At 71.5% G+C, this 55,021-nt stretch carries 57 protein-coding genes and 1 pseudogene (2 of these 58 only partly in view); 30 read left to right on the top strand and 28 right to left on the bottom strand.

Annotation, left to right across the window (positions count from 1 at the left end; genetic code table 11):
• The 3 genes from ACIPV1_RS12980 to ACIPV1_RS12970 form a co-directional block, all read right to left on the bottom strand.
• Positions 1 to 569, bottom strand: the 5' portion of a protein-coding gene (locus tag ACIPV1_RS12980) for an SOS response-associated peptidase (protein ID WP_194648504.1). 181 nt of this gene lie to the left of the window's left edge; 569 of the gene's 750 nt are visible here — the first part of the coding sequence; its start codon is at positions 567 to 569; the stop codon falls past the left edge of the window.
• Between the two features lie 117 nt (positions 570 to 686).
• Positions 687 to 1,313, bottom strand: a complete 627-nt coding sequence (locus ACIPV1_RS12975; RefSeq protein WP_402726557.1) for a hypothetical protein — start codon at positions 1,311 to 1,313, stop codon at positions 687 to 689.
• 3 nt (positions 1,314 to 1,316) lie between these two features.
• Positions 1,317 to 2,009, bottom strand: coding sequence for a hypothetical protein (locus ACIPV1_RS12970; protein ID WP_123937500.1), 693 nt, complete (start codon positions 2,007 to 2,009; stop codon positions 1,317 to 1,319).
• Between the two features lie 225 nt (positions 2,010 to 2,234).
• Between ACIPV1_RS12970 and ACIPV1_RS12965 the strand changes: the two genes are divergently transcribed.
• From ACIPV1_RS12965 to ACIPV1_RS12955, 3 genes are read left to right on the top strand one after another with little or no spacing between them, the layout of a single operon-like run.
• Positions 2,235 to 2,660, top strand: coding sequence for an organic hydroperoxide resistance protein (locus tag ACIPV1_RS12965; protein ID WP_123293624.1), 426 nt, complete (start codon positions 2,235 to 2,237; stop codon positions 2,658 to 2,660).
• Positions 2,661 to 2,669: 9 nt separating this feature from the next.
• A complete protein-coding gene (locus ACIPV1_RS12960; RefSeq protein WP_402726556.1) occupies positions 2,670 to 3,056 on the top strand; it encodes a YchJ family protein in 387 nt (128 codons plus the stop codon).
• A 34-nt stretch (positions 3,057 to 3,090) separates the two neighbouring features.
• Positions 3,091 to 4,044, top strand: a complete 954-nt coding sequence (locus tag ACIPV1_RS12955) for an SDR family NAD(P)-dependent oxidoreductase (RefSeq protein WP_402726555.1) — start codon at positions 3,091 to 3,093, stop codon at positions 4,042 to 4,044.
• Between the two features lie 26 nt (positions 4,045 to 4,070).
• Here ACIPV1_RS12955 and ACIPV1_RS12950 read toward each other — a convergent pair whose 3' ends face one another.
• Positions 4,071 to 4,937 (bottom strand): shikimate dehydrogenase family protein, encoded by an 867-nt coding sequence (locus tag ACIPV1_RS12950; protein ID WP_402726554.1) that lies wholly within the window; start codon positions 4,935 to 4,937, stop codon positions 4,071 to 4,073.
• Between the two features lie 58 nt (positions 4,938 to 4,995).
• Here ACIPV1_RS12950 and ACIPV1_RS12945 point away from each other — a divergent pair, with 58 nt between their 5' ends.
• A complete protein-coding gene (locus ACIPV1_RS12945; RefSeq protein ID WP_123293627.1) occupies positions 4,996 to 6,003 on the top strand; it encodes an iron-siderophore ABC transporter substrate-binding protein in 1,008 nt (335 codons plus the stop codon).
• Positions 6,004 to 6,148: 145 nt separating this feature from the next.
• Here the strand turns inward: ACIPV1_RS12945 and ACIPV1_RS12940 are convergent, their stop codons facing one another.
• Positions 6,149 to 6,553, bottom strand: a complete 405-nt coding sequence (locus ACIPV1_RS12940) for a DUF1304 domain-containing protein (RefSeq protein WP_123293628.1) — start codon at positions 6,551 to 6,553, stop codon at positions 6,149 to 6,151.
• A 60-nt stretch (positions 6,554 to 6,613) separates the two neighbouring features.
• Here ACIPV1_RS12940 and ACIPV1_RS12935 point away from each other — a divergent pair, with 60 nt between their 5' ends.
• Genes ACIPV1_RS12935 through ACIPV1_RS12925 form a run of 3 tightly spaced genes read left to right on the top strand, consistent with a single transcriptional unit; the run spans position 6,614 to position 8,489 of the window.
• Positions 6,614 to 6,949, top strand: coding sequence for a chorismate mutase (locus ACIPV1_RS12935; protein ID WP_123293629.1), 336 nt, complete (start codon positions 6,614 to 6,616; stop codon positions 6,947 to 6,949).
• The gene (locus ACIPV1_RS12930) at positions 6,946 to 8,067 is read left to right on the top strand and encodes a lactonase family protein (protein WP_402726553.1); all 1,122 of its coding nucleotides are present in this window, start codon (positions 6,946 to 6,948) and stop codon (positions 8,065 to 8,067) included. The genes ACIPV1_RS12935 and ACIPV1_RS12930 overlap by 4 nt, the downstream gene beginning before the upstream one ends.
• Complete coding sequence (locus ACIPV1_RS12925) at positions 8,049 to 8,489, top strand: GNAT family N-acetyltransferase (protein ID WP_323742903.1); 441 nt, start codon at positions 8,049 to 8,051, stop codon at positions 8,487 to 8,489. The genes ACIPV1_RS12930 and ACIPV1_RS12925 overlap by 19 nt, the downstream gene beginning before the upstream one ends.
• 13 nt (positions 8,490 to 8,502) lie before the next feature.
• Here ACIPV1_RS12925 and ACIPV1_RS12920 read toward each other — a convergent pair whose 3' ends face one another.
• The 4 genes from ACIPV1_RS12920 to purS are packed head-to-tail and all read right to left on the bottom strand — an operon-like array spanning position 8,503 to position 12,809.
• Positions 8,503 to 9,423, bottom strand: coding sequence for a 2-hydroxyacid dehydrogenase (locus ACIPV1_RS12920; protein ID WP_402726552.1), 921 nt, complete (start codon positions 9,421 to 9,423; stop codon positions 8,503 to 8,505).
• Between the two features lie 16 nt (positions 9,424 to 9,439).
• A complete protein-coding gene (gene purL, locus ACIPV1_RS12915; RefSeq protein WP_243650153.1) occupies positions 9,440 to 11,821 on the bottom strand; it encodes a phosphoribosylformylglycinamidine synthase subunit PurL in 2,382 nt (793 codons plus the stop codon).
• A gap of 35 nt (positions 11,822 to 11,856) precedes the next feature.
• A complete protein-coding gene (gene purQ, locus ACIPV1_RS12910) occupies positions 11,857 to 12,552 on the bottom strand; it encodes a phosphoribosylformylglycinamidine synthase subunit PurQ (protein WP_111085606.1) in 696 nt (231 codons plus the stop codon).
• A gap of 5 nt (positions 12,553 to 12,557) precedes the next feature.
• Entirely contained in the window at positions 12,558 to 12,809 is a 252-nt protein-coding gene (purS, locus tag ACIPV1_RS12905; RefSeq protein WP_017886272.1) for a phosphoribosylformylglycinamidine synthase subunit PurS, read from the bottom strand.
• Between the two features lie 188 nt (positions 12,810 to 12,997).
• Here purS and ACIPV1_RS12900 point away from each other — a divergent pair, with 188 nt between their 5' ends.
• Together ACIPV1_RS12900 and ACIPV1_RS12895 are read left to right on the top strand one after the other, a co-directional pair.
• The gene (locus ACIPV1_RS12900) at positions 12,998 to 13,612 is read left to right on the top strand and encodes a PadR family transcriptional regulator (protein ID WP_402726551.1); all 615 of its coding nucleotides are present in this window, start codon (positions 12,998 to 13,000) and stop codon (positions 13,610 to 13,612) included.
• The gene (locus ACIPV1_RS12895) at positions 13,609 to 15,147 is read left to right on the top strand and encodes a DHA2 family efflux MFS transporter permease subunit (protein WP_123937507.1); all 1,539 of its coding nucleotides are present in this window, start codon (positions 13,609 to 13,611) and stop codon (positions 15,145 to 15,147) included. Before ACIPV1_RS12900 ends, ACIPV1_RS12895 begins: the two co-directional genes overlap by 4 nt.
• A 108-nt stretch (positions 15,148 to 15,255) precedes the next feature.
• Here the strand turns inward: ACIPV1_RS12895 and ACIPV1_RS12890 are convergent, their stop codons facing one another.
• Both ACIPV1_RS12890 and ACIPV1_RS12885 read right to left on the bottom strand, forming a co-directional pair.
• Positions 15,256 to 16,074 (bottom strand): cytochrome c oxidase assembly protein, encoded by an 819-nt coding sequence (locus ACIPV1_RS12890; protein ID WP_402726680.1) that lies wholly within the window; start codon positions 16,072 to 16,074, stop codon positions 15,256 to 15,258.
• A gap of 148 nt (positions 16,075 to 16,222) precedes the next feature.
• Positions 16,223 to 17,536: an acyltransferase gene (locus ACIPV1_RS12885; protein ID WP_402726550.1), complete on the bottom strand. Its 1,314-nt coding sequence runs from the start codon at positions 17,534 to 17,536 to the stop codon at positions 16,223 to 16,225.
• 169 nt (positions 17,537 to 17,705) lie between these two features.
• Here ACIPV1_RS12885 and ACIPV1_RS12880 point away from each other — a divergent pair.
• Positions 17,706 to 18,131, top strand: a pseudogene (locus ACIPV1_RS12880) (Fur family transcriptional regulator); the annotation flags it as partial.
• 178 nt (positions 18,132 to 18,309) lie between these two features.
• A complete protein-coding gene (locus ACIPV1_RS12875; RefSeq protein ID WP_402726549.1) occupies positions 18,310 to 19,839 on the top strand; it encodes a catalase in 1,530 nt (509 codons plus the stop codon).
• A gap of 160 nt (positions 19,840 to 19,999) precedes the next feature.
• On the opposite strand, the gene ACIPV1_RS12870 is transcribed toward ACIPV1_RS12875, so the two are convergent.
• Positions 20,000 to 20,566 carry a GNAT family N-acetyltransferase gene (locus ACIPV1_RS12870; RefSeq protein WP_402726548.1) on the bottom strand — a complete coding sequence of 189 codons (567 nt, stop codon included), beginning with the start codon at positions 20,564 to 20,566 and terminating at the stop codon, positions 20,000 to 20,002.
• A 103-nt stretch (positions 20,567 to 20,669) separates the two neighbouring features.
• Here ACIPV1_RS12870 and ACIPV1_RS12865 point away from each other — a divergent pair, with 103 nt between their 5' ends.
• The 7 genes from ACIPV1_RS12865 to ACIPV1_RS12835 all read left to right on the top strand — a co-directional run bounded on the left by ACIPV1_RS12865 (position 20,670) and on the right by ACIPV1_RS12835 (position 25,953).
• Positions 20,670 to 20,954, top strand: a complete 285-nt coding sequence (locus ACIPV1_RS12865; RefSeq protein WP_131846918.1) for a hypothetical protein — start codon at positions 20,670 to 20,672, stop codon at positions 20,952 to 20,954.
• 40 nt (positions 20,955 to 20,994) lie between these two features.
• Positions 20,995 to 21,564: a hypothetical protein gene (locus ACIPV1_RS12860; protein ID WP_402726547.1), complete on the top strand. Its 570-nt coding sequence runs from the start codon at positions 20,995 to 20,997 to the stop codon at positions 21,562 to 21,564.
• Positions 21,561 to 22,193, top strand: a complete 633-nt coding sequence (locus tag ACIPV1_RS12855; protein WP_402726546.1) for a hypothetical protein — start codon at positions 21,561 to 21,563, stop codon at positions 22,191 to 22,193. The genes ACIPV1_RS12860 and ACIPV1_RS12855 overlap by 4 nt, the downstream gene beginning before the upstream one ends.
• Entirely contained in the window at positions 22,193 to 23,236 is a 1,044-nt protein-coding gene (locus ACIPV1_RS12850; RefSeq protein WP_402726545.1) for a peptidoglycan-binding protein, read from the top strand. The genes ACIPV1_RS12855 and ACIPV1_RS12850 overlap by 1 nt, the downstream gene beginning before the upstream one ends.
• Complete coding sequence (locus ACIPV1_RS12845) at positions 23,227 to 23,829, top strand: ABC transporter ATP-binding protein (protein ID WP_402726544.1); 603 nt, start codon at positions 23,227 to 23,229, stop codon at positions 23,827 to 23,829. Before ACIPV1_RS12850 ends, ACIPV1_RS12845 begins: the two co-directional genes overlap by 10 nt.
• Positions 23,826 to 24,917, top strand: coding sequence for a hypothetical protein (locus ACIPV1_RS12840; protein WP_402726543.1), 1,092 nt, complete (start codon positions 23,826 to 23,828; stop codon positions 24,915 to 24,917). Before ACIPV1_RS12845 ends, ACIPV1_RS12840 begins: the two co-directional genes overlap by 4 nt.
• A gap of 151 nt (positions 24,918 to 25,068) precedes the next feature.
• Positions 25,069 to 25,953, top strand: a complete 885-nt coding sequence (locus tag ACIPV1_RS12835) for a VOC family protein (RefSeq protein ID WP_402726542.1) — start codon at positions 25,069 to 25,071, stop codon at positions 25,951 to 25,953.
• 111 nt (positions 25,954 to 26,064) lie between these two features.
• Here the strand turns inward: ACIPV1_RS12835 and ACIPV1_RS12830 are convergent, their stop codons facing one another.
• Positions 26,065 to 26,850, bottom strand: a complete 786-nt coding sequence (locus ACIPV1_RS12830; RefSeq protein ID WP_131921266.1) for an SDR family oxidoreductase — start codon at positions 26,848 to 26,850, stop codon at positions 26,065 to 26,067.
• Between the two features lie 127 nt (positions 26,851 to 26,977).
• Between ACIPV1_RS12830 and ACIPV1_RS12825 the strand changes: the two genes are divergently transcribed.
• From ACIPV1_RS12825 to ACIPV1_RS12815, 3 genes are all read left to right on the top strand, one after another.
• Entirely contained in the window at positions 26,978 to 27,544 is a 567-nt protein-coding gene (locus ACIPV1_RS12825) for a hypothetical protein (RefSeq protein ID WP_123937518.1), read from the top strand.
• Positions 27,541 to 28,161: a signal peptidase I gene (gene lepB, locus ACIPV1_RS12820; RefSeq protein ID WP_402726541.1), complete on the top strand. Its 621-nt coding sequence runs from the start codon at positions 27,541 to 27,543 to the stop codon at positions 28,159 to 28,161. Before ACIPV1_RS12825 ends, lepB begins: the two co-directional genes overlap by 4 nt.
• 147 nt (positions 28,162 to 28,308) lie before the next feature.
• A complete protein-coding gene (locus tag ACIPV1_RS12815) occupies positions 28,309 to 29,178 on the top strand; it encodes a helix-turn-helix transcriptional regulator (RefSeq protein ID WP_402726540.1) in 870 nt (289 codons plus the stop codon).
• A 12-nt stretch (positions 29,179 to 29,190) separates the two neighbouring features.
• Here the strand turns inward: ACIPV1_RS12815 and ACIPV1_RS12810 are convergent, their stop codons facing one another.
• Positions 29,191 to 29,511, bottom strand: coding sequence for a hypothetical protein (locus ACIPV1_RS12810; RefSeq protein ID WP_402726539.1), 321 nt, complete (start codon positions 29,509 to 29,511; stop codon positions 29,191 to 29,193).
• A gap of 141 nt (positions 29,512 to 29,652) precedes the next feature.
• Here ACIPV1_RS12810 and ACIPV1_RS12805 point away from each other — a divergent pair, with 141 nt between their 5' ends.
• Positions 29,653 to 30,858, top strand: a complete 1,206-nt coding sequence (locus ACIPV1_RS12805; protein WP_131921262.1) for a PP2C family protein-serine/threonine phosphatase — start codon at positions 29,653 to 29,655, stop codon at positions 30,856 to 30,858.
• Between the two features lie 233 nt (positions 30,859 to 31,091).
• Here ACIPV1_RS12805 and ACIPV1_RS12800 read toward each other — a convergent pair whose 3' ends face one another.
• Together ACIPV1_RS12800 and purD are read right to left on the bottom strand one after the other, a co-directional pair.
• Positions 31,092 to 31,961 (bottom strand): phosphoribosylaminoimidazolesuccinocarboxamide synthase, encoded by an 870-nt coding sequence (locus ACIPV1_RS12800; protein WP_402726538.1) that lies wholly within the window; start codon positions 31,959 to 31,961, stop codon positions 31,092 to 31,094.
• The gene (gene purD / locus ACIPV1_RS12795; protein ID WP_402726537.1) at positions 31,958 to 33,226 is read right to left on the bottom strand and encodes a phosphoribosylamine--glycine ligase; all 1,269 of its coding nucleotides are present in this window, start codon (positions 33,224 to 33,226) and stop codon (positions 31,958 to 31,960) included. The genes ACIPV1_RS12800 and purD overlap by 4 nt, the downstream gene beginning before the upstream one ends.
• Before the next feature lie 57 nt (positions 33,227 to 33,283).
• On the opposite strand from purD, the gene ACIPV1_RS12790 reads away from it, so the two are divergent.
• Positions 33,284 to 33,646, top strand: coding sequence for a sterol carrier family protein (locus tag ACIPV1_RS12790; protein ID WP_402726536.1), 363 nt, complete (start codon positions 33,284 to 33,286; stop codon positions 33,644 to 33,646).
• A gap of 270 nt (positions 33,647 to 33,916) precedes the next feature.
• Here ACIPV1_RS12790 and ACIPV1_RS12785 read toward each other — a convergent pair whose 3' ends face one another.
• Entirely contained in the window at positions 33,917 to 36,448 is a 2,532-nt protein-coding gene (locus ACIPV1_RS12785; protein WP_402726535.1) for a LuxR C-terminal-related transcriptional regulator, read from the bottom strand.
• 162 nt (positions 36,449 to 36,610) lie between these two features.
• Here ACIPV1_RS12785 and ACIPV1_RS12780 point away from each other — a divergent pair, with 162 nt between their 5' ends.
• On the top strand, positions 36,611 to 37,006 hold the full coding sequence (locus ACIPV1_RS12780) for a hypothetical protein (protein WP_111085569.1): 396 nt from the start codon (positions 36,611 to 36,613) through the stop codon (positions 37,004 to 37,006).
• Positions 37,007 to 37,089: 83 nt separating this feature from the next.
• Here the strand turns inward: ACIPV1_RS12780 and purF are convergent, their stop codons facing one another.
• On the bottom strand, positions 37,090 to 38,547 hold the full coding sequence (gene purF / locus ACIPV1_RS12775) for an amidophosphoribosyltransferase (protein WP_111085568.1): 1,458 nt from the start codon (positions 38,545 to 38,547) through the stop codon (positions 37,090 to 37,092).
• A gap of 73 nt (positions 38,548 to 38,620) precedes the next feature.
• Between purF and purM the strand changes: the two genes are divergently transcribed.
• Complete coding sequence (gene purM / locus ACIPV1_RS12770; RefSeq protein ID WP_159573606.1) at positions 38,621 to 39,718, top strand: phosphoribosylformylglycinamidine cyclo-ligase; 1,098 nt, start codon at positions 38,621 to 38,623, stop codon at positions 39,716 to 39,718.
• A gap of 242 nt (positions 39,719 to 39,960) precedes the next feature.
• Here purM and ACIPV1_RS12765 read toward each other — a convergent pair whose 3' ends face one another.
• Positions 39,961 to 40,179 (bottom strand): DUF3073 domain-containing protein, encoded by a 219-nt coding sequence (locus ACIPV1_RS12765; protein ID WP_111085566.1) that lies wholly within the window; start codon positions 40,177 to 40,179, stop codon positions 39,961 to 39,963.
• Between the two features lie 158 nt (positions 40,180 to 40,337).
• Here ACIPV1_RS12765 and ACIPV1_RS12760 point away from each other — a divergent pair, with 158 nt between their 5' ends.
• The gene (locus ACIPV1_RS12760; protein ID WP_402726534.1) at positions 40,338 to 41,453 is read left to right on the top strand and encodes an NAD(P)-binding domain-containing protein; all 1,116 of its coding nucleotides are present in this window, start codon (positions 40,338 to 40,340) and stop codon (positions 41,451 to 41,453) included.
• 101 nt (positions 41,454 to 41,554) lie between these two features.
• Here ACIPV1_RS12760 and ACIPV1_RS12755 read toward each other — a convergent pair whose 3' ends face one another.
• From ACIPV1_RS12755 to ACIPV1_RS12740, 4 genes are all read right to left on the bottom strand, one after another.
• The gene (locus ACIPV1_RS12755) at positions 41,555 to 41,995 is read right to left on the bottom strand and encodes a DoxX family protein (protein WP_123671966.1); all 441 of its coding nucleotides are present in this window, start codon (positions 41,993 to 41,995) and stop codon (positions 41,555 to 41,557) included.
• A gap of 109 nt (positions 41,996 to 42,104) precedes the next feature.
• Positions 42,105 to 42,350, bottom strand: coding sequence for a DUF3072 domain-containing protein (locus tag ACIPV1_RS12750; protein WP_123937528.1), 246 nt, complete (start codon positions 42,348 to 42,350; stop codon positions 42,105 to 42,107).
• Positions 42,351 to 42,404: 54 nt separating this feature from the next.
• Entirely contained in the window at positions 42,405 to 43,160 is a 756-nt protein-coding gene (locus ACIPV1_RS12745; protein ID WP_111085562.1) for a hypothetical protein, read from the bottom strand.
• An 11-nt stretch (positions 43,161 to 43,171) separates the two neighbouring features.
• Complete coding sequence (locus tag ACIPV1_RS12740) at positions 43,172 to 45,391, bottom strand: APC family permease (RefSeq protein WP_123937529.1); 2,220 nt, start codon at positions 45,389 to 45,391, stop codon at positions 43,172 to 43,174.
• Between the two features lie 130 nt (positions 45,392 to 45,521).
• Between ACIPV1_RS12740 and ACIPV1_RS12735 the strand changes: the two genes are divergently transcribed.
• Positions 45,522 to 46,310 (top strand): MerR family transcriptional regulator, encoded by a 789-nt coding sequence (locus tag ACIPV1_RS12735; RefSeq protein WP_123937530.1) that lies wholly within the window; start codon positions 45,522 to 45,524, stop codon positions 46,308 to 46,310.
• 158 nt (positions 46,311 to 46,468) lie between these two features.
• On the opposite strand, the gene ACIPV1_RS12730 is transcribed toward ACIPV1_RS12735, so the two are convergent.
• The 3 genes from ACIPV1_RS12730 to ACIPV1_RS12720 form a co-directional block, all read right to left on the bottom strand.
• Positions 46,469 to 47,050 carry a PadR family transcriptional regulator gene (locus tag ACIPV1_RS12730; RefSeq protein WP_123937531.1) on the bottom strand — a complete coding sequence of 194 codons (582 nt, stop codon included), beginning with the start codon at positions 47,048 to 47,050 and terminating at the stop codon, positions 46,469 to 46,471.
• Complete coding sequence (locus ACIPV1_RS12725) at positions 47,047 to 47,967, bottom strand: DUF4097 domain-containing protein (RefSeq protein ID WP_260154556.1); 921 nt, start codon at positions 47,965 to 47,967, stop codon at positions 47,047 to 47,049. Before ACIPV1_RS12725 ends, ACIPV1_RS12730 begins: the two co-directional genes overlap by 4 nt.
• A 134-nt stretch (positions 47,968 to 48,101) precedes the next feature.
• A complete protein-coding gene (locus tag ACIPV1_RS12720; protein ID WP_402726533.1) occupies positions 48,102 to 48,755 on the bottom strand; it encodes a YitT family protein in 654 nt (217 codons plus the stop codon).
• A gap of 61 nt (positions 48,756 to 48,816) precedes the next feature.
• Here ACIPV1_RS12720 and ACIPV1_RS12715 point away from each other — a divergent pair, with 61 nt between their 5' ends.
• From ACIPV1_RS12715 to ACIPV1_RS12705, 3 genes are all read left to right on the top strand, one after another.
• Positions 48,817 to 50,268, top strand: coding sequence for a PLP-dependent aminotransferase family protein (locus ACIPV1_RS12715; protein WP_123937533.1), 1,452 nt, complete (start codon positions 48,817 to 48,819; stop codon positions 50,266 to 50,268).
• A 94-nt stretch (positions 50,269 to 50,362) separates the two neighbouring features.
• Positions 50,363 to 51,049 (top strand): DUF6518 family protein, encoded by a 687-nt coding sequence (locus tag ACIPV1_RS12710; RefSeq protein WP_123937534.1) that lies wholly within the window; start codon positions 50,363 to 50,365, stop codon positions 51,047 to 51,049.
• Positions 51,050 to 51,101: 52 nt separating this feature from the next.
• A complete protein-coding gene (locus tag ACIPV1_RS12705; RefSeq protein WP_123937535.1) occupies positions 51,102 to 54,356 on the top strand; it encodes an efflux RND transporter permease subunit in 3,255 nt (1,084 codons plus the stop codon).
• Here the strand turns inward: ACIPV1_RS12705 and ACIPV1_RS12700 are convergent.
• Both ACIPV1_RS12700 and ACIPV1_RS12695 read right to left on the bottom strand, forming a co-directional pair.
• Positions 54,353 to 54,649 (bottom strand): hypothetical protein, encoded by a 297-nt coding sequence (locus ACIPV1_RS12700; RefSeq protein ID WP_123937536.1) that lies wholly within the window; start codon positions 54,647 to 54,649, stop codon positions 54,353 to 54,355. The genes ACIPV1_RS12705 and ACIPV1_RS12700 overlap by 4 nt on opposite strands.
• A 285-nt stretch (positions 54,650 to 54,934) precedes the next feature.
• Positions 54,935 to 55,021, bottom strand: partial view of an alpha/beta hydrolase gene (locus tag ACIPV1_RS12695; protein ID WP_123937537.1) — the 3' portion only. The gene runs 924 nt beyond the window's last position; 87 of the gene's 1,011 nt are visible here — the last part of the coding sequence; its start codon lies beyond the right edge, outside the window; its stop codon occupies positions 54,935 to 54,937.

Genomic DNA, 55,021 nt, shown 5'->3' with positions numbered 1-55,021 from the left:
CCGTCGGGCGTCAGGAACGCCGGCATCCGGTCGTGCACCTCACCCGGGGCCACGTGGGCGTCGCGGGTGATGATCGCCAGCGACAGCCGCCACTTGTCCGGGTCACCCTCGGGCTTGGTCGGGTCCGGCCAGGCACTCACGACCCCGGCCATCGCCAGGGCACCGCCGGGCTCGTGCACGAAGTGCGGCTCCTTGCCGTCCTCGCGCACCACCCACTCGTAGTAGCCCTGCGCCGGCACGATGCACCGGTTCGTCGCGAAGGCCCGCTTGAACATGCCGCTCGTCGCGACCGTCTCGATGCGGGCGTTGATCGGCTTCGGACGCTGCTTCTGGAAGTCCTTCGCCCAACTCGGCACGAAGCCCCAGCTGATCTGCGGCAGCTCGCGTTCACCGTGCCGTTGGCGCACCGCGGACACGGGGTCGGTCGGGGCGACGTTCCAGCTCGGCACCAGGCCGGTCCCCACGACGCCGGTGTCCTGGTCGACGTGCTCGGTCCGGCCGGCGAGCTCACCGAGGAGCTCGGGCAACAGATCGGCCGTGGTGTCGGAGACGACGAACCTTCCACACATGCGCCCAGTGTGCCCCGTGCCCCCGACAGTCGCGCGGGCGGTGTCGTTCCCCTGCCCCGTATCCCGCTTCGTGAGCAGAAATGGTCGGGTCCCGTCACTGGACCCGACCATTTCTGCTCACGAAGTCGGGCCGGCGGGGACCTCGAGCGGCTCGGCGGCCTCGGCGGCGACCCGGGCGCGTTCGGAGCGGCCGAGGCGGACGACGTACTCGGGCAGCACGAGGACGTAGAGCCCGACGGACACCACGGGCCACCAGGGCGCGACGTCGAGCAACGGGCCGGCACCGACGGCGGCGACCCCTGCCCCCAGCAGCGGGGTGACGCGGGCGAGCGTCCCGATCAGGCCGCGGCGGAGCAGGACCGTGTCGGTGCGGACCGCCTCGCGGTCCTCGGGTGCAACGGGGCATGGTCGCCGCTGCAGGTACGGCTGCACCGAGGTCCGCACCGAGTTCTGCCACGAGGCCCGCACCTGCCGCCCGTTGATCGTCGCCGAAGGGTCCGGCGGGCGCCGCGTCGAGAAGCACGCGAACGTGAGCAGGCCCACGCCGGCCGCCAGCAGCACGATGGCCGCCACGCTGCGGAGCGGAGGCTGTGCCGTCCAGCCGAGCCGGGCCTCCAGGGCGAGCATGCCGACCAACGCGACCACGGCCGCTGCGCCGGACCACGCTGCTGCGCGGCGGACACGACGTGGGTCCAACACGTCGTCGACGTGCCGGAAGAAGATCCGCCAACCGAGTGCGAACACGGCTCAGTCGCCCGGCAGCGAGAGCTTGCTGCCCTTCGGGGTGCCGGGCCGGCCGCGGGCGGGCGGTGCCGGCGGGACGGGCGGGAGGGCCTCGGCCTCGACGCGCAACTGCTCCTGGCGGCCGAGGGTGCGGATCCCCATAACGCCCGTGCCGCTCGAGAAGACGAGCCACATGGACCACACACCGAGGAACACGATCATCCGGTCGGCGTCGACGGGGAACGTGAGGACGAAGACCACCGTGCCGAGGACGAGACCCACCCAGCTGGCGAACTGCAGGAACGAACGGGTGGCGAAGCGGACGATCTGGTCGCGGCTCTCCAGCAGACCGTGGAGCACGGCATCGCGGTGCTGCGGGTCCACCGCCGGAGGGTTCCTGCCGTAGTAACGGGCGATGGCCTCTTGCGTGCGCCAGCCGATGCCCGGGATCGGTGGGACGGCCCATCCCTTCGGACCGACCGGCGTCAGCGATGCGCCGAAGCACCCGAAGCCGGCGGCCACCACGACCGCGACGACGACACCGGCGGGACCGGGAACGGGGTCGTCCAGGCGGTCCAGGAGCACGCCGACGAACAGCAGCACGACGAACGCGGTCGCCGCGACGATCGCGCCGACGACCACCATGCGTCGGCGGATGCGCTCACCGATGACCTCGGGCAGTCGCTCCCGGTACACCTGCCACCCGATCTTGAACACGTGTCATGTCTACCGGGTTCGGGGTGTCGTGGGCCGGGTCGGCGGTGCATCGAGTGAGCAGAAGACGACGGGTGCGGTGATGTGACCCGTCGTGTTCTGCTCACTCGGCGGTGTGGGCACGCGCGCCGCGGACACGCCCGGCGGCGCGGGCACGCGCTGGCGCCCGGCCCCGGCACCCCGGGCACGCGCAGCACACGTCCAGGTGGGCGCGATGACCTCGGCTCCATGAGTCTCGACATCGTCTACACCGCAGCCGCCCACGCCACCGGAGGCGGCCGCGACGGGCACGTCCGCAGCGAGGACGACCGGCTCGACCTGGACACCCGACCGCCGAAGGAGATGGGCGGCAGCGGCGAGGGCACCAACCCCGAGCAGCTGTTCGCCGCCGGGTACGCCGCGTGCTTCCTCGGTGCGCTGCACGCCGCGGGCAAGGAACTCGACCTCGACACCACCGGCGCCGAGGTCTCCGCCGAGGTCGGCATCGGCGGCGCCGGCAACGGCACCTTCGGCCTGGCGGTCGAGCTCGACGTCTACGCACCGGCCGCCCCGCAGGAGCAGCGCCAGCGCCTGGCCGAGCGTGCGCACGAGATCTGCCCGTACTCGAACGCCACCCGCGGCAACATCACCGTCGCGCTGTCGATCGTCGACTAGCGTTCCGGCGTGGTCACCGACGAGACGCGCTGCCCCTGCCTGAGCGGCAACCCCTACGGCGAGTGCTGCGGCCCCCTGCACCGCGGCGCGGCCGCGCCGACCGCGGAGCGCCTGATGCGCTCACGCTTCAGCGCGTTCGCCCTGGGACTGCCGGAGTACCTGCTGCTCACCTGGCACCCGCGCACCCGTCCGGCAGCCCTCGAGTTGGACGCGTCCCAGCGCTGGACCCGGTTGGACATCCTGACGACGACCTCGGGAGGCCCGTTCGACTCCCAGGGCACGGTCGCGTTCCGCGCGTGGTGGCGTACCGACGACGACCGCGGGACGCTCGAGGAGACGAGCGCGTTCGTCCGCGAGCAGGGACGATGGTTCTACGTGGACGGTGTCGTCACCTGACGGGTCCGCACCACGCCAGCTGACAGGAGTCGACATGCCCGCACGCGACCTCACCCGCTTCGGCGGCCGGACCACGGCCGCCGAGGTCGTCGACGGCCTCGACCTGACAGGACGCACGGCGATCGTCACCGGCGCCGCGTCCGGCATCGGGGTGGAGACCGCCCGAGCACTCGCCGGAGCCGGAGCACGCGTGACGCTCGCCGTGCGGGACGTCGACGCCGGCCGCCGGGTCGCGGACGACATCGCCCGGTCGACGGGGACGGACGCACCGGCCGTCGTCGAACTGCACCTGGACCGCCCGGGCTCCGTCGAGGCGTTCACCGCAGCGTGGTCGGGGCCGCTCGACGTCCTCGTCGCCAACGCCGGCATCATGGACGCGCCCGAGTCGTACACGCCCGCCGGGTGGGAGGCGCAGTTCGCCACGAACCACCTCGGGCACTTCGCCCTCGCGCTCGGGCTGCACGACGCCCTGGCGGCCTCGGGTTCGGCCCGCATCGTCTCGGTGTCGTCGAGCGGCCACGGCGGTTCGCCCGTCGTGTTCGACGACCTGTTCTTCCGCCGGCGCCCCTACGAACCCGGACTCGCCTACGGCCAGTCGAAGACCGCGAACGTGCTGTTCGCCGTCGCTGCCGGCCGGCGGTGGGCCGCCGACGGCATCACCGCGAACGCCCTGATGCCCGGCGGGATCTGGACCGGGCTGCAGAAGCACTGGGACCCGGAGGTCCTCGCCGCCACGAAGATCGCCGCCGCCGACGCCGTGAAGACCCCCGAGCAGGGAGCCGCGACCTCGGTCCTGCTCGCCACCGCACCGGAACTCGACGGGATCACCGGCCGCTACTTCGAGGACTGCCACGAAGCAGCGGTGGTCGAGCGGATCGAGGACGGCCTGCACGGCGTGCTGCCCTGGGCGCTCGACCCTGACCAGGCCGACCGGCTGTGGGACGTGTCCGTCGCCCTGCTCGACGCCGAGGCGCGGACCCGCGGCTGACCGCGGGTCGCCGGTGTCGTCGTCGGCTAGCTGCTGATGACGGCGGGCAGGCCGACAGCCGAGCGCATCGCACGACGGACGGCGGCCTCGTCGGGCAGCAGCTCGTCCTCGTCACCGGTCAGGAAGAAGCGGATCTGGCCGATGGCCTGCTCGGTGAGCATGTCGAGACCGTTCAGCACGCGGCCGCCGGCGCCCTCCCAGCGGCTCGCTGCAGCGGTCGGCCACGGCTCGTAGGCGACGTCGAACAGCACGGCGTCCGACCCCGACGGCACCAGCTCGAGCGGGTCGGCCGCGCCGCCGGGAAGCGTCGACAGGACGAACCCGTGGCGGGTGCCGGGCAGGTCGGTGAGCGGCAGGACCTCGAGCGAGACGCCGAGCCGCACGGCCAGCTCCACGAGCGACCCGGCCTTCGCGGTGTCGCGCAGGAACACCCGCACGAGCGACGCCCCGAGCCGCACGGCCGCGGTCAGGGCGCTCGCCGCAGTCGCCCCGCCGCCGAGGATCGTGGCCTCGCCGGGCAGGTGCCCGAGGGCCTCGACCGGACGGACGAGCCCCTGGACGTCGGTGTTCGCGCCCGCGCGGACGATGCTGTCGCCCTCGTGGCGGAACGCCACCGTGTTGGCGACCCCGAGCTCGTCGACCAACGGGGTCGTGCGGTCGAGGAGCGGCAGCACCTCGCGCTTGAGCGGCATCGTGAGACTCAGCCCGCGCCATCCGGGACCCAGCCCCGCGACGAACGCGTCGAGCCCGCCGGACGCGACCTCGTGCCTCCCGTACGACCACCCCAGCCCGAGCGCGTCGTAGGCCGCTTCGTGGAGCGTGGGGGAGAGCGAATGCGCGATGGGGGAGCCGAGCACCGCGAGGCGCGTGCGGTCTGGATCTGGGACGGCCACGATCACCCAGCCTATCCAGCTGATTTCCTGTACGCCCCGTTAGGTTAGGCTACCCTTCGTGATCCGCTCATCCCTTCGTCTCCGACGTGTCCTCGCCGCTGCGGGTGCCGTCGCCGCAGCCTCCCTCGTCCTCGCCGGCTGTGCCTCGGGCTCCGGCTCGTCCACCGACACGGCTTCGTCCGGCTCGTCCGACGGCGCCTTCCCGGTGTCCATCACGACCGGCCTCGGCACCACGACGATCGACTCGCAGCCCAAGCGCGTCGTCGCACTCGGCTGGGGTGACGCCGAGACCGCGCTCGAGCTCGGCGTGCAGCCGGTCGGCGCGAGCGACTGGCTCGCCTTCGGTGGCGACGGCGTCGGACCGTGGCTCAAGGACGCGTACACGAAGTCGCCGAAGATCATCCAGACGCTCGAGCCGAGCTACGAGGACATCCTCAAGCTCAACCCCGACCTGATCCTCGACGTGAAGTCGTCTGGTGACAAGGACCGGTACGACAAGCTGTCCGCGATCGCGCCGACCGTCGCGATCCCGAAGGGCGGCGAGAACTACCTCGCCTCGACCGAGCAGCAGACCACGATGATCGCGAAGGCGCTCGGCAAGGAGTCCGAGGGCAAGAAGCTGCTCTCCGACCTCGACGATGCCTACGCCACGGCGCGCAAGGCGCACCCGGACTTCGAGGGCAAGACCGCCGTCGTCGGTGCGTACAGCTCCGAGGGCTTCGGGGCGTACGCCTCCACCGACAGCCGCTCGTCGTTCATGAAGAACCTCGGGTTCACGATCCCGTCGGCCATCGACAAGGAAGCCGGCAAGGCGTTCTCCGTCACGCTGTCCGACGAGAACCTCGACCTGCTCGACGCCGACCTGACGCTGGTCCTGCCGATCTACGTCGACGCGTCGAAGGCCGAGGCCGACCCGCTGTTCCAGAAGGTGCCGTCGGTCGAGGCCGGTCACTACATCGTCTTCGACGACAAGGACGTGTCGTCGGCGTTCTCGATGGGCACCACCGCTGCGATCGAGTGGGCGCTCGACAAGCTGCCGGCCCAGTTCGAGGACAAGCTCGGCTGACCTGGCCGGTCTTCACCCGCGAAAGCGACAGGGTGCCGCCGAACTTCGGTGGCACCCTGTCGCTTTTGCGTGGCGGGGCTGACGATCTGGTCGAGACGGCTCAGATGGCTCAGATGGCTCAGACGGCTCAGACGGCTCAGACGGCTCAGACGGGGAAGCTCGAGCCGAGCAACGCGAAGAGCAGGGCGATCAGCGGGAGCGTGCCCTGCTTGAACGCGGAGTTGACGTACTTGCGGCCGGAGCCGACCAGGATCACCGCGGCGCCGAGCATGCTCGCGGTCGAGAACACGACGAGGGTCCAGCCGGTCGCGGTGTTGCCCGCCAGCACCAGCACGACACCGAGGATCGCGCCGATCGCCAGGAACAGGTTGTAGAACCCCTGGTTGAACGCGAGGGAGCGGGTCGCGTCGGCCTCGGTCTCGGTCGCGATGCCGAACACCTTGCGGGCGCGTGGACTCGTCCAGATGATGGATTCGAGGAACCAGATGTACACGTGGACGAGGCCAGCGAGGACCGCACACACGCCCGAGATCACGAGCAAGACCGACATGTGCTCATTCTCGCAGGCGTCGGCGGGGTTCGGCTGCGCGTCCGCCAGTAGGCTCGGGGCATGAGCGACGACGTCACCCCGCCCGAGCCCGAAGCGACGGCCGAAGCGACGGCTGTCGCCGAACTCCGGAGCATCCGGCAGAGCATCGACAACATCGACGCCGCCGTCATCCACATGCTCGCCGAGCGCTTCAAGTACACCCAGCGAGTGGGGCACCTGAAGGCCGAATCGGGCATGCCCGCCGCCGACCCGGACCGCGAACAGATCCAGGTCGCACGGCTCCGGAGCCTCGCCGCCGAGGCGCACCTCGACCCCGCCTTCGCCGAGAAGTTCCTCAACTTCATCGTCGCCGAGGTCATCCACCACCACGAGCGCATCGCCGGACGCGACGAATGAGCGTCGACCTGCCGACCCTGCTCGTCGGTTCCTACACCGCCACCGGCGGCGGGAACGCGACCGGCATCTCCCTGGTCGACGGCGGGGCTGCCCGCGCGGGCGCGGGCGCTCGTACGGTCGCGGTCGCTCGTACCGTCGCGGTGCTCGACGATCCCTCGTTCCTCGCCGTGTCGGGCGACCGTGTCTACGCCGTGTCCGAGACGAACGACGGCGGCGTCTCCGCCTTCCGGATGCAGAACGGCGCGCTCGAACACCTGTGGGACGCCTCCGCCGGCGGTGACGCCCCGTGCCACCTGCGGGTCGACCCGTCCGGGGCGCTCATCGTCACCAACTACGTCTCCGGCACCGTCACCGCCGTGTCCCTGGCGGCGGCCGAGTCGTTCTCCGCCTCGGTCCTCGCGAGCGACGGCGTCGTCCTGCCCGCAGACGGCGTGCACGGCCGAACCGACCGGCTCGCCGTCCCCGCCTCGGCCATCGCCGTCGCGACCCTGCCCGCCGCCACCGGCCCGGTGCAGGACCGGCAGGATGCGCCGCACGCGCACCAGTCCGTCGCGACGCCGGACGGCACGGTGCTCGTCGCCGACCTCGGTGGCGACGCGCTGCACGAGTTCCGCGTGACCGTGTCGGCCGACGGCGTCCCCACGCTCGAGGCGCTGCGCGTGCACCACGTGGCGCCCGGCGTCGGCCCGCGGCACCTGGCCTGGTACGCAGGCGACCTGTTCGTCGCCGGTGAGCTCGACGGCGCGGTCCACCGACTCCGCCGCGACGAGTCCGGCTCGCTCGTGACGATCGCCTCGACCCCGACGTTCGAGGGTGCGGTGGGGGAGTCGCTCCTCAGCCACATCGAGGTCGACGACGCCGGACTCGTCATCGTCGCCGTCCGTGGCCGCGACCTGATCGTGGTGCTCGACGCTGCCGACGACGGGCTCGCGCTCGTCGGGTCCGCGTCGTGCGGGGGAGCCTGGCCGCGGCACTTCGCCCGGGTGCCGGGGTACGTGCTCGTCGCCAACGAGCGGTCGGACGCCATCGCCGTGCTGCCGATCGGTGCCGACGGTGTGCCGGGCGAGGCCGTCGAGCAGATCGCCGTCGGGACCCCGACGTGCATCGTCCCGCTCTGACCGTGACCGAGGTCGACCCGTACACCCTGGTCGTCGGGGCACCGCCGCTGACGGACTACCTGCGTCTGCGCCAGGACTCCGGACTCTCACCGAAGAACGCCGAGCAGGGCGCCGGGGCGATTGCCGGCAGTTGGTCGGCGTGCCACGTCGTGGACGCCGGCGGCACACCGGTGGCAATGGGCCGGACGATCGGCGACGGCGGGTGGTACTTCCACATCGCCGACATCGCCACCGATCCCGACCACCAGCGCCGTGGGCTCGGACGCCGTGTGGTCGAGTGGCTGCTCGAGGACGTCCGCGACCGAGCACCCGCCGGGGCCTACGTCACGCTCGTCGGGGATCCGCCCGGTCAGCGGCTGTACCGATCGCTCGGGTTCGACGACGTCGCGCCGAGTCTCGGCATGGCACTCCGACTGGACTGACGCCGACAGGTCGCTAGCGCTCGATCAGGTTCTCGAACGGGCGACCCTCGGCCAGCGCGGCGACCTGCCGACGCATCAGCTCGATCGACCGCGGGACGCTCAGGTCGGTGTTGCCCCCGACGTGCGGCGTGAGGACCGTGTTCGGCGTCGTCCACAGCGGGTGGCCGTCGGGCAGGGGCTCGGGGTCGGTGACGTCGAGCGCCGCGAACAGACGCTCGGACTGCAGCTCCGCCACCAGCGCATCGGTGTCGACGACCTTGCCACGGGCGACGTTCACCACCAGGGCGCCGTCGGGCAGCGCGGCCAGCAGCTCGGCGTCGACCAGCCGTTCGGTCTCGTCCGTCAGCGGCGCGATGAGCACGAGGACGTCCGTCGTCGGTGCCAGCTCGGGCAGCTCGCCGAACGCGTGCACGTGGCGACCGTCCTGGTCGCGAGCGGTGCGGGCCACCACGGTGACCTCGGTGCGGAACGCCTCGAACCGGGTGGCGATCGCCGACCCGATCGCGCCGTAGCCGACGACCGTGACCCGGCGGTCGGCCAGGGAACGGGTCTTCCGGGCGTCCCAGACACCGTTGGCGCGATCGGCCTGGAACGCCCCGAGTTCACGCAGCGAGGTCAGCGCCAGGCCGACGGCGAGCTCGGCGGTCTCGTCGTCGTGGATCCCCCGACCGTTCGCCAGCTGGGCGTGACCGGGCACGTGCGGCACCGCGTGCTCGTAGCCGGCGCTCGGCAGCTGCAGGAGCTCGAGCGCCGGCAGGCCGTGCACGAACTGCCAGCGGTGCCGTCCACCGAAGTAGAACGGCAGGAACGTGATGGCGACGTCGTCCGGGCGACCGTACGGCGCCTCGACGTCCCACACGTCCAGCTCGATGCCGTCCGGCACGGGGCCGAACCGGTCGACGAGCTCCGCGAAGGGCAGGGTGACGATGGGCACGCGGTGTCCGCCGGGCCTAGGAGTCCGTGCGCGGCGAGAACGCACCGTCGGAGTCGAGCGGCCCACGGCCGACGTACCCCTCGGTGACGTCCTCGACGATCACGTCGCCGAAGCGGGCCGGCAGCGTCGCGTTGTGCGTGCCGCGGAGCTCGTCGAGCGTCGCCGTGAACGCACCTTGGACCTCGAGCGCGTTCGACGTGGCGTCGGTCACGCCGATGCGCAGGACCGGGAAGCCCCGACCGTCGCACAGGCCCTGGAAGCGGACGTCGTCCTCGCGCCGGACGGTCACGATGACGCGACCGGTCGACTCGGAGAACAGCGCGGTCGCCGTGTCGACGCCGTCGCGGGACTCGAGCTCGTCGAGGACCACGCGGGCGCCGAGGCCGAAGCGGAGCACCGACTCGGCGAGCGACTGGCCGAGGCCACCGTCCGCCAGGTCGTGCGCACTCGTCAGCAGCTGCTCGCCACTCGCTGCGAAGAGCAGCTCGGCGAGCTCCTTCTCGCGACCGAGGTCCACCGCCGGCGGACGACCGCCGAGGTGTCCGTGCACCGTGCCGGCCCAGGCCGAACCGTCGAGCTCGAGGCTCGTGGTGCCGAGCAGGTAGATGTTGTGGCCGTCGTCCTGCCAGCCCGACGGGACGCGCTTGGCGACGTCGTCGATGACGCCGAGCACACCGACGACCGGGGTCGGGTGGATCGGGGTCGAGCCGGTCTGGTTGTAGAACGACACGTTGCCGCCGGTGACCGGGATGCCGAGCTCCATGCAGCCGTCGGCCAGTCCCTCGACCGCCTCGGAGAACTGCCACATGACCTCGGGGTTCTCGGGGGAGCCGAAGTTCAGGCAGTCGGTGACCGCGGCGGGGACGGCACCGGTGACGGCGACGTTCCGGTACGCCTCGGCCAGGGCCAGACGCGCGCCCTGCTTCGGGTCGAGCTGGCAGTAGCGGCCGTTGGCGTCGGTGGCGATGGCGACACCGAGCCCCGTTTCCTCGTCGACGCGGATCATGCCACCGTCGTCGGGGAAGGACAGGGCCGTGTTGCCGAGCACGTAGGTGTCGTACTGGTTCGTGACCCAGTTCTTCGACGCCAGGTTCGGCGAACCGAGCAGGCTGAGGAACTGCGCCTTGAGCGCGGGGCCGTCGGCCGGACGGTCGAGCGAGGCGGCGGAGTCGGCCTGCAGCGCGTCGATCCAGGTCGGGTAGGCGACCGGGCGGTCGTAGACCGGGCCGTCGACGGCGACGGTGCGCGGGTCGACGTTGACGATCTCTTGGCCCTGCCAGTCGATGACGAGACGGCCGGTGCCGGTGACCTCGCCCAGGACGCTGGTCTCGACCTCCCACTTGCCGACCACGGCGAGGAACTCGTCGAGCTTGTCGGGGCGGACGACCGCCATCATGCGCTCCTGGCTCTCCGACATCAGGATCTCTTCGGCCGTGAGCGTGGGGTCGCGCAGCAGGACGTCGTCGAGCGAGATGTGCATGCCGCCGTCGCCGTTGCTCGCGAGCTCGGACGTGGCGCAGGAGATACCCGCGGCGCCGAGGTCCTGGATGCCCTCGACCAGTTCCTTCTGGAACAGCTCGAGGCAGCACTCGATCAGGACCTTCTCGGCGAAGGGGTCGCCGACCTGGACGGCGGGACGCTTGGTCGGGCCGCCCTCGGTGAAGGTGTCGGACGCCAGGATCGACGCGCCACCGATGCCGTCGCCACCGGTGCGGGCACCGAACAGCACGACCTTGTTGCCGGCTCCGGACGCGTTCGCCAGGTGCAGGTCCTCGTGCCGCAGGACGCCGACCGCGAGGGCGTTGACGAGCGGGTTGCCCTGGTACACCGGGTCGAAGTAGGTCTCGCCGCCGATGTTCGGCAGGCCGAGGCAGTTGCCGTAGAACGAGATGCCACCGACGACGCCGTGCACGACGCGTGCGGTGTCCTCGTGGTCGATCGCGCCGAAGCGGAGCTGGTCCATCACGGCGACCGGGCGGGCACCCATCGAGATGATGTCGCGGACGATGCCGCCGACGCCGGTCGCGGCGCCCTGGTACGGCTCGACGTAGGACGGGTGGTTGTGCGACTCGACCTTGAAGGTCACCGCCCAGCCGTTGCCGACGTCGACGACACCGGCGTTCTCGCCCATGCCGACCATCAGGTTCTTCGTCATCTCCGGCGTGACCTTCTTGCCGAACTGACGGAGGTAGTTCTTCGAGGACTTGTAGGAGCAGTGCTCGGACCACATGACGGAGTACATCGCCAGCTCACCCGAGGTGGGGCGGCGGCCGAGGATCTCCTTGATGCGGGCGTACTCGTCCGGCTTCAGGCCGAGCGCGTCGTACGGCTGGTCCTTGTCGGGAGTCGCAGCGGCATCCTGCACGGTGTCGGGCTTCGGGCGCACGTAAGTCGTCACGGTGTTGTCGTTCCCTGTCACTGGAGTCGCGGCCGTCACTTGACGAGCGTCGACTCGATCACGGAGGTGAAGAAGGTGAGGCCGTCCGTGCCGGAGGCCATGGCAGCGGCGGTGTCCGGGCCGAAGCCGGGCTCGGTCGCGTGCTCGGGGTGCGGCATCAGGCCCACGACGTTGCCGCGCTCGTTCGAGACGCCCGCGATGTCGTCGATCGACCCGTTCGGGTTCACGCCGACGTAGCGGAACACGACCTGGCCGTTGTCCTCGATGCGCTTGATCTCGTCGGCGTCGGCGACGAACCGGCCGTCGGCGTTCTTGAGCGGGATCGTGATCTCCTGCTGCGCGGTGAACCCCGAGGTCCAGGCGGTCGAGGTGGTCTCGACGCGGAGCTTCTGGTCGCGGCGGATGAACTGCTGGTGCGCGTTGCGGGTGTGCGCGCCGGGGACCAGGCGGGCCTCGGCCAGCATCTGGAAGCCGTTGCAGATGCCGAGCACGGGCATGCCCTTGCCGGCGGCGTCGATGACCTCGGCCATGATCGGCGCCTTCGCGGCGATCGCTCCGGCGCGCAGGTAGTCGCCGTACGAGAACCCGCCGGGCAGCACGATGGCGTCGACGCCCTGCAGGTCGTGGTCGCCGTGCCAGAGGGCGACGGGGTCGGCACCGGCGAGACGGACCGCGCGCTGGGCGTCACGGTCGTCGAGGGAGCCGGGGAAGGTGATGACGCCGATGCGCATCCGGGTCACTGACCTTCGACGGTCACGGAGACGACGTCCTCGATGACCGCGTTCGAGAAGACGTCGGCGGCGATGTCGCGGACCTCGGCCAGCTTGGCGTCGTCGACGGGGCCGTCGACGGTCACCTCGAAGCGCTTGCCGATGCGGACGTTGGTCAGGTCGGCCTTGCCCAGACGGGCGAGGGCGTTGCCCACCGCCTTGCCCTGGGGGTCGAGGATCTCAGCCTTGGGCATGACCTCGACGACGATCGTTGGCACGTGTTCTCTCCAGCGCTTCAGGGGTGGGGGACGCGACCAGTCTACGGGGCGCGCGCGACACGCCGGGACGGATCCGGGCCTCCTGTGGAGAACGTGCTGTGCGTTTGCTCACCTGTGTTCGACTCCGTATATTCGAAGTCGAATAGTCCAGTCGGAAGACTGCCGCATCGATCCGTCAGGAGGCCCGCATGGCGTCGCTCACGCCCCTCGCGTTCGCCGCGCTCGACCTGCTGAACGAGGCACCGATGCACCCGTACGAGATGTTCCAGACGATGGTCCACCGGCAGGAGGAGCGGAACGTCAAGGTCCGCCCGGGCACCCTGTACCACCAGATCGGCCGCCTCGCCGAGCTCGGGTTCGCCGAGGTCGTGGGCACCGACCGCGACGGCAACCGGCCGGAACGCACCACCTACACGATCACCGACGCCGGTCGCGCAGCGCTCGCGGACGGCCTCCGCCGCATGGTGGCGGAGCCCGCGGACGAGTACCCGGAGTTTCACCTGGCCCTCTCCGTGCTCGAGAACCTGCCGCACACCGAGGCGGTCGATGCCGTCCGGGCCCGGATCGTCGCACTCGAACAGGAGCGCGACGACTACGACCAGGCACTCCAGCGCGTGCAGGCCAAGCAGCTGACCGAGCGGTACTGGCTCGACGTGTCGTACGTCCGTGCGATGCTCGCCGCGCAGATCGAGTGGCTCAGCACCACCGTCGACCGCATCGCCAGCGGCGACCTCCCCTGGGACGGCCCGGCCGTCCCCACAGACACTGACTTCCCCACGAACAGCAAGGACACCACTCGATGACCACCGTCACGCCTCCGCGGACGACCGAGAAGAAGCCGTGGCCCGCCCTCTGGGCGCTCGTCGTCGGCTTCTTCATGATCCTCGTCGACTCGACCATCGTGTCGGTCGCCACCCCCACCATCGCCCAGAAGCTCGACGCGGACATCAACTCCGTGATCTGGGTGACGAGCGCGTACCTGCTCGCCTACGCCGTGCCGCTGCTCATCACCGGCCGCCTCGGTGACCGCTTCGGCCCGAAGGTCATGTACCAGATCGGCCTCGTCGTCTTCACGCTCGCCAGCCTCTGGTGCGGTCTGGCCGGCTCGATCGAGATGCTCATCGTGGCCCGCGTCGTGCAGGGCCTCGGTGCCGCGATGATGAGCCCGCAGACGATGTCCGTCATCACGCGCATCTTCCCGCCGCAGAACCGCGGTGCCGCGATGGGTCTCTGGGGCGCCGTCGCCGGTGTCGCCTCGCTCGTCGGCCCGATCGTCGGCGGTCTGCTCGTCGACGGCTTCGGCTGGGAGTGGATCTTCTTCGTGAACGTCCCCGTCGGTGTCGTGGCGTTCGTGCTCGCGCAGCGCTTCGTGCCGTCGTTCGACCGCCACGGGCACCGCTTCGACTACCTCGGCATCTTCCTGTCGGCGGCCGGCCTGTTCCTGCTCGTCTTCGGCATCCAGGAAGGCGAGACCTACGACTGGGGCGTCATCGCCGGACCGATCTCGGTGTGGTCGCTCATCATCGTCGGGCTCGTGGTGCTCGCCGGGTTCGTCGTCTGGCAGGGCGTGCAGAAGGGCGAGCCGCTGCTGCCCCTCGGCCTGTTCAAGGACCGCAACTTCACCCTGGCCAACGTCGCCATCACGGCCGTCGGTGTCGCGATCGCCTCGTTCGCGCTGCCGATCATGCTCTGGGCGCAGGACGTCCTGCGGTTCTCGCCGACCCAGGCTGCACTGCTCCTCGTGCCGCAGGCCGTGCTGTCCGCCGGCCTCGCACCGCTCGTCGGCAAGAACCTCAACCGGTGGAACCCGCGCTGGGTCGCCGCGTTCGGTCTCGCGTGCTTCTCGGCCGGGCTGTTCTGGTTCGGAGCCCTGCTGTCGTCGAGTGCCGACTGGGGATGGGTGCTCCTGCCGAGCGCGCTCCTCGGCATCGCCAACGCCTGCATGTGGGGTCCGCTGTCGGTCTCGGCGACGCGCAACCTGCCGCCGAAGCTGGCCGGTGCCGGCTCGGGTGTCTACAACACCACGCGCCAGATCGGTGCCGTGCTCGGTTCGGCCGGCATCGCGGCGCTGATGGAGGCCCGGATCACCGCGAACTTCCCGGCCTCGACCGGTGGGACCTCCGCCGGTGGTGCCGAGCAGCAGGTCGGCGGACTGCCCGGGTTCCTGCTCGAGCCGTTCTCGCGGGCCATGGGTGAGTCGCTGTTCCTTCCGGCGATCGTGCTCATCGCGGCGATCGTGGCGGCGCTGTTCCTGGCGAAGCCGAAGCAGACCGTCGCCTGGCAGCAGACCGGTTCGGTCGCCACGCAGCCCGAGGCCGCCGGAGCCCCGTCGAAGTAGGAACGCACACAGTTCGTGAGCAGAAATGGTCGGGTCGCCTGCGGGCACCCGACCATTTCTGCTCACCATGTGAAACCCGCCGCCCGCCCCGCCGCCCCGCCTGCGCGCTCAACCCCGGCGCTGCAGGTGCTCCCGCGTCAGCTCGTCGATCTGCTCGTCGGTCAGGGCGTCGAGGGCGTGGGCCTCGCGGCGATCGGTCCGCTGCCACCGGATGAACAGCGAGATGAGCACGGGGATGTCCGCCACCTCGGCGATGAACCACAGCAGGTCGCCCGCCAGGTGCTGATCGCGCAGCGGCGACGGGAACCACGGCTGCCCCACGGCCTGCACCACCGACCCGTCGAGCACGTGGTTCGTGATCCGGAGCACGATGCCCGGCACCGCGTCGATCATCAGCTCCACGAAGGCGAGCAGGAACTCCGCGGTGACGAACGTCGACGACCGCAGCACCCCGGGCTCGGACAGCGGAGCGAGCAACCCGAACCCGAGCATCGGGACCGTCACCGTGATCACGACGGCCCAGACGGACGATTCGCGCAGGGTCGCCGCGAACGGTGTCAGCAACAGGCCGAACAGGACGAGGGCGACGAGCGGCGCGACGATCGCGTTGCCGAGCAGGCGCACTGGACGCGACCGCATGGCGGCGTCGGCGGCGTGCGTGAGGCGATCCGGGCCTCCTGTCCGGAGCAACGAGACGGGCGCACCGAGCGCGGCGAAGGTGGGGACCGCGAAGAAGAGCAGGGCGGACCGCAGCACGAACGCCCACCGCAGCTGCTGGTCGTACACGCCGACGATGCCGAACTGCAGGATCCCGAACAGCACCAGTGCGGCGACGAACGCGAGGGTGCGCCACCAGGGCCAGCGTGCGCCGCGACGTGCGGCAGCGACGACCCACCAGCCGTAGGCGACCGCGGCGACGGCGATCATCACCGCGGACAGGGGATCGAACCGCCAGGTGCTCCAGAACTCGGGTGTCGACGGCGTCGGGTGCCTCCAGGGGATCGGCCTGCCGCCATCCTCTGCCCGGCGCGTGTGCCGGTGCAGGCCCGAGTGGCCCCGAACGGTGAGAACCGGTTCAGATCCGGGTGACGCCCCGGGCCGGCGTGGTCCGCGAGAGCAACCACACCCCGATCGGCACGGCCACGGCGCCGACGACCGCGACCGCGAACGACAGGTGCAGCTGCATCACCAGGAACGCCGGACCGATCGTGCAGAGCGCAGCGACAGCGACGACCGGCCACGACGGGCGGTCGGCCGAGGGCAGCAGCCGGGGGAGTGGGCGGTCGAACCAGCGGAGTGCCCGAGCAACCCCGAGCGCGACGGCGAGCACCGCGACCAGCGCGATCAGCCGGGACGCCCACCACCCGCCGGAGCCCGGCGTCGGGAACGGCAGCCCGACCAGCAGGGCGATCCCGTTCAGCGCGATGAAGAGCGGCAGGTGCCACAGGTAGATGGTCATGCCGTCGCGGCCGAGGGCGAACACGGCGCCGAGCGCAGCCCTGGTGCGCATCAGGCGGGTGAGCGGAGCGTGCACGAGCTGGACCAGGCAGGCCTGCGCGATCGCGAGGAACGCCAGCGGGAGCATCGGCGGGTTGAGGTCCTGCAGCATGTCCGGTGCCCACAAACCGACCGAGGTCATCGGGACGAGCAGGGCGTAGGCGACGACCGCCACCGCGAGCAGGAGCGCCTTCGACCGCCGCGCGAACCAGCCGTCGGCCCAGAGGAACCCGAGCTGCTGGGCGAAGAGCCACACCGGTCCGAGGTTGAGCAGTCCGACCTCGGCGACCCCGGTGGCCAGGCGGACCGCATCGACCGCCGCGGCGAGCACGAGCAACACGCCGAGGGTGGCCCACGGTGCCCGCTCGTGCAGGCGCATCATCAGCGGCACGCAGCACTGCGTGATGCCGTACGCGGCGAGGAACCAGAGCGGCGAACCGATGCCGAACGCGACCTCGGCGAGGAGGCCCGGCGGGGTGCCGGCAGCCGTCGCCACCCCGAGCCCGAGTGCGAGGAACACGAACAGCGGGATCGCCGGCCGGAACAGACGCACCAGCCGGGTGGCCAGGTAGTCGCGCGCGGGGCTCGGTGCACCGCGGGCGACGGTGCTGCGCCAGCCGACTGCGCTCGAGAAGCCGCCGACCACGAAGAAGAGGGGCATCACCTGCCCGACCCAGGTGGCGGCGACGTACCACGGGAGTTCCTGCAGGGGGCTCGTCACCCGCACTCCGTGGTCGTCGGACGCGACGCCGACCATCGTGACGTGCACGATGACGACGAGGACGACGCAGGCCGTCCGGATGAGGTCGACGACCAGGTCCCGCTTCGCGATGATCCCCCGGACGTCCGGTGCGCTGTTCGCCTGTTCAGACAGGCCGTGGCTCGTGGACATGTCGGGACGTTAGCGTGCAGACCGATCGTTCCAGCGTCCCTCTAGGTGATCGCCGCCAGATCGTGACACGTCGCATACCGGTCGCGGAATGTGTTCCGACGAGTACGCGCCACGACGGCTCGTGTACAGTGAACGTGTTGTCTTGATTCCTGCAAAAGAAAGGCTCAGCATGGACGCCGACGCCGATCTGCTCCGCACCTCGGGCCTCCGGGTCACGACGCCGCGACTCGCGGTGCTGCGGGCCACCGAATCGATGCCGCACGCCACCGCCGACGACATCGTCACGGCGCTCACGGCGGAACTCCCGACGACCAGCCACCAGGCCGTGTACGGCGTGCTCGCCGCGCTGACCGGCGTCGGCCTCGTCCGACGCATCGAGCCGGCCGGCAGCCCCGCTCGGTACGAGCGACGCACCGGTGACAACCACCACCACATCGTCTGCACCCTGTGCGGCGCGATCGAGGACGTCGACTGCGCCGTCGGGCACTCGCCCTGCCTGACCCCGTCGGACGCGCACGGCTTCGCCGTCACCACCGCCGAGGTCACCTACTGGGGCATCTGCGAGCGGTGCGCCGCGGCCGAGCGCGACGACGCGGGCGATGACGCAGCCGGCGACGCAGGCGCCCCTGGCGCAAGCGCGGGCGCAAGCGCAAGCGCAAGCGCAGACGAGCTCGACGCAGCCGTGCCCGACGCAGCCGCGCCGACGCCCCGCGCGTCCCCTGAACCACCCGAGCACCCCTGACCGAACCAACCGTCCCACCCAAGGAGGAACCGTGTCCGACCAGAACACGACGCCCGGCCAGCCGGCCGGCACCCCCACCACGACCACCAACTCCGGCGCTCCCGTCTCGAGCGACGAGCACTCGATGGGCGTCGGGGCCGACGGCCCCCTCGCGCTGCACGACCACTACCTGGTCGAGAAGCTCGCCCAGTTCAACCGCGAGCGCGTGCCGGAGCGCGTCGTCCACGCGAAGGGCGGCGGTGCGTTCGGTACCTTCACCGTCACGCAGGACGTCAGCAAGTACACCCGCGCCGCGTTCCTGCAGCCGGGCCAGCAGACCGAGATGCTCACGCGCTTCTCGTCCGTCGCCGGTGAGCAGGGTTCGCCTGACACGTGGCGCGACCCCCGTGGGTTCGCGCTGAAGTTCTACACGTCCGAGGGCAACTACGACCTCGTCGGCAACAACACCCCCGTCTTCTTCATCCGCGACGGCATCAAGTTCCCCGACTTCATCCGCTCGCAGAAGCGCCTGCCCGGCTCGCACCTGCGCGACCACGACATGCAGTGGGACTTCTGGACCCTGTCGCCCGAGTCGGCGCACCAGGTCACCTGGCTGATGGGCGACCGCGGCCTGCCCGCCTCGTGGCGCGAGATGGACGGCTTCGGCTCGCACACCTACCAGTGGATCAACGCCGAGGGCGAGCGCTTCTGGGTGAAGTACCACTTCATCACCGAGCAGGGCCACAAGACCCTGACGCAGGAGGACGCCGACCGCATCGCCGGTGAAGACGCGGACTTCCACATCCGTGACCTGCACGCCGCGATCGAGCGTCAGGACTTCCCGCGCTGGACCCTCAAGGTGCAGGTCATGCCCTACGCGGACGCCGCGACCTACCGCTTCAACCCGTTCGACCTGACGAAGGTGTGGCCGCACGCGGACTACCCGCTCATCGAGGTCGGCACGATGGAGCTCAACCGCAACCCGGAGAACTACTTCGCCGAGATCGAGCAGGCGACCTTCGCTCCCTCGAACTTCGTGCCCGGCATCGCGGCGAGCCCGGACAAGATGCTCCTGGCGCGCATCTTCAGCTACGCGGACGCCCACCGCTACCGCGTCGGCACCAACCACGCGCAGCTGCCGGTGAACGCCCCGAAGAACGAGGTGCACTCGTACTCGAAGGACGGCGCGATGCGCTTCGACTTCCAGAAGTCCGAGGTGCCCGTGTACGCGCCGAACTCGCTCGGCGGCGCACACGCCGACCCGACCGCGACCGACGACGTGCCCGGCTGGGAGTCGGACGGCGCGCTGCAGCGTTCCGCCGCGACCCTGCACCCGGAGGACGACGACTTCGGCCAGGCCGGCACGCTCGTCCGTGAGGTCCTCGACGACGCCGCCCGTGAGCGCCTGGTCGGCAACATCGCCGGTCACGTCTCGAAGGTGACGCGCGACGACCTGCGCGAGCGCGTGTTCGCGTACTGGACGAACGTCGACGCCGACCTCGGTGCGCGCGTGCGCGCCGCGGTCGTGCCGAGCGCGCCGGGTTCGAACGAGGACCCGGAGACCGTGGCGGTCGAGGCGTAGTCCGGTGGACGCGGGGGCGTGAGCCCCGGTCCACCACCTGACGGACGGGAGGCACGGTGCCAGCTGGCACCGTGCCTCCCGTCCGTCTGTCGTTGCGTTCTAGACCTCTTGCCCGTTCAGCCAGATCGGGCCGCCTCGGGGGATGTGCCCAGTCCTCTTCCTAGACCTCTTGTCCGTTCAGCCAGATCGGGCCGGCCGGCCAGTCCTCCAGGGCTGCGGCCACCGGCCGCACCATCCAGCCGCCCTGCTCGGTGTTCGTGATGCCGGCGCCCTCGGCGGTGAACGCCGAGAAGGTGCCGACGGCCTCGGGGAACTCGTGCCAGCCGAGCTTCGCGTAGAAGGGGATGCGGTTCTCGCCCGCGCCGAGGAAGCCGTACGGCACCGCGAGCCCGTCGAGCACGGCGTGCGTGCGCTCCATGAGTTCCCGGCCCTTGCCCGATCCCTGCAGCCGTGGCGACACGGCGACGAGGCCGGTGTCGCCGACCAGGACGTCGCGTCCGCCGACCGTGATGAACATGCGGCGGATCCCGACGTGCGCCAGGACGACGCCGTCCTGGTCGCGGGCGAGGACCCGGCGTTCGGGCTGCATGCCGGACCAGCTGCGGCCGCCCACGTACCAGTGGGACCAGTCCGGGAACGCCTGCGCGAGCAGTGCTGCTATCGCTTCGTGGTCCGGGAGCGAGAGGGAGCTCTCCTCGACCACCTCCCACCGGATGTCATCAGTCACGCGTCCATCCTGCACGGATGTGGTGGTGGTCGTTGCGTTCTCGTATTGACCGGTAATACGTTAACGGTGACATCGGGGCGATGTCGCGATGAAGGGGAGATCGATGTCGATCAAGAACGTCGTACTGGGTGCGGTCGTGCTGGGGAGTGTCGTGGGCGGCGGGATCGCGGTCGACACCGTGACGGCGCCGGAGGCGAGTGCTGCGACGTGCTGGCGGAAGGTGACGCAGAGCAAGGGCTTCAACGAGTCGGGGTGTGGCCGCGCTCAGCACTTCAACCGGCTGAAGAGCGGGACGATGAAGTGGGGGAACGTGGTCGGTGGCAACAAGTGGTCCTACGAGGCTGCCTGCTGGACCAACATCGCCCAGTACGGCATGGTCCGGGCCTGACGCGGTGGTTCGGAACCGTGCTCGGGGAGCATTGGTCGTCGTGGTGATCGCCGCCACGGGGCTCGCTGGCTGCGCCTCCGCAGATGCTGCGCCCCGGGTCGTCGATCCGTCAGGCTTCTCAGCGGCCGGGCCGTGGGCGGGTGAGTTCGCGGAATCAGCCGCCGACACCAGCCCGTACCAGCGGCAGATCCTCTCGGACGGAACGATCTCGGCGCGGGAGGTCGCAGATGCCCAGTCCCGCATGAGCGCATGCATGCGGGATCTCGGCTACGACTACACGACAGCAGAGGACGGCACGTCCGAAGCCTCGCCGCTCCCAGGGCGGAGGGCTGAAGACGCAACGGCCATCAACGATTCGAAGTCGAAGTGCGCGAAGGACTTCGACAGCGACGTGACGTACCTCTTCAACGAAGTCCGGCGGAACCCGGAGAAGCAGGACGAGGCAACGATCACCGTCGCGTGCCTCCGTGCCGCGAGACTCGTCGACGACACGTACACCGAACGTGAATGGCGCACCCAGAACGACGACGGGAACTTCTCCTTCTCGCAGTGGGACCCCGCAGCCGTACAGTGTCGGCTGGACCCCCTCGGACTCTGGCGGCAGCAATGACCGGGGTCTTCGCCGTGCCATCCGTCGTGACGGCGGGACTCGCCCTCCTCGTCGGCTCTGCCCTTGCGCTGTCTGGCTGCTCGGCGGGTGACGCGGACACGCCGAGGTCCTCCGAGCGGGCTCCTGCGTCGCTCGAGGCGGCGGGACCGTGGGCGGATGCGTTCCTCGAGGCGCTCGACGCGGACGTGTCCGACTCGGAGGCGAGGGTCTTGGCGGACGGTCGGGTCACGACCCAGGAGCTCGAGGACGCTCACGCGAAGGTCGACACGTGCCTCCGCGATTCCGACCTCACGATCTCCTACTTCGCCGACGGCGGGTTCGAAGTGGGAAGCACGGTGGGCAAGTCGCCGAGCAACGACATCGGGAGGACCAACAAGATCCTCGAAGCGTGCGAGTCGAAGTTCGACCAGAGCATCACGTTCCTGTTCGAGGAGACGCGCAGGAACCCCAGCAAGCTGGACGACGCGAAGATCACCGTTCCGTGTCTGCGGATGGCCGGTCTTGTCGGACCTGACTACACCGAGGAACAGTGGCGGAAGGACCAGGACGCCGACGCCTTCCCGTTCGACTCGATGGGCGAGCAAACGAAGCAGTGCGCCCTTGATCCGCTCGGGCTCTGGCGGCAGTGATGCGCTTCCCGTCTGCCGCGCTCCTGACGCTCGGGGCGATGGTGGTCGCGGCGGCGACGGCCGCCGCCATCGTGGTCGCTGTGCCGGCCGAGGTCCCGGCTGCCCTCCGGACGGCGGCCCCCGCGAGCACCGTCCGGGTGACCGAGCGCACCGATGCCGATGAACGACAGGTGCAGCTCGCACTCGACACCGGTGCCCCACGGGCGGTCGTGACGTCGCGGACCGGCACGGTGACGACGTCGACGTGCTCGACCGGGGCGCCCGTGCGGAGCGGGGACGTCCTCGCGCGGGTCGACGGGCGGCCGGTGATCGCGCTCGCCAGTGACGAGCCGCTGTGGCGCGACCTCGAGCTCGGCGACCGCGGGGCCGACGTCACGGGGCTGCAGCGGGAACTCACGCGCCTCGGTGCCGGACTGAGCATCGACGGCGTCCTCGGCCCGGGCACGCTCCGAGCTGCGCACCAGTTCCTGGTCGACCGAGGTGTCGACCGCGACGACCTGCCCGACGACGTCGTGCCGCGTGACCCGTTCGCATGGGTGCCAGCCGCCGAGAACGCCGTCCTGGCGTGCGTGGCCGTCGTCGGGGCAGCGGTCGGCGCCGACGGTGTCCTCGTCGAACTCCCGGCCGAACTCCGCGGTGCGCGCATCGAGGCGCTCCCGGTCGATCCGGCGCCGGGGGAGCGCGTGCTGCGGATCGGGAACGCCGACGTCCCGATCGACGCCGCCGGGGTGGTCTCGTCGCCGACGTCCCTCGCCGCGATCACCGCCCTGCCGGAGTACGCGGCGACGGTCGCTTCGGCCGACGGCACACCGACGGTGGCCGCGATGTGGACGCTCAGTCGCCCACGAACCGTCCAGGTGGTGCCACCGACGGCCCTCTGGGACCTCGAGGGTGACCGGGCGTGCGTGCAACCGACGACGGGGCGGTCACTCCGGGTCGAGGTGCTCGGATCGGAACTCGGGCAGTCGTTCGTCCGGGTGCCCGGCGGACGAACGCTCGACCGGATCCGTGCCGCGCCCGACCGGTCCAGCTCGTGTCGGTGACGCTCGAGGGCGTCGGGCACGTCTGGCCGGACGGCACCGTGCTGTTCGACCGCGTCGACCGCACCTTCGCCGAGGGGAGCGTGACCGCGGTCGTCGGGCCGAGTGGTTCCGGCAAGTCCACGCTGCTCGCGATCCTCGCCGGGATGCTCCGTCCGACGCGCGGTGCCGCCGTCCGTCCGCCGGGCTGTCGGCCGCTCTGGGTCTTCCAGAACCCGTACGGGGTGGCCCGCCGCCGCGTGCTCGACCACGTCGCGCTGCCGTTCGTCGCCCAGGGCGCGGATCGTCGGACCGCGGACGTCCGGGCGCTCGAGGTCCTCGAGCGCTTCGGGCTCGGCTCGCGGGCGCACGCGCGGTTCGCCGAGCTGTCCGGTGGCGAGGCGCAACGCCTGATGCTCGCGCGCGCCATCGCCAGCGCGCCGGGTCTGATGCTGGTCGACGAGCCGACGGCGCAACTCGACCGGGCGACCGCGATCGAGGTGAACCGTGGGATCGGTGCGCTCGCCGCGTCGGGGACGGTCGTCGTCGTCGCCACGCACGACGACGCGACCCGTGACGCCTGCGACGGAGTGCTCGACCTCGGGCGGTACCGATGAGCCCCCGCCGGATGCAGGTGACCGAGGTCTGGCGGGAGGCGTGGCGCGACATCGCCTCCGGAGCCTCGTGGGCAGCCGTGACCGCTGCCGTCCTCGCGGTGCTGCTCAGCGGTGTCGTGGGCCTGCGCGCCGCAGCGGTCGCCGGTGACGTCCGAGCGGCTGCGGTGTTCGTCGCGAGCGGTGCGGCGACGACCGTCCAGCGAGCCGAGGGGCGGATCGACGGCCGCGTGTGCGATGCCCTCGCGGATGCCGAAGGGGTCATCGCGTCCGGTGCGTTCCGTCGCCTCGACGCCGGGGTCGTCCCCGCCGCGCTGCCGGGCTCGGCGATCCCGACCTACGAGGTGACCGCCGGGGTGCGTGGCCTGCTCGGCGGCTCCGCTGCCGACGGGGCCGCGGGAGTGATCATCTCGCCCACGGTGCACGAGACCCTGGGGCTTGCTGCCGGCGATCGCCTCGTGACGGTGGGCGGCGCGGGCACCGGGGTCGCCGGTGTGTACGACCACCCCGACGACGGCCGGGACCCTGACCTGGAGTACGCGGTCCTCGCGCCGACGGTGGACGACGGGTCACCGTTCGACGCCTGCTGGGCGACGGTGTGGCCGCAGCGCGACGACACGGTCTCGATGCTCCGGCGCACCGTCCTGCCGGCGAGCGGGGCCGAGGGCGAAGACCGACCCACCGCCGGGCAGCTCAACCCGACCCTGGGCGCGGTCTTCACCCCCGCGGCGCGGCAGCCAGTGCTCGTCCCGTTCGGGGCAGCGGCCCTCGTGGGGCTGACGATCGGCGCGGCAGCGGTCGCACGGCGCCGGCTCGCCCTGGCCTCCGACCGGCACGTCGGGGTACCGCGGAGCGCGCAGGTCCTCGGAATCGTCCTGCAGCACCTGGTCTGGGGATCGGTCGGGGCCCTGGTCGCGACGAGCGTCGCGGTGGTGCCGGTGCGTGGCCTCGACGTCGACGACGCACTGCCGATCGTGCGCGAGGCGATCGCGATCGCGTCCATCGGGCTCGTGGGCGCGCTGCTCGGCGGGGCGCTCGCCGCGGCTGCGATCCGCGAGCGCGCGCTGCACCGCTACTTCCGCTCCCGCTGACCGCAGCCGGGTGCTGCGCCACTTCAGTTCGCGCTGAGCGACACATCTCGGGCGCCGGGCCGCGAGAAGTGTCGCCCACCACGAAACTCGCCGCGACCACCGATGAACCCATTTGGTTGACGCGTCAACCAAATGGGCGCACACTGGTGCCATGCACACGCAGGACCTCCTCGCCGCCGACACCGGGATGGGTGCCGTCACCCTCCGCGTCGCGAACCTCGACCGGATGATCGGCTACTACCGCGACGGCGTCCAGCTCTCGCTGCTCTCGAACGAGGGCGGCGTCGCCGTGCTGGGGCGGCCGGGCGCCGGTGGCCTGGCGGTCCCGATCGTGATCCTCGAGCACGCGCCGTCGATGCAGCACGCCGGCCCGCACGACGCCGGCCTGTTCCACACCGCGATCCTGTTCGACACGAGGGCCGACCTGGCCGCCGCGCTGTACTCGGTCGCGACGAAGTTCCCGCAGACCTTCACCGGCAGCGCCGACCACCTGGTGAGCAACGCGTTCTACTTCACCGATCCCGAGGGCAACGGCGTCGAGCTGTACTGGGACCGCGACCGCACGGAGTGGTCGTGGACGCACGGCATGGTCGACATGGACACGAAGTACGTCGACCCGAACGCGTTCCTGCAGGAGCACCTGACGGCCGACGCGGTGGAGTCCGCGCCGAACGCGCCGGGTCGGGTCGGCCACGTGCACCTGTCGGTCGGCGACGTCGCCAGCGCGAAGGACTTCTACGTCGACAAGCTCGGCTTCGCCACGACGGCCGGGTGGGGCGAGGCACTGTTCGTCAGCGCCGGCGGCTACCACCACCACATGGCGATGAACACCTGGAACTCCCGCGGCGCTGGGCGCCGCCAGCTCGCGCTCGGGCTGGGGCTCGTGCGGATCGAGGTGCCCGGGTCGGACGACCTCGGTGCCCTCGTTGCACGCATGCACGACACCGGGGTGCAGACCGCCGACGACGGCCGGACGGTCGCGTTCGAGGACCCGTGGGCGAACCGCATCGAGGTGACCGCGCCCGGTCGCGGCTGACGCTGTCCGCCGCGGGGCGGCCGAGACTCGGGCTGCGCGACACTTCTCGCGCCCGCAGCCACGAGAAGTGTCGCCGACCCCGAGACTCGGCGCCGGCTGCCGCCGCCCGGGTCACGCGCGGTTCGAGATCCCGCCGTCCGACGTCAGCAGCTGCCCGTTCACCCAGCGCCCCTGCTCCGAGCACAGGAACCCGACGAGTGCAGCGGTGTCCGACGGACGTCCGAGTCGGCCGAGCGGCGTGCCCTCGACCGCCCAGCGCTTGACGTCGTCGGACATCCACCCGGTGTCGTTCGGGCCGGGGTTCACGACGTTCGCGCTGACGCCGAGGCTGCCGAGCTCCTTCGCGGCACCGAACACAAGGCGGTCGAGCGCCCCCTTCGACGCCCCGTACGGCAGGTTGTACGCGATGTGGTCGCTCGTCAGTGCGACGATCCGCCGGCGGTCCCGCGGTGCGGCGTCGCCAGCACGTTCGAGTGCGGCCGCGTACGCCTGCACGAGCAGGAACGGCGCGCGGGCGTTGACCGCGAAGTGCCGGTCCCACGACTCGACCGTCGTGGTCCGGACGTCCGAGTCGACCGATTCGCAGTGCGACATCACCAGCGCGGTGACGGGGGCGCCCGCCTCGGTCTCGGCGCGGCCGACCAGGGCGGCCGCCTGGTCCGGGTCCTCCAGGTCGACCGGGAGGCGCGTCACGCGTGCACCCACCGACTCGCACTCCTGCACGACGGATTCGACCCCGTCGGGATCCGCCCCACCGCTCACGCGGTCGTCGTACGGGCCCCACCACGAGATGGCCAGGTCCCAGCCGTCGGTCGCCAGACGGGTGGCGAGCGCCGCGCCGATGCCGGCTCTGCGGCCCACGCCGGTCACCAGGGCGAGTGGTCGTGCGGACGTCATACGGGCCTCCTGTCCGGTGCGCCGTCGCACCGATCGCCACCCAGTCTGCCGGAACCGGCCACGCGCGTGGCCATCGCACTCGGTGTCCTGTCGGCGAGGACCGGCACGCGAGGGCCAAGATGGACGGATGCCACGCACACGACCACCGCTCGGACGCGGACGCGGACCCCGCGGCGGTCGTCCGGACCCCCGCGACCTGCCGATCGAGCACGTCCGCGACCGGATGTCGTCCTACATCTACGGCAACATCACGGTGCTCGCTGCCGCGATCGCCGTCGACCCGGCCGCCATCCACCACGGGTCGGCGATCTGGGCCGTCCTGGCGACCGCGGTCCTGACCTACCTGGCGCACGTGCTCGCGCACCTGGTGGCGCACGGCCTCGGCGGCGACGACTCCCAGACGGACGACGCCCGGCGCGAATCGGTCGTGACGATCATGCGGAACGCGAACCCGATCGCGACGTCCGGGCTCATCCCCGCGGTGCTGTACGCGGTGGCGTGGATCGGGTGGATCCCGACGGGGTGGGCGCAGACGGCCGCCCTGGTCATCCTGGTCGTGCGCATCGGCATGGTCGGCGTCTTCATGCAGCGGTTCAGCGGCAAGCGGCCCACGTTCCTCGGGCTCTGGGGTGGCATCGTGCTGGCCGCCGTGGCGTTCGTGATCGGTCTCGTGAAGGTGGTGTTGACGCATTGAGCGCCACCGAGTCCGAGCCGAAGCCGAAGCGGGCCGGCTGGAAGTTCCTCCGCGACCTCGTCGTCATCGTCGTCGTGGCGCTGCTGGCGTCGTTCCTGGTGAAGACCTACCTGGTCCGGTCCTTCTACATCCCGTCCGCGTCGATGGAGAACACGCTGCTGATCGGCGACCGCGTGCTCGTCAACGAACTCGTCCCCGGCGCCGTGCCGCTGCAGCGCGGTGACGTCGTCGTGTTCCAGGACCCGGGCGGCTGGCTCGGCAACGGGCAGGGCGACGACCTGATCAAGCGCGTGATCGGCCTGCCCGGCGACACCGTCTCGTGCTGCGGCACCGGTGGACACCTGTCGGTGAACGGCCACCCGGTCGACGAACCCTACGTGGTGCCCGAGATCGGGTCGGACCGGGTCTCCGGCACCGACTTCGACATCACCGTGCCGAAGGGGCGCATCTGGGTGATGGGCGACAACCGGTACAACTCGGCGGACTCCCGTGTGCACGGCACGGTGCCGGTCGACGACGTGGTCGGTCGTGCGTTCATCACCACGTGGCCGGTGTCACGGTGGACGGTGCTCTCGCGGTACGCCGACGAGTGGGACCAGGTGCCGGACCCGTCCTGAGCGGCCCTGAGCTGCCCTGAGCGGCCTTGAGCGGTCCGGGGCGGTCGTTGCCCGCCCCGGTCGTCCGGTGCGGTAGCGTTCCGATTCCCGTGTCGGACCGTCCGCAGCGGGGTGAGCGGAGGCACTGTTCCGATGGACGCTGTGCCCATGGACGCTGTGCCCATGGACTACGTGACCGGGGGTGACGCAGAGCTGTCGATCCGGCGCATCGGGACGCACGGACACCGCTCCGGCACGATCGGCCCCCGACCGGACCACGTGGTCTTCTGGCTCGCCGACGGCCGTGCCCGCCTGACCGCGGACGACGGCTCGAGCTGGGACGTCGGCGCCGAACGCCCGATGATGCTCTCCGCCTCGGTCGCGTACGGCTTCGACACCGACGCCACGGCGATGACCCTGCTGCACCTGTCGCCGGCGTTGCTCGGCGGACGCGACGGCGACGGCCATAGCCACGGCGACTGCGACAGCAACGGCGACGGCGACCGCGGCGGCGACGGCCCAGCGGCCGAGTTCCGGCAACCGGACGCCGCCGACCCTCGGATCGAACCCCTCCGAGCACTGCTCCGCGACGTCACCGGTCGCGTCCTCGACCCCACCCTGCCGGCCGACGAGCGAGCCGCCCTGAACCGACGCATCGCGACGGTCGTGCTGTCGACGTTCTCGCCGTCACGGTCCGACGTCGAGCACCGGATGCGTCGTGCGATCCGCTTCGTGCACGACCAGGCCGACCAGCCGCTCTCGGTGGCCGACATCGCGGACTCGTGCGGCCTGAGCGAGCGCGGCGTGCAGGACCTCTTCCGCCGGCGGCTCGCGGTGACGCCGATGCAGTACCTGCGCGAGGTCCGGCTCGACCGGGTCCACCTCGAACTCGGCCGATCGCGCTCGGGCGGGCTGCTGGTGAGCGACGTCGCCCGGCGCTGGCAGTTCACGCACCTCGGTCGCTTCGCCGCCCACTACCGTGCACGCTTCGGCGAGCAGCCGCACGAGACGATCGCGCGGGGCCCCGGCGCGGTCTGAACCGACCCGCGCTCAGCAGCCCGTCGTCGTCAGGGTGACCGTCGCGACGGCGCCGTTCGTCACCGTCGTCGTCTGCGGGCACAGCGAGCCCGCGCGGACCGTCACCTTGCCGAGCGGGACGCCCGCGAAGTCCGCGGTGCCTCCGGGGAACACCCGCTGGTGCTCGGAGAGCTTGCCCGTCGACGCGAAGACCTTGACCTCGTACGGGTGGTCGGCGGCGTTGTCCGACACGGTGACCGAGACCTGGCCGGTCGAGTCGTGGGCGCCGCACCCCGCGAGCGTCACCAGAGCCGCCGCAGCGAGGGCGACAGCGGGCAGGACACGGCGGGACACGCGTCCAGGGTAGTCCGGCACCGGGCCGCGCCGGACCAGGGTCGACCGCCGAGCGCTCGGCGAGCCTGCCCCGCGGACTGGGGTGGTGCGTCCTCCGTAGTGGGGACAGGCCCTGTCCGGTTGGCGCGTTAGCGTGGGTGCATGCACTCGGAGACAGCGACGACCGTCCCAGTCACCGGCGCGCCCGACGCCGTGCGCCGCGCAGCGCTGCTCGCCGCACTCGACGTGGTCGAGGGTGGCGCCGAAGAACGCTTCGACCGGATCACCCGCATCGCGCGTGAAGCCCTCGGTGTCTCCGGCTCCTTCCTGAACCTGGCGGGCGAGACCTCGCTGACCATCAAGTCCCAGCAGAGCGACAGCCACTTCGGACCGGTCATCCCGCTGCAGGACACCTTCTGCGGGCGCACGCTGGGGGAGCGCGGCCCCGTGCTCGTGCCGGATGCGCGCATCGACGCCCGCTACTCCGACATGCCGATGGTCGTCGGCGACCCGAACGTGCGCTTCTACGCCGGGGTCCCGCTGCGGCTCGGCGACGACGACGTCAAGGTCGGCACGCTCTGCCTCATCGACCCGGAACCGCGGACCCTCGACGCCGACGAGGTCGCCCTGCTCCAGGAGCTCGGTGTCTGGGCCGAGCGGGAACTGGCAGCCGGCGCCGACGAGGACCGCCTGCGGTCCGTGCTCGCGGGGCTCGAACCCGGCACGGTCGACGTGCCCGGCTACCGGATCGCGGGGCTGTCGGTGCCGCACGGCGTCGTCTCGGGCGACTTCCACGACTGGCACCGTTCCGGCGACGACGCCGTGCACCTGACCGTGGCGGACGTCATGGGCAAGGGCATGTCGGCTGGGCTGCTCGCCGCGAACATCCGCGGCGCACTGCTCGCCCGCGGCGACCTGGCACCCGACGTCGCCGTCGCCGAGCTCGAGGCACAGGTCGCACCCGACCTCAGCCGCGCCGAGTCGTTCGCGACGATGTTCCACGGCCGCCTCACCCCCTCGACCGGCCGGATCGACTTCACCGACGCCGGACACGGGCTCGTCCTGCAGCTCCGCGACGACGGCGCCGAGCGCATCCTGCGGTCGTCGGACCTGCCGATCGGGCTGCACCCCGCGGGCATCGAACGTGCCTCCGGCTCGCTCGTCATGCGTCCGGGTGACGTGGTCATCGTGGTCAGCGACGGCGCGCTCGAGCTGTGGGACTCCACGCTCGCGTCGCTGTCGCAGCTCGGGGAGCTCTACCGCGGCTCGCCGGACATCGCGACGTTCCTGCAGCGGGTGCGGTCACGTGCGGTCGACCACGACCCGGGCGACGACCTGACCGTCGTCGTGGTCGCGCGCGACCTCTGACGACGAGCCGTCGGCAGGTCGTCGGCAGGTCAGGACTGGTCGCTCGTCGACTGGTCACGACGTGCCGTCGGCGCGCCGCCGGACGGTCACGAACGGTCAGGCGCCGGGGGTCTGAACGACGGCTCGTGACCGGTCGCCGGATGTGAGCGGGGTGTCGTGACCGGTCGGGGTCCGCTCGGGGCCGGTCGTGGCCCGCTCGGGGCACGCAGCAGCAGGCCCGCAGCAGGAACCGACTAAGCGCCGAGGCGCTCGATGAGCTCGGCGTAGCGCGCGGCGGTGCGGGACACGATCGCCTCGGGCAGCACCGGGGGCGTGCCCTGGCGGTCCCAGTTGGCGCTCAGCCAGTCGCGCACGATCTGCTTGTCGAACGAGTCCGTCCGACCGTCGGCCCGGGCGTCCCAGTACCGGCTCGAGTCGCTGGTCAGGACCTCGTCCGCGATCCGGATCCGGCCGTCGGCGTCCTGCCCGAACTCGAACTTGGTGTCCGCGATCACGACGTCGCGCTCCAGGGCGATCGCGGCTGCCTCGGTGTACACGTGCAGCGACAGGTCGCGCAGGGTCGCCGCGACCTCGGCGCCGACCAGGTCGACGGTCTGCTCGTACGAGATGTTCTCGTCGTGCTCGCCCTGCGGTGCCTTGTAGGCGGGGGTGTAGATCGGTTCGGGGAGCCGGTCGCCGTTCGACAGCCCGTCGGGGAGTGCGACACCGCAGACGCTGCCGGACGCCTGGTACTCGGCCCAGCCGCTGCCGACCAGGTACCCGCGCACGACGCACTCGACGGGGAACATCTCGAGCGGCATGACGTGCATCGACCGCGACTCGACCTCGGCCGGCACGGGGGTGCCACCGGACGACGGGCCGATGATGTGGTTCGGCACGTCGCTCAGCTGCGTGAACCAGAAGCGCGACAGGCGGGTGAGCAGCTCGCCCTTGCCGGGGATCGGTGGCTCGAGTGCGAAGTCGTAGGCACTGACGCGGTCGGACGCCACGAGCAGCAGCTCGGACGCGCTCTGGATGTCGGCGGTGCCGGTCGGCACGTAGAGCTCGCGGACCTTGCCCGACGAGACGTGGTCCCAGCCCTCGATCACGGGCGCGGCGCTCATCGGGTGACCTTCGCGGCGATGTCGGTGCGGTACTGCGCGCCCTGCAGGGTGATGTCACCGAGGCCCGCGTAGGCGCGCTCCCGCGCCTGGACGAAGTCGGCCCCGGTCGCGACGACGCTGAGCACGCGACCGCCGGTGGCGACGAGGCTGTCGTCGAGCACCCCGGTGGCGGCGTGTGCGACGGAGACGCCGTCGCGGGCGTTCGCGGCGTCGATGCCGGTGATCGGACGGCCGGTCTGCGGGTTCTCCGGGTAGCCCTCGCTCGCGAGTACGACCGTGACCGCCGCATCCGGACGGAACGAGGGTGCCGGGGTGCCCCCGAGCTGGCCCGTCGCGGCGGCGAGCAGCAGTCCACTCAGCGGCGTCGCCAGGCGGGGGAGGACGACCTGGGTCTCCGGGTCGCCGAAGCGGGCGTTGAACTCGATGACCCGGACACCCTGCTCGGTGACGATGAGCCCGCAGTAGAGCAGCCCGACGAACGGGGTTCCCTCGTGTTCGAGACGACGGACGGTGGGCAGCGCGACCAGCTCGGTGACCTCGTCGACGAAGGCCTGCTCGGACGCCCAACGATCGGCCAGCCACGGCAGCGGCGAGTAGGCACCCATGCCGCCGGTGTTCGGTCCGAGATCGCCGTCGGCCAGGCGCTTGTAGTCCTGCGCGGGGCTGAGCGGGCGGACGTCGTGGCCGTCGCTCAGGAAGAACAACGAGACCTCTTCGCCGTCGAGAAACTCCTCGACCACGACGTGCCCGTGCTGCAGCCAGTAGGTGGCGTGGTCGATCGCGGCCTGACGGTCCTCGGTCACGAGGACGCCCTTGCCCGCGGCCAGCCCGTCGGCCTTCACGACGTACGGTGCGCCGAGCTCGTCGATCGCGGCGACGGCCTCTTCCGCCGTGCCGGCGTACACCGGGCGGCCGGTGGGCACGTTCGCCTCGGACATGATGCGCTTCGCGAAGGCCTTCGAGCCCTCGAGCTGCGCGGCGGCCTTGCCCGGCCCGAAGACCGGGATGCCCCGGGTGCGGACGGGGTCGGCCACACCGGCGATGAGCGGCGCCTCGGGCCCGACGACGACCAGTTCGACGCCGTTCTCGATCGCGTACTCGGCGATGAGTGCGCCGTTGGTGGGGTCGAGGGAGACGGTCTCGACATCGGCGGCGATGCCGGCGTTGCCGGGAGCAGCCGTGATGACGTGGCCCGCCTGTTCAGCGAGGAGGGCCGTGATGATCGCGTGCTCGCGGGCACCGGAACCGAGGACGAGGATTCGCACCCGATCACCCTACCGATCAGGACTCTCCCGCCGCGAGGCGACGGCTAGCCTGTGGAGATGCCACCCAGGAGGATCGAGGACGCCGCCGGCCGCGCCGCACTGACCGCGGTGCAGCAGGGCGACGCGGCACGGGCGACCGTCGCGACGGCCGTCCGGTGGACCCTGCAGCGCCTCGCCGACGACGTGCCGGGCAACAGCGTCGAGGTGCGGGTGCCGCCGTTCGCCGCGGTCCAGGCCGTTCCCGGCCCGCGCCACACCCGTGGCACGCCGCCGAACGTTGTCGAGACGGACGCCACGACCTGGCTCGCGCTCGCGACCGCTGAGCTGACCTGGGACGAAGCCGTCGCGCAGTCACGCGTCAGCGCTTCCGGCTCGCGTGCGGACCTGACGGCGTTCCTGCCGGTGCGGGTCGCGCCGTAGTCCGGGTCGCGCGGAGTCACACCGAGGCCGGTGCGGCTCACGCCGGAGTCGCACCGAGGATTACCTAGCCGGTCGAACCGAATTAGGTAGTCCCTACCGATGCGGGCGCATGCACTGCGAACCTACGCTTGAAGTCGCCGGGATTCGGACCCGACCCGAACGGGTCCGAACCCGGCGACAGGGACCAAGGTACGCGATGTTCCACACAACGTGTCAACCGCCGCGGCGCGTCGTGCTGCAATGCGCAACGTTCTTGCGTCACGAGTGGACTCAGAAGAGTCCGGCGAGCTCCGAACGAGCATGCAGGTCCCACTTGCCGAACACGCGCGACAGGTGCGCGTCGATGGTCCGCGTCGAGAGCCCGAGCTCCTCGCCGATCAGGCGGTTGCTCAACCCCTGCGCCGCGAGCTCGGCGACCTGGTACTCGCGGTTCGTGAGCGGTGGTTTCGGCCGGCCGGCCGTGACCGCCATGCCGTGCGACGCGAGCGCCCCCTGCGCCGCGATCACCCGCGTCCGGTCGCGTGCGGTCAGGGCGTCGGCGTACTCGACGATCGCCGCGGCGAGCGGACCGTCGACCCGAGCCGCTGCCTCGCGCATGCGACCGAGCGAGGTACCAGTCTCGCGTCCGTTCAGCATGTCCATCGCGTAGTGCAGCGTCTGCGCGTACATGACGTGCGTCCACCCACCGCTCGCCGTCCCGCGGTCGATGATGTCGTCGGCGTGCCGGAGCCCGGCCGGGTTGCCGAGCACCGCCTCGGTCCAGGCGATCGTCACCGCGACCTGCTCGCCCGTGATCCGCATCGCCCGCTGCGGGGTGGCCCTCGCCCGGTCGAGCGCACGTGTCGCGTCCTCGGTTCGACCGGCGTAGGCGTACGCCATCGCGAGTCGTGCCCACGGGTAGGCCGCGAAGCCGCCGTGGTCCGCGACGTCGTACCGCTCGCAGGCAGCCGAGAACGCCGCGATCGCGTCGTCCCAGCGCCGTTGGCCGATGGCGAGGTTGCCGTCGCCGATGAGCTCGAGGGTGAAGTCGTACTTCAGGTACGGGTTCGACCGGCGGACCGGCACCTCGGTGAGCAGGTCGGCGAGGTCGCCGCGCCAGACCTGCACCTGGTGCAGCACTGAAAAGATCTCGCCGACGCTCCACGGTGCGTCCTCGAGGTGCTCGATCGCGGTGGCCAGTGCCCGGCGACCGAGGGCCGAGGCGTCGTCGAGCCGGCCGGCCGTGGCGAGCGCCATGATCGCGCAGGGGGCGACGCACAGGAACGCGAACGGGATGGTCGGGGCGTGCACGATCCCGCTGCGCTCGAGTTCGGCCCGCACCTCGTCGAACCGTCCGCCCCACCCGAGGTGTGCGAGCCGCAGCAGGCGGAGCCGTTCGACCGCGTTGCCGGACACCAGCCGGCTGGCGACGTCGGTGAGCGCGACCGCTGCCAGCACGTCGTCGTCGTGGAACTGCCGGATGTTGGCGAGGATCTCGCAGGCCTCGACCACGAGGGCGTCGTCCACCGTGCCGGGGTCCGCGCGGGCGACGGCCCAGGCAGCCTCGGCGTCGGCGCGACCGGCCTCGCGCCCGTCGCTGTACGAGTACGCCAGCGACCGCAGGCAGCGCGCGGCGACCTGCTCGTTCGGGTGCAGCGTCCGCCGGAGCGCTGCGGAGGCGAGGGCGATCGCGCTCTCGTGCTCCTGCAGCCGCACCGCGACCTGCGCCGCGTCGAGCAGCTGCTCGACCGGGGGCACGACACCGCAGTCGAGCGCCCAGAGCGCTGACCGCAACCGTGCGGCGGGCGGGGCGCCCTCGGCGCTGTCGGTGCGGAAGGCGTTCGCGCGGGCGAAGAGTGCCGTGCGGCGGGCGACCGGCACCAGGCCGCGGATCACGTCGCCGACGAGCGGGTGCTGCGGACGGGCCACCGCGGCGCCGTCGTCGAGCGAGTCGATCCGGACCAGCCCGAGCGCGACCACGCGGTCGACGTCGCCGCCGCTGACCAGGCCGAGCAGCCGCGCGAGCGGGATGGGGTCGGCCAGTGCCACGATGTCGACGACGTCGCGCAGGTCCTCCGGCAGCGAGCCGAGTTCCGTCCGGTACATGTCGGCGAGGCTGTTCGACGCCGTCACCCGGCCGCGCCAGTACCACCCGGACGCCGTGTGCTCGAGGGCACCCGAGGTGCGGGCGGCGCGGACGACCTCGCGCAGGTAGAGCGGGTTGCCGGCGGTCGCACGGTGCACCCGCTCGGCCGAGGCGTTCTCGAGCTGCGAGCCGAGCGCCTCGGCCACCAGGGCCGACGTCTCGCGCAGGGTGAGCGGCTCGAGGTCGATGCGCTCGAGCAGGTCGTCCTGCCACAGGGCGCGGAGCGGCTCCGGCAGCGCGGTGAAGTCACGGCAGGTCAGGACGAGCCGCGCACCCTGGTGCCGGACGAGCCACGCCACGTACCGGGCGGAGATCGCGTCGAGGTGGTCGGCGTCGTCGACGCGCAGCAGGACGTCGCGGTCCGCCAGGTCGGCGATCGCCCGGAGGCGCTGCTCGGCCCCGGCGTCGTCGGACAGTTCCGACAGGGTCGCCGGCAGCTCGCCGAAGCGGTCCGAGATCGCGCCGAAGGGCATCGACCGCCCGGAGGCGACGGCGGTGATGGGCACCACGACCGTGCGCCCGGTGGCGTCCCGTCCGGCGACGCGGTCGGTGACGCGGGCGGCGACGGTGCTCTTGCCGAGACCCGGGGCGCCGACGAGCGCGACGCTCCACTGGTGCTCCGCGACGACGGACACGGCACGGTCCTCTTCGTGGCGTTGCATCACGGGCCAGGTCACGCGCGCCGGGGTGCTCGGGGTACGACCTCGCCCCCGTACGGTCCGTTCTCGCATCCGTGTCACCTCCAGCCCTTGGGATACCAACGCGTACGGATCATCCTCTCCTGGATCGGACTGCGCGGACAGGCCGGGAGACGTCCCACAGTGGGGGACAATGGGTGGGTGAGCAACACCGATCGACCCGACGACCAGCCGGTCCCGGCCCCTGCGCCGAACGCCGTCTCCACCTCCGACGAGGTCACGATCCGTCGTGCCCCGAAGTTCGGGGTGTTCATCGTCGGCGGTGCGGTGCTCGGGTTCATCGCGACCCTGATCGTCGTCTCGCTCACCATGAACCTCGGTGGCCAGCAGGAGGAGTCGAGCTTCGGCAGCCTGGTGGGCTACTTCAGCCTGTGGGGCGTCACGATCGGCGCCTTCGTCGGCGCGGTCGTCGCCGTCGTGTTCGACCGGGTCTTCGCCCGGCGCGCGGCCCGACTGACGGCGGAGCGTGTCGAGGTCGAGCTGCCGCCCGAGACGGTCGACGGCGAGATCGACGAGCACGGCGACCAGCGGCCGTAGCCGCAACCGCTTCCAGACGGGAGGCCCGTGGCGACACCGCCACGGGCCTCCCGTCTGTCAGGTGGGTGCGTCTCGGACGCGACCTAGCTGAGCTGGTTCGCCTCGACCCAGGACAGGTACTCCGGGCTCACGGTGCCCGTGACGTACTCGCCCGTGAAGCAGCTCATCTCGAGGTCGGTCACGTCGGAGCCCTCGATGATGGCGTCCCGCATGTCGCCGATCTCCTGGTAGATAAGGTGATCGCTGCCGAGCACGCGGTTGATCTCCGGGATCTTCCGGTCGTGTGCGATGAGCTCGTCGCGCGTCGGCATGTTGATGCCGTACACGTGCGGGAACCGGACCGGGGGAGCGGCGCTCGTGAAGGTGACCTCGTTCGCACCGGCGGCGCGGGCCATCTCCACGATCTCCTTGCTCGTCGTGCCGCGCACGATCGAGTCGTCGACGATCAGGATGTTCTTGCCCTTGAACTCCGACGACATCGCGTTGAGCTTCTGCCGGACGGACCGCTTGCGCTCCGCCTGGCCCGGCATGATGAAGGTCCGGCCGACGTAGCGGTTCTTGTAGAAGCCCTCGCGGTACTCGATGCCGAGCTTCCGCGCGACCTGCATCGCGGCCGGCCGGGACGAGTCCGGGATCGGCATCACGACGTCGATGTCACCGGTCGGCGCGTACTGCTCGATGGTGTCCGCCAGCCGGTTGCCGAGACGCAGGCGGGCGTCGTAGACCGAGATGCCGTTCATGACCGAGTCGGGACGGGCCAGGTACACGTACTCGAACGAGCACGGCACGAGCCGCGGGTTCTTCGCGCACTGCCGGGCGTGCATCTGCCCGTTCATCTCGATGAAGATCGCCTCGCCCGGGGCGACGTCGCGGACGATCTCGTAGCCGCCGGACTCGAGCACCAGCGACTCGCTCGCGACGACCCACTCGGGCTGGCCGGCCTCGTCGAACTTGTGGCCGAGGATGAGCGGCCGGATGCCGAACGGGTCGCGGAAGGCCAGGAGCCCGTGGCCGGCGATCGTGGCGATCGTGGCGTACGAGCCCTCGACCCGCTCGTGCACGCGCTCGACGGCGTCGAAGACCTGCCCGGGGTCGAGGTCGGTCCCGCGGACCTGTCCCTGCAGCTCGTGCGCCAGCACGTTCACCAGGAGCTCGGTGTCCGACGTGGTGTTGAGGTGCCGACGGTCGATGTCGAAGAGTTCACGCGTCAGTTCCCGCGTGTTGGTGAGGTTGCCGTTGTGGACGAGGACGATGCCGTACGGCGCGTTCACGTAGAACGGCTGTGCTTCTTCCTCGTTGCTCGCCGCGCCCTTGGTGGCGTAGCGCACGTGGCCGAGGCCCATGGTGCCGAGGAGGGCGCGCATGTCACGGGTTCGGAACGACTCCCGCACGTGGCCGCGGGTCTTGTGCATGTGGTGCACGTGACCCTCGACCGTGGCGATGCCCGTCGAGTCCTGCCCGCGGTGCTGCAGGAGGAGCAGTGCGTCGTAGATGGATTGGTTGGCGGGGCCCTGTGCAACGAGGCCGACGATGCCGCACATTCGCGGGTGTGCTCCAGACCGTAGAATCGGGGGGTACCGAACAAGTCTGCCATGTCACCGCGAAGGACTCCGCATGCCCAACCCGTACGCCGAAGCCGGAGTGGACACCGCTGCCGGTGACCTGGCCGTCGAACTCATGAAGTCCGCAGTCGCGGCGACGCACAACAGCCACGTGCTGGGCGGCGTGGGCGGCTTCGCCGGACTCTACGACGTGTCCTTCCTGAAGGACTTCTCACACCCGCTGCTCGCGACCTCGACCGACGGCGTCGGCACCAAGGTCGCCATCGCCCAGGCGATCGACAAGCACGACACCATCGGGCAGGACCTGGTCGGCATGGTCGTCGACGACATCGTGGTGGTCGGTGCGAAGCCGCTGTTCATGACCGACTACATCGCCTGCGGGCGCGTCGTGCCGAACCGCATCGCCGACATCGTCGCCGGGATCGCCCGCGGCTGCTCGGCGACGGGCACCGCGCTGGTCGGTGGCGAGACCGCCGAGCACCCCGGGCTGCTCGGCCCGGACGACTACGACGTGGCCGGCGCCGCGACCGGTGTCGTCGAGGCCGGTTCGCAGCTCGGCGCCCACCTGGTGCAGGACGGCGACGTCGTGCTCGCCATCGAGTCCTCCGGGCTGCACTCGAACGGGTACTCGCTCGTCCGGCACATCCTGGCGTCGCGCGGGGTCGGGTACACCGACCAGCTGGCCGAGTTCGGCGGCGTCTCGGTCGGCGAAGCCCTGCTCGAGCCCACCCGCCTGTACACGACGCCGCTGCTGGAGCTGCTCGAGCAGCACCCGGGCGCCGTGCACTCCCTGTCGCACGTGACCGGTGGTGGCATCGCGGCGAACCTGGCACGCGTGCTGCCCGTCGGCTCGTGGATCGAGGTCGACCGCTCGACCTGGCAGCCGCTCCCCGTCTTCCGCGTGCTCGCCGACATGGCAGGCACGCCGATCGAGGACACCGAGGGCACCTGGAACCTGGGCATCGGCATGTTCGCCGTGGTGTCCGCCAGCGCCGCGGTGGACGTCATCGAGTCGCTCGGTGTCGCCGGGATGCCCGCGTGGCCGGTCGGCACGATCGCCACGTCGGCCCGCGACCTGTCCGGCTTCGAGCAGGGTGCCAAGGGTGTCGACGGTGGCGCGGTGCGGCTCGTCGGGAGCTACGCCGCCTGACCCTGCCGGCCACGCCCGTCACGCAGGCCGCGTGGCGGGCGTTCGTCGTGCCTCCAGGCCGCACGACCTGCCGTCAGGTGTCCGCCGAGTGGCCACGAAGTGCCGCTCGGTCCGGCCGCGGGCGGCACTTCGCGACCACTCGGCGTTCCCCGCGTGGGGAGTCGGGGCCGGTCCGCGTCATCCGCGTGGGCACGCAGAAACGCCGCGCTGCCCGGAGGCGCGCGGCGTGACGGCTGTGCCGGTCAGGCGGACTTGTTCTGGTCCGCCTCGGTCTCGAACTCGTCGGATTCGTCTGCCGCTTCGGGACCGTACTGGTCCGCCCAGCGGTCGACGAGATCGTCATCGGAGTGTTGTCCGGCGGAGAGCTCCTGCTCGAGTGCACCGTAGTTCGTCTGCGGGCTGAAGTACTTCAGCTCACGGGCGACCTTGGTGTGCTTCGCCTTTTGACGGCCGCGCCCCATGCGTGACCCCCTCGTTCGGCTCTGGTCCGGTCCTGGCGAATGACGGAAGATCACTCGGGGAACCAGACGGTTCGTGGTTTGAAATCTGCCGATCACTCTACCATGTACCTCGATCTGGACGTCGCCGCGACGGCTCCGCGCACAGGAGAATCGAAGTGATGACCGAACCCCTCGAGAACGCAGCCGACCAGTCCGCCCGTGTCGTCGTCATCGGTGCGGGGCAGGCCGGACTGTCGGTGGGATACCACCTGCGCCGCCTGGGGCTCGTGCCCGGCACCGACCTGGTGCTGCTCGATCGGGCCCCGAGCACGGGTGGCGCCTGGCAGTTCCGGTGGGAGGCCCTTCGGCTCGGCGCGGCGCACCGCGTGCACGACCTGCCGGGGATGCGGGCGATGGGGCTCCAGTTCGACGACGCCGATCGGTCACGACCCGCCCGGGACGTCGTGGGGGAGTACTACCGGCGGTTCGAGCAGCACTACGACCTGCGGGTCCGGCGTCCGGTCTCGGTGCCGTCGGTCTCGCGCACCGCGGACGGCCGACTGTGCGTCACGACCCGCTCCGCCGACGGCACCGAGACCCGGATCCGCGCCGACGTCGTGGTGAACGCATCGGGCACGTGGGGCACGCCGTTCGTGCCGTGGTACCCGGGCCGAGGCGCGTTCCGCGGACGACAGCTCGACACGACCGAGTACCGCAGCGCCGCGGAGTTCGCCCGGCAGGACGTCGTCGTGGTCGGCGGCGGGACGAGTGCCATCGGTTTCCTGCTCGAACTCGACGGTGTCGCCCGGTCGACCCACTGGTTCACCCGACGGCCGATGGTGTGGGCGGACTCGTCGTCGCTCGACCTCGAGTCGGCGGTCGCAGCGGTCGACGAGCAGGACCGTGCCGCCCGTGCCGGCGAGGTGCTGCCGAGCATCGTGAGCGGCACGGGCGTGCCGGTCTCGCGGCGGATCCGCGCGGGCATCGACCGCGGCGTCCTGCGCGACCAGCCGATGTTCACCCGGATGGACGAGACCGGCGTGGTGACGGCCGACGGCACGCACGTGCACGCCGACGCGGTGCTCTGGGCGACCGGGTTCCGGCCCGACCTGCGGCACCTCGCGCCGCTGCACCTGCGGACCGCGGCCGGCGGGGTCGTCGTGGCGGACGGGCGCTCGGTCGACGAGCCGCGGTTGTTCCTGGCGGGCTACGGGCCGCAGGCGTCGACGATCGGGGCGAACCGGGCCGGACGGCTCATCGCCCGCCAGGTGATGGACGTGCTCGCCGCCGCGTGAGCCGCTCCGCCTGGTGCGAGGTTGACCACCCGGTGCGAGGTTCTTTCGGCGCACCGAGTGATCAACCTCGCACCAGGGGGCGCAGGGCCCCGCACCGCGGGTCAGGCGGGCAGGGGCTCCTGCACGCCACGACGGCGACGGGACGACGCCAGGAACACGGCGTCGAGCGAGAACCGCCCCGGGCCGGTCAGCGCCACGACGAGCGAACCGACCGCCAGGACGAGCACGTACTCGAAGCCGCCGTCCTGCGAGTAGAAGCCGGACGACGCGTGCGCGAGCAGCCCCGCGACGACCATGTCGACGGCGAGCAGGACGCCCACGACGCGGGTCGCGACGCCGAGCACGAGCAGCACGCCGCCGACGAGTTCGAGGCCCGCCACCAGGGGCGCGGCGACGTCGGCGAGCGGGACACCCATGCCGGAGAAGCCCTGGGCCACGTTCGGGATGCCCTGGGCGAACTTCTGCGCGCCGTGGGCGATGAACACCACCCCGAGGACGATGCGGAGCGCGGTCAGGCCGATGGAGGTCGATGTCGTTCGCATGGCCACGAAGCTAACCGGTGACACGTCATCGATGCCCCTCGTCCGGGGGTCTGCCCGGACATCACCAGAACATGCCCAGGCTGGGGTCCGCCGAAGGGCGGACCCGCTCTCAGGAACCCGTGGTGTCGGTGCCGCGGCCGGTCTGCTGCTGCAGGCGGTCGATGTGCTCCGAGGCCTCGGCCTTGGTCAGGTCAGCGGAGAGCTCCTCGCCGGCTTCACGGGCCAGGGTGTCGAGGTAGCTGCGCTGGGGTCCGGTCATCGGCTCGTCACCGGTGACCCACTGCTCGGGGTCCTTCCTCGCGTCGGTCGACGGGTCCGGACGGGCGCCGCCGAGGGTCTCTTCTGCATCACTCATGCCGAGGACGCTACGCCGCACCTCCGACGCACCCCGCAGACGGTGTGTCCCCCGTCAGACCGGCGTGGCCGAGTACCGCACCAGGTCCGGGCCGACCGCACTCGTGGCGATCGGCACGGTCCGTCCCTCGCGACGGACCCAGATCGTCGCGGCCTGCTCGTCGATCCGCTCGACCTCGTGCAGCGAGCCGTCGAGCAGCACGGTCGCGGACACCACGACCCGGCCGCTGGACGGCCGCGGGGGCAGACCGGGGACGTCGTCGTCGTACGCCGCGTACTCGCCGGGCTGCAGGAACGGGGACACCGGAGCGGTCACGACCTCGAAGCCCTCGTCGACCTCGGCGACCGCCACGAGCCGCACCGCCTGGTCCGTCGGCAGGGGGACGTCGACCACCCAGGGCGCCTCGGAACCGGCCAGTGCGCGGAAGGCGGGCCGACCGTCGGGGGCGAGCCGTGCCTCCAGGCCGTCGATCCGGACCCGTCCGCGACCGCGCGAATCGGCGTAGAGACCGGGCTCGATGCCGGACTGCCGCGCCTCGAGCCGGGTGATGACCACGCGGTCCGGGCGGTACCAGTCGCGCAGCGTCGACGGGTCGACCCACCCGACGCTGGGGACGCCGCGCGACAGCGCTGCCGACTCGTCGGCGGCGCGCTCGTCGAGCGCACCCAGGGGGTGTTCGCCGCGCACCGCGACGAGTCCTTCGTGGCGGCTGCCCGCGACGGGCTCGTGGTCCAGCACCTCGACGCGCTTCGACACCTTGCCGCCGTGGCCGTCGAACGTGGCGAACGTCCGCAGGTCGGTGATCGTCATGACGTCAGATGCTACGACTCGTCGCCCCGACGCGGCGAGGTCGGCACGAGCGCGTGCAGCTCACCGGTGCACTGCGCGGGGTCGACGCCCTCGGCGGGACCGGCCGGTCGGGTCGCGCGACGCGGCTGCAGGCTGTTCCGCTGCGCGGACCGGGCCAGGCGATCATCGACGACACCGTCGACCGGCGCTCCGGCCGAGCCGGCGAGGGACCGGCGGAGCGGGGGCCGCACGGGCTCGCCGCGACGTTCCTGGCCGGGGAGCGGACGCGACCGGCGGCCGTACAGCAGCTCGGACGAGTCGAGCAGCCACGGCACCAGCGCCACGGTGACGCCGTGCACGAGCAGGAGCTTCTTGCGGATGCGACGACCGCGGTGGTTGTGGAGCAGGCCCTCCCACCAGTGACCGACGATGAAGATCGGGGTGTAGACGGTGACGACCTCGGAGCCGTGCTCGAGCCGGTGCGCCTTGATGTACTTGATGAGCGGCATCGAGATGTCGCGGTACGGACTCGGCACGATGGTCAACGGCATCCGGATGCCGTACTCGGCCCACTGGTCGCGCAGGTTCTGGGCGTCGGCGTCGTCGATCGCGACGTGGACCGCCTCGCAGCTGGCGTGCTCGGCGGCGATCGCGTAGTCGAGGGCCTTCAGCACGGGCTTCTGCAGCTTGTTCACGAGCACGACGGCGTGGTCGCCGGTGGCACCGAACTCGGTCTCGACGTCGGCCTCGATCTCGTGCGAGACGTCGCGGTAGTAACGGTTCACGCCGAGCATGAGCACGTACAGGATCGGCATGATCAGGAACACGAGCCAGGCGCCGTGCGTGAACTTGGTGATCGTGACGATGACCAGGACGACGAGGGTGAACGTGGCGCCGATCGCGTTGATGGTGCGGGAGCGCACCACCTGCGCGCGGTTGACGGACGGATCGGCGGTGCCGGCCCGGTCCGCGCGCAGCAGTCGCGTCCAGTGCACGACCATGCCCGTCTGCCCGAGGGTGAACGACACGAAGACGCCGATGATGTAGAGCTGGATGAGGCTCGTGACGTTCGCCCGGTACACCACGAGCAGCGCCGCGGCGACGAGCGCCAGGACGATGACGCCGTTCGAGTAGATGAGCCGGTCGCCGCGCGTCGACAGGGCCTTGGGGGCGTACGAGTCGCGGGCCAGGATCGAGCCGAGCAGCGGGAACCCGTTGAACGCCGTGTTCGCGGCGAGGAGCAGGACCGCGGCCGTCGTCGCCTGGATGACGAAGAACAGCACCGAGTTGTCACCGAACGTCGCCGCCGCGATCTGGGCGATGAGGGAGCGCTGCGGCGTCGTGGCGCAGTCCGCGAACCCCTGCAGGTCGCAGGCGCGTTCGGCGTAGTGCACGCGGGACACGAGCGCGAGCGTGATGAGCCCGATGAACAGGACGATCGCGATGCCGCCCATCGCCACCAGGGTCGCCTGCGCGTTCTTGATCTTCGGGCGTCGGAAGGCCTGCACGCCGTTCGCGATGGCCTCGACGCCGGTCAGGGCCGAGCAGCCGGAGGCGAAGGCCCGGAGGAGCAGCAGGATGAACGCCGCCTGCGTCGTGTGCTCGACGTTGTCGACGGTGTACCCGGCGGACTCGGCGACCGGGGCGTGCCCGGCGGCGACGCGGACCAGGCCGGTGACGACCATCACGAAGACCGACGCCACGAACAGGTAGGTGGGGATGGCGAACGCCTTGCTCGACTCCCGCACGCCGCGCAGGTTCGTGGCGGCGAGGAGCACGACGAACACGAGCGCGAGTTCGACGCGGACGTCGTTCAGCATCGGCAGCGCCGAGATGATGTTGTCCACGCCGGAGGCCACCGACACCGCGACCGTCATGACGTAGTCGACGAGCAGCGCACTCGCGACGACCAGCCCGGCCTTCTCGCCGAGGTTCCGGTGCGCGACCTCGTAGTCGCCGCCGCCGGACGGGTACGCCTTGATGAGCTGTCGGTAGGACGCGACGACCACCACGAGCAGCAGCACGACGAGCGCGGCCACCCACGGTGCGAAGGTCAGGAACGACATCCCGCCGAGCAGCAGGATCATCAGGAGTTCCTGCGGTGCGTACGCGACGGAGGACAGCGGGTCACTCGCGAAGATCGGCAGTGCCAGGTGCTTCGGGAGGAGCTGTCCTTCGAGCTTCTCAGAGGGGAGCGGATCCCCGATCAGTCGCGCTTTCAGCGACCGGACCTCGTTCGTCACGAGCGGCAAACCTACTCAGTTCCGGGCGGGAGTCAACACGGGTCCCCGGGCGGTCATTCCCGGTCGGTCGCGTGTCGTCGACTCCGCACCCCGATCACCCCTTGCGGTTGACGTGGCGTCAACCTCTACGGTGGGCTGCATGAGGGATCCGTCAGACATCGCCACGGAAGCTGCGAAAGCACCCCACGGCATCGCCGACGTGGCGCGATCCGCCGGGGTGTCGAGCCGCACGCTCCGCCACTACGACGCCATCGGGCTGCTGCCGGCCACCGCCGTCGGCGACGGCGGACTCCGCCGCTACGACGACCGGGCACTCGTCCGGCTGCAGCGCATCCTGCTGCTGCGCGGCCTCGGCCTCGGGCTGCCCGACATCCGCCGGGTCCTCGACGGCGAGCAGGACGACGTCGCCGCCCTCACCGCGCACGTCGCCTGGCTCGAACGCGAGCGGGACCGCCTCGCCCGGCAGCTCGCCGCCGTGCGCACCACCATCACCAGGATCGAGAACGGGGACACCATGAACGCCACGGACACCTTCGACGGGTTCGACCAGACCCGCTTCAAGCACGAGGTCGAGGAGCGCTGGGGAGCGGACGCCTGGCAGCGCGGCACCGCCTGGTGGGACGCGAAGGACACCGCAGGCAAGCAGGCGTTCCAGGACGAGCTGCGCGCGATCGCCCAGGCCGCCGCAGCGCTCGCCGCGTCGGGCGACGGCCCGGACTCACCGGCCGCGCAGGCACTGGCGCGGCGGCAGTTCGCGTGGCTCGCCGAGTCGACGCCGCCGGCGGACCTCACCGCGGAGCGGTTCCGGACCCTCGCCGAGATGTACGTGCACGACGAGCGGTTCGCGCACGCCTACGACTGGGCCGGAGCGGGTGCGGCACGTGCGCTGCGCGACGCGATGGTCGCGTTCGCCGAACGCGGGCTGTAGCGCGCCGACCGCGGGCCGTCGTGCGCAGACGGAACCAGGTTCCGGTCACGACACCACGGATCGGCGTGATGCTGTGTCCGGAACCTGGTTCCGTGGGTGGGGCGGTGCGACGGGCGGCCGGGAGGCTCTGGTCGCGACCGCCTGTCGGCCGCGGGCCGTCAGAGCGACTTGCGCAGGGCCTCCAGGCCGTCACGCAGGCGCGTCACGGTGTCCGCACGGAGCGTGCCGCGGGTCGCACGTCGGCGCAGGTCCGCGCGGACCTGCTGCCGGAACGACGACAGCGCCATCTCGAGCTCGCGCAGGGCGCGGGCGCTCTCCGACGGGACCGAGACGGGCTCCTCGTGGGAACCGGTGCCGGGGCTCTCCGCCGAGGCGGCGAGGTCGGCTCGGAGGGACCGCATCGCCTCGCCGACCGAGGCGCGGACGCCGTCGGCCAGGGACTTCACCGAGTCGGCGACCCCGGACTCGACCGCGGCGATCTCGTCGGCACGGGCCGCGAGTTCGGTGCGGCCGGCCTCGGTGATCGCGTAGACGGTCTTGCGGCCGTCGGCGGTCTTCGAGACGAGGCTCTCTTCCTCGAGCTTCGCGAGCCGCGGGTACACGGTGCCGGCGCTCGGCACGTAGGTGCCGCCGAACCGGTCGCCGAGGGCCTGGATGAGCTCGTAGCCGTGCATCGGGTGGTCCGCCAGCAGCACGAGCAGGTACAGGCGGAGGTGGCCGTGGGCGAAGACGGGGCTCATGCGGGCACCTCGCCGTCGTTGGTCGGCACCGTCGGGGGCACGGACGCCGTCGGGGGCACGGGCGCCGTCGGGGGGACCGGCGCCGTCGGGGGTGCCGGGGGTGCGGTCGGCTCGGTGGCGACCGGCGGGGCGTGCAGCACCGCGATGTCGCCGGAGACCGAGTTCACGCGCAGGTCCAGCCACTGGCCGGCCAGCTCGCCACCCTGCTTGACGTACGAGCCGCGCACACCGCGGATCTCGGAGTCGTCGAACTGCAGCTTGCCGGACGCCGTGCTGACGGTGCACTGGTAGGCGACACCGTCCTCGAGCCGGACGCTCACGCCACCCGAGACCGTGTTGACGCGCGCCGACTCCGGCACGCCGTGCAGGTCGAGCACGACGTCCGCCGAGACCCCGTCCGCCTGGAACCGCGGGATCTCGCCCGTGGCCACGACGTCACCCGAGACCGTGTGGACCGTCAGGGCGCCGTCGAGTTCGCGGATGGTCGTCGCGCCCGAGACGGCGTTGACCGTGACGTCGCCGGCGACACCGTCGACCACGAGGTCACCGGACACCGTGTTGAGCATCGCGCCGCGGTTCGTGCCGGACAGCAGTGCACCCGCCGACACGACGCCGAGGTGCACCGAGGCGTCGCGGGGGACGAGGATGCTGACGTCCGCGTGGGCCTTGCCGCGGAACGACTTCAGGAACCCGATGGGGTCGTCCCACCGGATCTGCGGGTGGTCGACGGTGAGCGTGTCGCCGTCGACCTCGATCTTCAGCTGCTTGCCGGACACGCTGTGGACCTCGACCCGTGCGGTGGGTTCGTCATGTGCCACGACGTCCACCTGACCACCGACGAGTCCGACACGGAGTGTGCGGACGATGCCGGTGTCGATGACCTTGGGCTCGTCGACGAGCCACTTCTCCTGCGTCATGTTGCTTCCTCCAACTCGCGATGTATCGCGTCTGTGGAGGTCACGCTATATCGCGACTCGACGCGGCGCAAGGATGCCGGGCGGATGGTGAGCAGAAATGGTCGGGTGGGGCCCTGCGACCCGACCATTCCTGCTCACGAAGCGTGCGCGACGGAGGTGGGGCGGGCCTCCCGGACGACCCGTCGCTCCGGGCTCCACGGGAACCGGCGGAAGAACGGCATGAGTGGCTGCACCATCGGACCGATCGCGAAGGCGGTGATGACGGTGCCGGCGCCGACGTTCCCGCCGAGGATCCACCCGACGATGACGACCGACACCTCCACCAGGGTGCGCGCGAGCCAGAGTGGCCAGCCGAGGCGCTCGTGCAGTCCGACCATCAGGCCGTCACGGGCCCCGGTGCCGAACCCCGCGCCGATGTAGAACGCCGTCGCGACGGCGAGCAGCACCAGTCCGGCGACGAACAGGGCGATCCGGGCGAGCAGCCCGGACGGCTCCGGCACGAGCCAGAGCACCAGGTCGGCGCTCGGCCCGATCGCCAGCGCGTTCAGCAGGGTGCCGATGCCCGGCTTCTGGCGCAGGGGGATCCAGAACAGCAGGATCACACCGCTCGACACGACGGTGATGACGCCGAACGACCACGGCACCACGTTCTCGAGGCCCTGCGTCAGGACGGTCCACGACGAGACGCCGACGACCGCGCGGACCTGCAGCGCGGTCGAGGCGCCGTAGAGGAACAGGCCGACGAAGAGCTGGACGAAGCGGAACGTGAGGGCGGTGCTGCGGGACATGGGTTCATCGTCGACGGGGATTGGACTGCTGGTCGAGAGCCAATCGCGCTACCGTGGACCCATGACACCCGTGCTGCTGAGTGCTCGATCTGCTGCCCTGCTGCTCACCGACTGGCGCGACGGCACCGACGCCCCCGCGTACGAGGCCCTGTCCGACGCCATCCGGGTGCTCGTCATCGACGGCCGGGTCGCGCAGGGCGTGCGACTGCCGGCGGAGCGCGGACTGGCCACCGCGCTCGGCGTCTCCCGCACGACCGTGGCGAACGCGTACGCCCGACTGCGGTCCGACGGGTTCGTCGTGTCGGTCCGTGGCTCCGGCAGCGTGGTCCACCTGCCCGCGTCCCTGATCGGTCGTCCCGACCCGGAACGGCTCGGCGGGGTGGTCGACGGCGAGCTGCTCGACCTGCGGAAGGCCGCGATGCACTCGGCGCCGGGGATGGCCGAGGCCGTCGAACGGGCGGTGCGACACGTGCCCGCGGCGCTCGCCGGCATCGGGTACGACACCGTCGGCGACCCCGGGCTCCGCGCCGCCATCGCCGACCGCTACACCGAGCGCGGGCTGGCGACCGACCCGTCCCAGGTGATCGTGACGATCGGCGCGCAGCACGCCATCGCGCTGCTCGCACGGGTGCTCGTCCGCCGCGGTGACGCCGTGCTCGTCGAGTCCCCGACCTACCCGCACGCGCACGAGGCGTTCCGCGAGGCCGGCGGACGACTCGTCGGCGTGCCCGTCGACGCGCGGACCGGGTGGGACGCCGCCGCGCTCGAGACGACCCTGCGCCGGACCGCCCCGGCCGTCGCCTACGTCATGCCCGAGCTGCACAACCCGACCGGAGCGACCATGTCCGCGTCGACCCGCCAGCTGCTGCTGTCGGTCGCGGCGTCGGTCGGCACGACGGTGGTCGCCGACGAGACGATGGGCGAGCTGCGGATCGACGGCGCGCCGTCGCTGCCGCTGGCAGCAGCGGACCCGTCGGGGGCGTCGGTCGTGATGATCGGGTCGGCCGACAAGGTCTTCTGGGGCGGCCTGCGGATCGGCTGGATCCGCGCCGCGCCGGCGCTCCTGCAGCGGCTGCTCGCCGCCCGCCCGACGGGCGACCTCGGCACCCCCGTCCTCGACCAGCTGGTCGCGCGCGAGCTGGTCCCGCGCACGGCGGCCGTCCTGGAGGCGCGGCGCGAGTACCTGCGACAGGGTCGCGACGACGTCGTGGGCGCGCTCAGGGCACGACTGCCGGAATGGGACGTCCCGTCGCCCGCAGGTGGGCTGACGACGTGGGTGGGCCTCGGGCGACCGGTGTCGAGTGCGCTCGTGCTGGCCGCGCGGTCCGAGGGGGTGGTGCTGGCGTCCGGCGGGGTGTTCGGCCCGGACGGCGGGTTCGAACGGTTCCTGCGGGTGCCGTTCACGATGGCGCCGGCGGACCGCGGTCGTCTGGTGGACGTGCTCGAACGGGCGTGGGCGCGGGTCGGTGGGGAGTCCGCCGGGGTGCGGGGGTCGCTCGCCGCGGTGGTGTGAGCAGTCGTGGGGTCATCCTCTGGGGTGATGGGCCGGGGTCGTTCTCGCTCCGTGGGGTGATGTGCGCGGCGGCGGACGACGCGATGCTGATGCCATGAACGCGACCCTGTCCGCCGGTGCTCCGGCGCCTGCTGCGTCCCCGTCGTCCGCGTCGCCGTCCGAGCCGTGCCCCGCGGTGCCGGCTCTGGTGCGCGTCACGATGGCCCTGAGCGGTGCGCTGCTCGCCGGTGTGCTGACCTCGTTCGGGCAGACCGTGCCCGCACTGTCGTCGGTCGCCAACTCGGCCGGCCCCTGGTTCCTGGTCGCCGTCGCGCTGTGCATCGGCGCCGGAGCCCGTGCCGGCCGGTTCGCCCTGCCGCTCGCGATGCTGCTCGGCGTCGTGCTGCTCGAACTCATGCACGTCGGCTACTGGGCCACGACGAACCTGCGCGGCTACCCGGACTTCCTGTCCGTCACCAACCTGTGGGTGCTGCTCGGCGTCCCCGCGGGGCTGCTCGCCGGTGCGGTCGCCGTGTTCGTCCGCTCCCGTGACGCCCGCTGGCGTGCCGGAGCCTTCGGGGTCACCGCCGCGATCCTCATCGGCGAGGGGGTGCGGGCGCTGCTGAAGGTGGTGGCCACGACCGGCCCGGTGACCTGGGTGGTCGAGATCGTCGTCGGCATCCTCGTGCTCGTCGTCGGGGTGGCCACCGCCCGGTCGTCGGTCGGCCGCGTGATCGCCCTCGGCAGCGGCGTGCTCGGCACCGTCGGCGTGCTCGGCGCGTACCTGCTGCTCGGTGGCTGATGCGACGGCCTGATGCGGACGCGCACGGGCTGCGGCTGCGAGGATCGATGACGTGCACCTCCTCTCGGTCTTCAGCCTCCGCAACCGGGCCCTCATCGCGCTCGTCACGATCGTCGTCGCGATCTTCGGTGGCATCGCGCTGTCGAACCTCAAGCAGGAGCTGATCCCGAGCGTCGAGTTCCCGCAGGTCGCGATCGTGAGCGCGTACCCGGGTGCCACGCCCGAGGTGGTGTCCAACGACGTCTCGACGAAGATCGAGCAGGGGATCCAGGCGGTCCCGGACCTCGAGTCGACCTCGGCGACCTCGTCCACCGGGCAGAGCATCGTGTCGGCCTCGTTCGACTACGGCTCCAACCTGGCCAGCGCCGAGGACAAGATCCAGACCGTCGTCAATGCACTCTCGCTGCCCGACTCCGTGCAGACCCAGATCGTGACCGGGTCGTTCGACGACCTGCCCGTCCTGCAGCTCGCGGTGTCGGCGAAGGGCGACCAGGAACAGCTCGTCGAACGGCTGAACGCCACCGCGGTGCCCGACCTCGAGAAGCTCGACGGGGTGCGGGCCGCCGACGTCTACGGCAACCCCGGTCGCCGCGTCGTCATCACCCCGGACCAGGACGACCTGGCAGCCCGGGGCCTCAGCGAGACGGCGATCTCGGACGCGCTCGACGACAACGGCACCCTGATCCCCGGCGGCACGATCACGCAGAGCGGTTCGACGCTCTCCGTGCAGACCGGCGAACGCATCGCCTCGGTCGCCGACATCGAGGACCTGCCGCTGACGGGCGGCACCTCGGCGACGACCCTCGGCGACGTCGCCACCGTCGCCATCAAGGAGTCACCGCGCACCTCGATCAGCCGCGTGAACGGCGAACAGGCACTCACCATCGCGATCACGAAGACGCAGGAGGCGAACACCGTCGACGTCTCCGAGACCGTCCGTGACGCCCTGCCCGGCATCGAGGCGAAGATCGACGGCGACCCCCGGTTCACCGTCGTGTTCGACCAGGCGCCCTTCATCCAGCAGTCGATCGACTCCCTGGCCGAGGAAGGACTGCTCGGCCTGGCCTTCGCCGTCCTCGTGATCCTGCTGTTCCTGCTGTCGGTCCGGTCGACGATCGTCACCGCGATCTCGATCCCGACGTCGGTGCTCCTCGCCGCGATCGGCATGCTGGCCGCCGGCTACACGCTCAACATCATCACGCTCGCCGGCCTGACCATCGCGATCGGCCGTGTGGTCGACGACTCCATCGTCGTGATCGAGAACATCAAGCGGCACCTGCAACCCGGCGTCGACCGGCAACGGGCGGTGCTCGACGGCGTCCGCGAGGTCGCCGGCGCCGTGACCGCGTCGACCGTGACGACCGTGGTCGTGTTCCTGCCCGTCGCGTTCGTCGCCGAGCTCGTCGGCGAACTGTTCCGGCCGTTCGCCCTGACCGTGACGATGGCGCTGGTCGCCTCGCTGCTGGTCTCCCTGACCATCGTGCCGGTGCTGGCGTACTGGTTCCTGCGCGCGCCGAAGGGGCACAAGCACGCCGGGGCGGTGCAGCCGGCCGTGTCGGGGACCGACGCCGACGGGGCGGCGGGGGCCGTGCCTCCCGTCAGCTCTGCGACGGACGGTGCACTCGCGAGTGCGGCAGACCTGCACGACGCGTCCGCACCCGACCGGCTGCGCCGCGGCTACCAGCCGGTGCTCGGGTGGGCGCTCCGCGCACCGTGGGTGGTCCTCGTGCTCGCCGTGCTCGTGCTCGGAGGGACCGCAGCGGCGCTGCCCTTCGTCAAGACGAACTACCTCGGTGACTCCGGGCAGAACACCTTCACCGTCACGCAGGACCTCGAGCCCGGCACGAGCCTGGCGTCGCAGTCCGACGCGGCACGCACCGTCGAGCGCCAGCTCCGCGCGGTCGACGGCGTCGAGACCGTCCAGACCACGATCGGCACGAGCGGCGAGTCGATCCAGGCCGCGTTCGGTGGCGGCGGCACGGCATCGGTGCAGTACTCGGTGACCACCGACGAGGGCGCCGACCAGACCCGGGTGCAGTCCGACACCCGGAAGCGACTCGACGGGCTCAAGGACCAGGGCGAGCTCACGGTCGCGTCGTCGGGTGGTGGCTTCGGCGGCAGCAGCGACATCGAGGTCGACGTCAGCGCGCCGACCCAGGCGCAGCTCCGGACCGCCGCGTCGCAGGTGCTGCGCGAGATGCGGACGGTCGACGACACCACGGGGGCGACGAGCAACCTGTCGTCGGCCGAGCCGTACCTGGCCGTCCGGGTCGACCGCGAGAAGGCGGCCGCGCTCGGGCTGACCGAGACCCAGGTCGGCGGGATCGTCGCAGCCTCGGTGTCGCCGCGCGACACCGGGACGGTCGAGATCGGCGACGCCTCGCTCGACGTCTACATCGCCGCACCCTCGCCGCCGGGGACCATCACGGCACTGCGCGCACTGTCGGTCCCGACCTCGACCGGCCCGGTGCCGCTGTCCGACGTCGCCACCGTCGAACGTGCCGAGGGGCCGACGACCGTCACCACCTCGGACGCCGTCCGCACCGCGACGATCACCGTGACCCCGGACGCGTCGAACCTCGGCGCGGCGGTGCAGTCGGTGACCACGGCGGTCGACCAGCTCGACCTGCCCAAGGGTGCGTCCGCGTCGATCGGCGGCGTCGCCTCGAGCCAGACGTCGGCGTTCAGCCAGCTGCTGCTCGCCGCCCTGGTCGCGATCCTGATCGTCTACGTGGTGATGGTCGCGACGTTCCGGAGCCTGCTCCAGCCCCTGCTGCTGCTCGTCTCGGTGCCGTTCGCGGCGACGGGCGCGATCCTGCTGCAGATCGCGTCGGGCATCCCACTCGGTGTGGCGTCGCTCATCGGCGTGCTCATGCTCGTCGGCATCGTCGTGACGAACGCGATCGTCCTCATCGACCTGGTGAACCAGTACCGGCGGCGCGGACTGCGGGTGCGCGAGGCCCTGGTCGAAGGGGCCACCCGACGACTCCGGCCCATCCTGATGACCGCACTGGCGACGATCTTCGCGCTCGTGCCGATGGCGATCGGGCTGACCGGCAAGTCCGGGTTCATCTCGCAGCCGCTGGCACTGGTCGTGATCGGCGGGCTGGTGTCCTCGACACTGCTGACGCTCGTGGTGCTGCCGGCGCTGTACTTCGTGGTCGAGCGGGCACGCGAGCGCAACGCGGACCGGATCGCCGCGGGCAAGACCCGGAAGCAGGCGCGCGCTGAGCGACGCCAGGAACGCGCGGAGCTTCGGGCGGAACGACAGCGGCGTCGAGCGGCGCGTTCCGACAGCGCGGCTTAGCGGCGGTACTCGGCGTCGATCGCGGCGAGGGGCGAGACGGCGGGACGGTCGGCACGCTCCTCGCGCTCGACGGCGCGGAACCACGACACGAGCACGCAGGTCAGCGTGACCAGGAAGACGATCCCGGCGCCCTGCGCGAACACAGCGAGGTGCCCGGTCGCGGCCGCGTACCCGCCGAAGGCCATGGTGGCGGCGAACGACAGACCGAGCAGCAACTCCGAGGAGGTCTGCAGCGCAGAACGGTCCCAGCGGGTCGCGGCGGCGCGTGCAGGGCGGGTCGAGGTGTCGGTCACCCCGGAAGTCTGCGACGTGGTGGCTGTCGGCAGTAGTCCCGACTCCGGGTGCCACCCACCCGGGGCACGCGGCAGTGCGGCTCCGCGAGCGCGCCCGCTCTGGCGTCTCTGCGAAAGCGACACTTCTCCGCCGAACATCGGCGGCACAACGTCGCTCTCGCGGCACGGACGGCCGCTCGTCGGCGAGAAGTGTCGCTTCGGCGGCACACAACCCGCCCGCGACCGAACCCGCCCGCGGCCGAACCCGCCCGCGGCCGAACCCGCGCACGGCGCCCCCGCAGCGCCTCAGCCCAGCTGGGTCCGGAAGAACGTCGCCACGCGGCGGCTCATCGCCTCGTCGAGCTGCGCGATCGAGTGCGCGGTCCCCTCGAC

It is taken from the genome of Curtobacterium sp. NPDC089991 (assembly GCF_044748425.1).
GTDB lineage: Bacteria > Actinomycetota > Actinomycetes > Actinomycetales > Microbacteriaceae > Curtobacterium.
This window is presented reverse-complemented; position numbering and strand designations above follow the sequence as displayed.

What these genes read in the sequence shown, in the direction of transcription:
- ACIPV1_RS12865 (WP_131846918.1), top strand. Translation starts at nt 20,670, where the DNA reads ATGTCGATCAAGAACGTCGTACTGGGTGCGGTCGTGCTGGGGAGTGTC.
- purQ (WP_111085606.1), bottom strand. Translation starts at nt 12,552, where the DNA reads ATGCGCATCGGCGTCATCACCTTCCCCGGCTCCCTCGACGACCGTGAC.
- ACIPV1_RS12755 (WP_123671966.1), bottom strand. Translation starts at nt 41,995, where the DNA reads ATGCGAACGACATCGACCTCCATCGGCCTGACCGCGCTCCGCATCGTC.
- purF (WP_111085568.1), bottom strand. Translation starts at nt 38,547, where the DNA reads ATGTGCGGCATCGTCGGCCTCGTTGCACAGGGCCCCGCCAACCAATCC.
- ACIPV1_RS12855 (WP_402726546.1), top strand. Translation starts at nt 21,561, where the DNA reads ATGACCGGGGTCTTCGCCGTGCCATCCGTCGTGACGGCGGGACTCGCC.
- ACIPV1_RS12940 (WP_123293628.1), bottom strand. Translation starts at nt 6,553, where the DNA reads ATGTCGGTCTTGCTCGTGATCTCGGGCGTGTGTGCGGTCCTCGCTGGC.
- ACIPV1_RS12745 (WP_111085562.1), bottom strand. Translation starts at nt 43,160, where the DNA reads ATGACGATCACCGACCTGCGGACGTTCGCCACGTTCGACGGCCACGGC.
- purM (WP_159573606.1), top strand. Translation starts at nt 38,621, where the DNA reads ATGCCCAACCCGTACGCCGAAGCCGGAGTGGACACCGCTGCCGGTGAC.
- ACIPV1_RS12800 (WP_402726538.1), bottom strand. Translation starts at nt 31,961, where the DNA reads ATGAGCGCCGCGCCCGTGATCGAGGGCTGGGACCACGTCTCGTCGGGC.
- ACIPV1_RS12930 (WP_402726553.1), top strand. Translation starts at nt 6,946, where the DNA reads ATGAGCGTCGACCTGCCGACCCTGCTCGTCGGTTCCTACACCGCCACC.
- ACIPV1_RS12835 (WP_402726542.1), top strand. Translation starts at nt 25,069, where the DNA reads ATGCACACGCAGGACCTCCTCGCCGCCGACACCGGGATGGGTGCCGTC.
- ACIPV1_RS12900 (WP_402726551.1), top strand. Translation starts at nt 12,998, where the DNA reads ATGGCGTCGCTCACGCCCCTCGCGTTCGCCGCGCTCGACCTGCTGAAC.
- ACIPV1_RS12710 (WP_123937534.1), top strand. Translation starts at nt 50,363, where the DNA reads ATGAACGCGACCCTGTCCGCCGGTGCTCCGGCGCCTGCTGCGTCCCCG.
- ACIPV1_RS12725 (WP_260154556.1), bottom strand. Translation starts at nt 47,967, where the DNA reads ATGACGCAGGAGAAGTGGCTCGTCGACGAGCCCAAGGTCATCGACACC.
- ACIPV1_RS12840 (WP_402726543.1), top strand. Translation starts at nt 23,826, where the DNA reads ATGAGCCCCCGCCGGATGCAGGTGACCGAGGTCTGGCGGGAGGCGTGG.
- ACIPV1_RS12720 (WP_402726533.1), bottom strand. Translation starts at nt 48,755, where the DNA reads ATGTCCCGCAGCACCGCCCTCACGTTCCGCTTCGTCCAGCTCTTCGTC.
- ACIPV1_RS12955 (WP_402726555.1), top strand. Translation starts at nt 3,091, where the DNA reads ATGCCCGCACGCGACCTCACCCGCTTCGGCGGCCGGACCACGGCCGCC.
- ACIPV1_RS12890 (WP_402726680.1), bottom strand. Translation starts at nt 16,074, where the DNA reads ATGATCGCCGTCGCCGCGGTCGCCTACGGCTGGTGGGTCGTCGCTGCC.
- ACIPV1_RS12790 (WP_402726536.1), top strand. Translation starts at nt 33,284, where the DNA reads ATGCCACCCAGGAGGATCGAGGACGCCGCCGGCCGCGCCGCACTGACC.
- ACIPV1_RS12885 (WP_402726550.1), bottom strand. Translation starts at nt 17,536, where the DNA reads ATGTCCACGAGCCACGGCCTGTCTGAACAGGCGAACAGCGCACCGGAC.
- ACIPV1_RS12815 (WP_402726540.1), top strand. Translation starts at nt 28,309, where the DNA reads ATGGACGCTGTGCCCATGGACTACGTGACCGGGGGTGACGCAGAGCTG.
- ACIPV1_RS12760 (WP_402726534.1), top strand. Translation starts at nt 40,338, where the DNA reads ATGACCGAACCCCTCGAGAACGCAGCCGACCAGTCCGCCCGTGTCGTC.
- ACIPV1_RS12965 (WP_123293624.1), top strand. Translation starts at nt 2,235, where the DNA reads ATGAGTCTCGACATCGTCTACACCGCAGCCGCCCACGCCACCGGAGGC.
- ACIPV1_RS12825 (WP_123937518.1), top strand. Translation starts at nt 26,978, where the DNA reads ATGCCACGCACACGACCACCGCTCGGACGCGGACGCGGACCCCGCGGC.
- ACIPV1_RS12895 (WP_123937507.1), top strand. Translation starts at nt 13,609, where the DNA reads ATGACCACCGTCACGCCTCCGCGGACGACCGAGAAGAAGCCGTGGCCC.
- ACIPV1_RS12935 (WP_123293629.1), top strand. Translation starts at nt 6,614, where the DNA reads ATGAGCGACGACGTCACCCCGCCCGAGCCCGAAGCGACGGCCGAAGCG.
- ACIPV1_RS12730 (WP_123937531.1), bottom strand. Translation starts at nt 47,050, where the DNA reads ATGAGCCCCGTCTTCGCCCACGGCCACCTCCGCCTGTACCTGCTCGTG.
- ACIPV1_RS12735 (WP_123937530.1), top strand. Translation starts at nt 45,522, where the DNA reads ATGAGGGATCCGTCAGACATCGCCACGGAAGCTGCGAAAGCACCCCAC.
- ACIPV1_RS12765 (WP_111085566.1), bottom strand. Translation starts at nt 40,179, where the DNA reads ATGGGGCGCGGCCGTCAAAAGGCGAAGCACACCAAGGTCGCCCGTGAG.
- ACIPV1_RS12805 (WP_131921262.1), top strand. Translation starts at nt 29,653, where the DNA reads ATGCACTCGGAGACAGCGACGACCGTCCCAGTCACCGGCGCGCCCGAC.
- ACIPV1_RS12830 (WP_131921266.1), bottom strand. Translation starts at nt 26,850, where the DNA reads ATGACGTCCGCACGACCACTCGCCCTGGTGACCGGCGTGGGCCGCAGA.
- ACIPV1_RS12750 (WP_123937528.1), bottom strand. Translation starts at nt 42,350, where the DNA reads ATGAGTGATGCAGAAGAGACCCTCGGCGGCGCCCGTCCGGACCCGTCG.
- ACIPV1_RS12715 (WP_123937533.1), top strand. Translation starts at nt 48,817, where the DNA reads ATGACACCCGTGCTGCTGAGTGCTCGATCTGCTGCCCTGCTGCTCACC.
- ACIPV1_RS12850 (WP_402726545.1), top strand. Translation starts at nt 22,193, where the DNA reads ATGCGCTTCCCGTCTGCCGCGCTCCTGACGCTCGGGGCGATGGTGGTC.